At 68.9% G+C, this 56,837-nt stretch carries 52 protein-coding genes (2 of these 52 cut by a window edge); 28 read left to right on the top strand and 24 right to left on the bottom strand.

The features are described 5' to 3' along the window. Positions 1-1,281 carry the 3' portion of a transglutaminase family protein gene (locus QQZ11_RS03160; protein WP_284548625.1) on the top strand. Its footprint begins 1,086 nt before the window's first position, so 1,281 of the gene's 2,367 nt are visible here — the last part of the coding sequence; its start codon lies beyond the left edge, outside the window; its stop codon occupies positions 1,279-1,281. Positions 1,282-1,369: 88 nt separating this feature from the next. Next, positions 1,370-2,623, top strand: a complete 1,254-nt coding sequence (locus QQZ11_RS03155; protein WP_284548624.1) for an RDD family protein — start codon at positions 1,370-1,372, stop codon at positions 2,621-2,623. A gap of 62 nt (positions 2,624-2,685) precedes the next feature. Here the strand turns inward: QQZ11_RS03155 and nifJ are convergent, their stop codons facing one another. From nifJ to QQZ11_RS03115, 8 genes are all read right to left on the bottom strand, one after another. Beyond that, complete coding sequence (gene nifJ, locus QQZ11_RS03150; protein WP_284548623.1) at positions 2,686-6,255, bottom strand: pyruvate:ferredoxin (flavodoxin) oxidoreductase; 3,570 nt, start codon at positions 6,253-6,255, stop codon at positions 2,686-2,688. Positions 6,256-6,267: 12 nt separating this feature from the next. Next, positions 6,268-7,914, bottom strand: coding sequence for an NAD(P)-binding protein (locus QQZ11_RS03145; RefSeq protein ID WP_284548622.1), 1,647 nt, complete (start codon positions 7,912-7,914; stop codon positions 6,268-6,270). A 91-nt stretch (positions 7,915-8,005) separates the two neighbouring features. After that, the gene (gene dcd, locus QQZ11_RS03140; protein WP_284548620.1) at positions 8,006-8,581 is read right to left on the bottom strand and encodes a dCTP deaminase; all 576 of its coding nucleotides are present in this window, start codon (positions 8,579-8,581) and stop codon (positions 8,006-8,008) included. A gap of 9 nt (positions 8,582-8,590) precedes the next feature. Then, the gene (gene deoC, locus QQZ11_RS03135) at positions 8,591-9,274 is read right to left on the bottom strand and encodes a deoxyribose-phosphate aldolase (protein WP_284548618.1); all 684 of its coding nucleotides are present in this window, start codon (positions 9,272-9,274) and stop codon (positions 8,591-8,593) included. Positions 9,275-9,378: 104 nt separating this feature from the next. Next, a complete protein-coding gene (locus QQZ11_RS03130; protein ID WP_284548617.1) occupies positions 9,379-10,443 on the bottom strand; it encodes a glucosaminidase domain-containing protein in 1,065 nt (354 codons plus the stop codon). Between the two features lie 300 nt (positions 10,444-10,743). Then, positions 10,744-12,135: a sensor histidine kinase gene (locus tag QQZ11_RS03125; RefSeq protein WP_284548615.1), complete on the bottom strand. Its 1,392-nt coding sequence runs from the start codon at positions 12,133-12,135 to the stop codon at positions 10,744-10,746. 140 nt (positions 12,136-12,275) lie between these two features. Then, positions 12,276-12,998, bottom strand: coding sequence for a response regulator transcription factor (locus QQZ11_RS03120; RefSeq protein ID WP_284548613.1), 723 nt, complete (start codon positions 12,996-12,998; stop codon positions 12,276-12,278). Between the two features lie 86 nt (positions 12,999-13,084). Continuing rightward, positions 13,085-13,540, bottom strand: a complete 456-nt coding sequence (locus QQZ11_RS03115) for a DoxX family protein (RefSeq protein WP_022909339.1) — start codon at positions 13,538-13,540, stop codon at positions 13,085-13,087. Between the two features lie 227 nt (positions 13,541-13,767). On the opposite strand from QQZ11_RS03115, the gene QQZ11_RS03110 reads away from it, so the two are divergent. Further along, a complete protein-coding gene (locus QQZ11_RS03110; RefSeq protein WP_284548611.1) occupies positions 13,768-14,499 on the top strand; it encodes a YaaA family protein in 732 nt (243 codons plus the stop codon). Positions 14,500-14,524: 25 nt separating this feature from the next. On the opposite strand, the gene QQZ11_RS03105 is transcribed toward QQZ11_RS03110, so the two are convergent. From QQZ11_RS03105 to QQZ11_RS03085, 5 genes are all read right to left on the bottom strand, one after another. Next, positions 14,525-15,433: a siderophore-interacting protein gene (locus QQZ11_RS03105; RefSeq protein ID WP_284548609.1), complete on the bottom strand. Its 909-nt coding sequence runs from the start codon at positions 15,431-15,433 to the stop codon at positions 14,525-14,527. Positions 15,434-15,479: 46 nt separating this feature from the next. Beyond that, positions 15,480-17,537 (bottom strand): iron ABC transporter permease, encoded by a 2,058-nt coding sequence (locus QQZ11_RS03100; RefSeq protein ID WP_284548607.1) that lies wholly within the window; start codon positions 17,535-17,537, stop codon positions 15,480-15,482. A 21-nt stretch (positions 17,538-17,558) separates the two neighbouring features. After that, positions 17,559-18,578, bottom strand: coding sequence for an ABC transporter substrate-binding protein (locus QQZ11_RS03095; protein WP_022909343.1), 1,020 nt, complete (start codon positions 18,576-18,578; stop codon positions 17,559-17,561). 55 nt (positions 18,579-18,633) lie between these two features. Next, positions 18,634-19,530: an ABC transporter ATP-binding protein gene (locus QQZ11_RS03090; RefSeq protein ID WP_284548605.1), complete on the bottom strand. Its 897-nt coding sequence runs from the start codon at positions 19,528-19,530 to the stop codon at positions 18,634-18,636. Between the two features lie 155 nt (positions 19,531-19,685). Next, on the bottom strand, positions 19,686-21,371 hold the full coding sequence (locus QQZ11_RS03085; protein ID WP_284548604.1) for an FAD-dependent oxidoreductase: 1,686 nt from the start codon (positions 21,369-21,371) through the stop codon (positions 19,686-19,688). A gap of 124 nt (positions 21,372-21,495) precedes the next feature. Here QQZ11_RS03085 and QQZ11_RS03080 point away from each other — a divergent pair, with 124 nt between their 5' ends. From QQZ11_RS03080 to QQZ11_RS03040, 9 genes are all read left to right on the top strand, one after another. Next, the gene (locus QQZ11_RS03080; RefSeq protein ID WP_284548602.1) at positions 21,496-21,663 is read left to right on the top strand and encodes a hypothetical protein; all 168 of its coding nucleotides are present in this window, start codon (positions 21,496-21,498) and stop codon (positions 21,661-21,663) included. A gap of 8 nt (positions 21,664-21,671) precedes the next feature. After that, a complete protein-coding gene (locus QQZ11_RS03075; RefSeq protein WP_022909347.1) occupies positions 21,672-21,938 on the top strand; it encodes a metal-sensitive transcriptional regulator in 267 nt (88 codons plus the stop codon). A 34-nt stretch (positions 21,939-21,972) separates the two neighbouring features. Then, positions 21,973-22,845 carry an aldo/keto reductase gene (locus QQZ11_RS03070; protein WP_284548600.1) on the top strand — a complete coding sequence of 291 codons (873 nt, stop codon included), beginning with the start codon at positions 21,973-21,975 and terminating at the stop codon, positions 22,843-22,845. A gap of 201 nt (positions 22,846-23,046) precedes the next feature. Beyond that, on the top strand, positions 23,047-24,909 hold the full coding sequence (gene dnaK, locus QQZ11_RS03065; protein ID WP_284548599.1) for a molecular chaperone DnaK: 1,863 nt from the start codon (positions 23,047-23,049) through the stop codon (positions 24,907-24,909). Between the two features lie 319 nt (positions 24,910-25,228). After that, positions 25,229-25,690 (top strand): nucleotide exchange factor GrpE, encoded by a 462-nt coding sequence (gene grpE / locus QQZ11_RS03060; RefSeq protein ID WP_446698830.1) that lies wholly within the window; start codon positions 25,229-25,231, stop codon positions 25,688-25,690. A gap of 31 nt (positions 25,691-25,721) precedes the next feature. Further along, positions 25,722-26,879, top strand: a complete 1,158-nt coding sequence (gene dnaJ / locus QQZ11_RS03055; protein ID WP_022909351.1) for a molecular chaperone DnaJ — start codon at positions 25,722-25,724, stop codon at positions 26,877-26,879. Between the two features lies 1 nt (position 26,880). Further along, complete coding sequence (locus tag QQZ11_RS03050; RefSeq protein ID WP_284548598.1) at positions 26,881-27,300, top strand: heat shock protein transcriptional repressor HspR; 420 nt, start codon at positions 26,881-26,883, stop codon at positions 27,298-27,300. A gap of 270 nt (positions 27,301-27,570) precedes the next feature. Continuing rightward, complete coding sequence (locus QQZ11_RS03045; RefSeq protein ID WP_284548597.1) at positions 27,571-28,821, top strand: prolyl oligopeptidase family serine peptidase; 1,251 nt, start codon at positions 27,571-27,573, stop codon at positions 28,819-28,821. Positions 28,822-28,975: 154 nt separating this feature from the next. Continuing rightward, a complete protein-coding gene (locus tag QQZ11_RS03040) occupies positions 28,976-29,587 on the top strand; it encodes a DUF1349 domain-containing protein (protein ID WP_284548596.1) in 612 nt (203 codons plus the stop codon). Positions 29,588-29,591: 4 nt separating this feature from the next. Here the strand turns inward: QQZ11_RS03040 and QQZ11_RS03035 are convergent, their stop codons facing one another. Further along, positions 29,592-29,819 (bottom strand): RNA-binding S4 domain-containing protein, encoded by a 228-nt coding sequence (locus QQZ11_RS03035; RefSeq protein ID WP_284548595.1) that lies wholly within the window; start codon positions 29,817-29,819, stop codon positions 29,592-29,594. 44 nt (positions 29,820-29,863) lie between these two features. Then, complete coding sequence (locus tag QQZ11_RS03030) at positions 29,864-30,283, bottom strand: CBS domain-containing protein (RefSeq protein WP_022909356.1); 420 nt, start codon at positions 30,281-30,283, stop codon at positions 29,864-29,866. A 108-nt stretch (positions 30,284-30,391) separates the two neighbouring features. On the opposite strand from QQZ11_RS03030, the gene QQZ11_RS03025 reads away from it, so the two are divergent. Both QQZ11_RS03025 and QQZ11_RS03020 read left to right on the top strand, forming a co-directional pair. Continuing rightward, positions 30,392-31,459, top strand: coding sequence for an LLM class flavin-dependent oxidoreductase (locus QQZ11_RS03025; protein ID WP_284548593.1), 1,068 nt, complete (start codon positions 30,392-30,394; stop codon positions 31,457-31,459). A gap of 191 nt (positions 31,460-31,650) precedes the next feature. After that, a complete protein-coding gene (locus tag QQZ11_RS03020) occupies positions 31,651-32,172 on the top strand; it encodes a dihydrofolate reductase family protein (RefSeq protein ID WP_284548592.1) in 522 nt (173 codons plus the stop codon). Positions 32,173-32,178: 6 nt separating this feature from the next. On the opposite strand, the gene QQZ11_RS03015 is transcribed toward QQZ11_RS03020, so the two are convergent. Genes QQZ11_RS03015 through dgoD form a run of 3 tightly spaced genes read right to left on the bottom strand, consistent with a single transcriptional unit; the run spans position 32,179 to position 34,882 of the window. Continuing rightward, the gene (locus QQZ11_RS03015) at positions 32,179-33,108 is read right to left on the bottom strand and encodes a sugar kinase (protein ID WP_284548591.1); all 930 of its coding nucleotides are present in this window, start codon (positions 33,106-33,108) and stop codon (positions 32,179-32,181) included. Next, positions 33,105-33,728 (bottom strand): bifunctional 4-hydroxy-2-oxoglutarate aldolase/2-dehydro-3-deoxy-phosphogluconate aldolase, encoded by a 624-nt coding sequence (locus QQZ11_RS03010; RefSeq protein WP_040437743.1) that lies wholly within the window; start codon positions 33,726-33,728, stop codon positions 33,105-33,107. The genes QQZ11_RS03015 and QQZ11_RS03010 overlap by 4 nt, the downstream gene beginning before the upstream one ends. Before the next feature lie 2 nt (positions 33,729-33,730). Beyond that, positions 33,731-34,882: a galactonate dehydratase gene (gene dgoD, locus QQZ11_RS03005; protein WP_284548590.1), complete on the bottom strand. Its 1,152-nt coding sequence runs from the start codon at positions 34,880-34,882 to the stop codon at positions 33,731-33,733. 167 nt (positions 34,883-35,049) lie between these two features. On the opposite strand from dgoD, the gene QQZ11_RS03000 reads away from it, so the two are divergent. Then, positions 35,050-36,078, top strand: a complete 1,029-nt coding sequence (locus tag QQZ11_RS03000; protein WP_026377720.1) for a LacI family DNA-binding transcriptional regulator — start codon at positions 35,050-35,052, stop codon at positions 36,076-36,078. A 36-nt stretch (positions 36,079-36,114) separates the two neighbouring features. Then, positions 36,115-37,041, top strand: a complete 927-nt coding sequence (locus QQZ11_RS02995) for a carbohydrate kinase family protein (protein WP_026377721.1) — start codon at positions 36,115-36,117, stop codon at positions 37,039-37,041. Positions 37,042-37,184: 143 nt separating this feature from the next. On the opposite strand, the gene QQZ11_RS02990 is transcribed toward QQZ11_RS02995, so the two are convergent. Further along, complete coding sequence (locus QQZ11_RS02990) at positions 37,185-37,955, bottom strand: VOC family protein (RefSeq protein WP_022909364.1); 771 nt, start codon at positions 37,953-37,955, stop codon at positions 37,185-37,187. A gap of 186 nt (positions 37,956-38,141) precedes the next feature. Here QQZ11_RS02990 and QQZ11_RS02985 point away from each other — a divergent pair, with 186 nt between their 5' ends. Both QQZ11_RS02985 and QQZ11_RS02980 read left to right on the top strand, forming a co-directional pair. Then, positions 38,142-39,809: a sensor histidine kinase gene (locus tag QQZ11_RS02985; protein WP_284548589.1), complete on the top strand. Its 1,668-nt coding sequence runs from the start codon at positions 38,142-38,144 to the stop codon at positions 39,807-39,809. Beyond that, entirely contained in the window at positions 39,806-41,641 is a 1,836-nt protein-coding gene (locus QQZ11_RS02980) for a glycosyltransferase (protein ID WP_284548588.1), read from the top strand. Before QQZ11_RS02985 ends, QQZ11_RS02980 begins: the two co-directional genes overlap by 4 nt. A gap of 23 nt (positions 41,642-41,664) precedes the next feature. Here QQZ11_RS02980 and QQZ11_RS02975 read toward each other — a convergent pair whose 3' ends face one another. Continuing rightward, positions 41,665-42,063, bottom strand: a complete 399-nt coding sequence (locus QQZ11_RS02975) for a response regulator transcription factor (RefSeq protein ID WP_284548587.1) — start codon at positions 42,061-42,063, stop codon at positions 41,665-41,667. 278 nt (positions 42,064-42,341) lie between these two features. Here QQZ11_RS02975 and clpB point away from each other — a divergent pair, with 278 nt between their 5' ends. Next, entirely contained in the window at positions 42,342-44,942 is a 2,601-nt protein-coding gene (clpB, locus tag QQZ11_RS02970) for an ATP-dependent chaperone ClpB (protein WP_446698829.1), read from the top strand. A 78-nt stretch (positions 44,943-45,020) separates the two neighbouring features. Here clpB and QQZ11_RS02965 read toward each other — a convergent pair whose 3' ends face one another. Then, complete coding sequence (locus tag QQZ11_RS02965; protein WP_022909367.1) at positions 45,021-45,872, bottom strand: DUF4097 family beta strand repeat-containing protein; 852 nt, start codon at positions 45,870-45,872, stop codon at positions 45,021-45,023. An 11-nt stretch (positions 45,873-45,883) separates the two neighbouring features. Next, complete coding sequence (locus QQZ11_RS02960; RefSeq protein WP_022909368.1) at positions 45,884-46,336, bottom strand: toxin-antitoxin system HicB family antitoxin; 453 nt, start codon at positions 46,334-46,336, stop codon at positions 45,884-45,886. A gap of 139 nt (positions 46,337-46,475) precedes the next feature. Between QQZ11_RS02960 and QQZ11_RS02955 the strand changes: the two genes are divergently transcribed. Both QQZ11_RS02955 and QQZ11_RS02950 read left to right on the top strand, forming a co-directional pair. After that, positions 46,476-47,228, top strand: a complete 753-nt coding sequence (locus tag QQZ11_RS02955; protein WP_051139686.1) for a spermidine synthase — start codon at positions 46,476-46,478, stop codon at positions 47,226-47,228. Between the two features lie 129 nt (positions 47,229-47,357). Then, positions 47,358-47,993, top strand: a complete 636-nt coding sequence (locus QQZ11_RS02950; RefSeq protein ID WP_284548584.1) for a class E sortase — start codon at positions 47,358-47,360, stop codon at positions 47,991-47,993. 4 nt (positions 47,994-47,997) lie between these two features. Here QQZ11_RS02950 and pyrE read toward each other — a convergent pair whose 3' ends face one another. Next, the gene (gene pyrE, locus QQZ11_RS02945; RefSeq protein ID WP_284548583.1) at positions 47,998-48,528 is read right to left on the bottom strand and encodes an orotate phosphoribosyltransferase; all 531 of its coding nucleotides are present in this window, start codon (positions 48,526-48,528) and stop codon (positions 47,998-48,000) included. A 118-nt stretch (positions 48,529-48,646) separates the two neighbouring features. Here pyrE and QQZ11_RS02940 point away from each other — a divergent pair, with 118 nt between their 5' ends. Further along, the gene (locus tag QQZ11_RS02940; RefSeq protein ID WP_284548582.1) at positions 48,647-49,534 is read left to right on the top strand and encodes a LemA family protein; all 888 of its coding nucleotides are present in this window, start codon (positions 48,647-48,649) and stop codon (positions 49,532-49,534) included. Positions 49,535-49,598: 64 nt separating this feature from the next. On the opposite strand, the gene QQZ11_RS02935 is transcribed toward QQZ11_RS02940, so the two are convergent. After that, positions 49,599-50,291 carry a DedA family protein gene (locus QQZ11_RS02935; protein WP_425393304.1) on the bottom strand — a complete coding sequence of 231 codons (693 nt, stop codon included), beginning with the start codon at positions 50,289-50,291 and terminating at the stop codon, positions 49,599-49,601. A gap of 98 nt (positions 50,292-50,389) precedes the next feature. Between QQZ11_RS02935 and QQZ11_RS02930 the strand changes: the two genes are divergently transcribed. The 6 genes from QQZ11_RS02930 to QQZ11_RS02905 form a co-directional block, all read left to right on the top strand. Then, entirely contained in the window at positions 50,390-50,980 is a 591-nt protein-coding gene (locus QQZ11_RS02930; RefSeq protein WP_284550144.1) for a TrmH family RNA methyltransferase, read from the top strand. 38 nt (positions 50,981-51,018) lie between these two features. Next, complete coding sequence (locus tag QQZ11_RS02925; protein ID WP_022909374.1) at positions 51,019-51,561, top strand: hypothetical protein; 543 nt, start codon at positions 51,019-51,021, stop codon at positions 51,559-51,561. A 149-nt stretch (positions 51,562-51,710) separates the two neighbouring features. Next, positions 51,711-52,736, top strand: coding sequence for a class II fructose-bisphosphate aldolase (gene fbaA / locus QQZ11_RS02920; protein ID WP_022909375.1), 1,026 nt, complete (start codon positions 51,711-51,713; stop codon positions 52,734-52,736). Between the two features lie 206 nt (positions 52,737-52,942). Beyond that, positions 52,943-54,994, top strand: a complete 2,052-nt coding sequence (locus tag QQZ11_RS02915) for a glycosyltransferase family 39 protein (RefSeq protein ID WP_284548581.1) — start codon at positions 52,943-52,945, stop codon at positions 54,992-54,994. A 227-nt stretch (positions 54,995-55,221) separates the two neighbouring features. Continuing rightward, positions 55,222-55,965, top strand: coding sequence for a dienelactone hydrolase family protein (locus QQZ11_RS02910; RefSeq protein ID WP_284548580.1), 744 nt, complete (start codon positions 55,222-55,224; stop codon positions 55,963-55,965). A gap of 94 nt (positions 55,966-56,059) precedes the next feature. Beyond that, positions 56,060-56,837, top strand: the 5' portion of a protein-coding gene (locus QQZ11_RS02905) for a phosphotransferase (RefSeq protein WP_284548578.1). 161 nt of this gene lie beyond the right edge of the window; the window shows 778 of its 939 coding nt (coding positions 1-778); the start codon lies at positions 56,060-56,062; its stop codon lies beyond the right edge, outside the window.

The raw sequence follows: 56,837 nt of genomic DNA, 5'->3' as shown, positions 1-56,837 counted from the left end.
CAGACCCCTGGCACGAGGGTCGAGGCGACGGTCACGGTCCTCGGTTACGACAATCCGTGGGTGCCGACAGTCGGTCGGACGACGGCGGTGCGGTTCGAGGGCGCACGAGGCGTCGCCCTGACCGACTCCTTCCACTACAACCGGTCGTCGGGCACCGGGATCGCCACGGCTGGGCTGCGTCAGGGCGACACCTACACGGTGCTCGCGATCGTGCCCCAGCGCCCCAGCGACTCGCGCATCTCGCAGGCGGGGGCAGGGGACGCCGACCTTCCCGCTCCCCAGAACGTGCCCGACTCCGTCAAGGACCTGGCCCTGAGGTGGACGGCCGGTTCGGCGACCAAGGGTGAGGCGGCGCTGAAGCTGGAGAGGGCCCTGCAGCAGGGCTGGTTCAGCCACGGGCAGGACGACGAGGTGCGCTCGTTGTCGGGCCACAGCTATGACCGCCTGCAGGCATTGTTGGCCAACCCCCAGCAGATGGTCGGCGATGAGGAGCAGTTCGCGGTGGCCATGGCGTTGATGGCGAGGCAACTGGGGATCCCGGCGCGGGTCGTCTACGGCTTCCGGGCCCCCGAGAGCGGGTCGGGTGAGGTGCGCGGGCAAGACGTCAGGGCCTGGACCGAGGTGCAGTTGGAGGGACTGGGGTGGGTGATGTTCAACCCCACCCCCGACCACGACCGGGTCCTGAAGAAGGTCAGCGAGGAGACGCCCCCTCGACCCCGACCCCACGTCGACAACCCGCCACCGGTGCCCAGGAAGCCCAAGGCTCCCCCGGGTGACAACAACCTCGAGGTCGACGCCGCACCCCCGCCCGAGGCGCAGGCACCCATCGACTGGCGCCGGGTCGGAACCGTGGCCGCCGTCGTGGGACTGCCCGCCGTCACCGTCGTCGGTCCGCTCGTGCTCGTGCTGGGGCTGAAGACCCGGCGCCGGCTGCAACGGCGCCACCACCCGGTGGTCGCCAACCGGGTCGCCGGCGCCTGGTCGGAACTGGTAGACAAGGCACGAGACCTCGGACGAAGCCCAGCCCCGACCGCCACCCGGTCGGAACAGGCCGAAGCGATGGTCGTGCAGTTCCCGCGGATGATCGAACTGGCCGATCCGATCGCGCTGGCCAAGCGCGCCGACGGGGTCGTCTTCAGCGCCGACGACATCTCCGAGGACCACGCCGCGGGCTACTGGATGACCCTCGGCGAGGCAGAGAAGGGGGTGCGGCGCTCGGTGCCCTGGTGGCGTTGGGTGCGCTCCCGCCTCTCGACCCGATCGTTCAGGAGCTACCGATGAGCCCGAAGCAACCGATGAACCCGAAGCAACCGATGAACCGGGTCGGTTGGCAGACTGTCGCCGTGACCGACCGGGTGGAGGAGGGCTGATGGCTGCGAACATGCCTGCAGGCGTGCAGGTGGCGTCCTTGGGACGAAGGCTCGTGGCCCACGTGATCGACTCGCTCGTGCCGGCGGTGCTGGTGGCCGGATTCGTGCTGCTGAGGCCGCACCTCGACAGCGCCACCCTGCTGGTGGCCTCACTGCTGTTCGGCATCGCTGGGCTGGGTTGGTTCCTCGTGCTGTGGTGGTCCTACGGCACCCGCGCCACGGGTCCTGGCTTCGCTGCGACAGGGCTCAGGCTGGTCGGGCTGCAGGACGGCCGTCCGATCGGCTGGGGACGCTGGCTCGTCCGCCAGATCGTGTTCTCGGCGATCAGTGGCACGGGTGTGGGGTGGATCGCGCTGCTGGTCTTCCTCGTCATCCAGGAGCGGCGGCAGGGTTGGCATGACCTGGCATCCGGTGCCGTCGTGATCCAGCTCGCGAACGATCAGGTCAAGCCGCAGGCCCGTCCGGCCGCTCCGGTCCGGCAGCGTCCGACGACGGTCGCGTTGCCTCCGCACCTGGTCGCGGCCGCGTTCGATGGGTCCGGCTCGGGTCAGGCCGGGTCGTACGGCCCACCTTCGAACCAGGAGTACAACGCTTACGGGCAGCAGGCCCCCATGGGTCAGCAGGTCGCGAGTGCACCGCCGGATCAGACCCCGTGGGCTGCCGGTGGCCACGAGACCGACTCGGGCGGAGGATGGCGGCCCCCCGCTGGTCCGGTTCCTCGCCAGGCCGGGGCGGCTCCCCAGACGGCATCCCCGGGTTCGTCCATCTGGCCGCCCTCGACCCGTGATCCGGAACCTGAACGAGCTGCCCGAGTCGTCCAGCGCGAGGCTCCCGTCGACGAGGAGGACTACGGCACCCGGCTGATCCCCACCCGCGCCAACCTCCCGGCGCGCCCGGCCGACGAGGGCTGGTACGTGCAGATCGATGACGGACGCCGCGTGCCCGTCGAGGGCACCGTCGTGATCGGACGACGACCCAGCCAGCCCACCGACGGACCCACGGCGACCCTCGTCGAGGTGGGCGAGGGGGGTCAGGCCGTCTCGAAGACGCACCTGGCCGTGGGCGTCGACGCCCGTGGTGTGTACGTCACCGATCTCGGATCGACCAATGGCACAGCGCTGGTCAACGGATCAGGCGAACTCGACCCCTGCCAGCCCGGGGTCGCGGTTCGGGTGCGGGAGGGGCAGTCGGTCAGCTTCGGCGATCGCGCCCTGGTCGTGATGCGCCACCCACCAGCAAGCGCGACCCAGTAGTCCCTCGCTCCCCACCCGACCGGCGTCGATCGAGGAGGGGGCGAGGGGAGGCCTCAGGATGGCTAGTCCTTGGCGTCGGCCGCGAACTCCGTGGCGGTGCGGTTCGACATCTGCTCGTAGTCGCGCCAGCGCCGATTGACCTGGTTCTGACCGACCGCGAGCATCCGCTCAGCGCCCTCGGGGTCGGAACGGCTGAGCATCCGGAAGCGCAGTTCGTTCTCGTGGTAGGTGCGCAGCGGCACCCTCGGACGAGGGGAGTCGAGCAGGAACGGGTTCTTCCCGGCCTCCCTGAGCACCGGGTTGAAGCGCATCAGCGGCCAGTGGCCGGAGTGCACCGCCAGGTACTGCTGGTCGAGTCCCTTGGTCATGTCGATGCCGTGGGCGATGCAGTGGCTGTAGGCGAGGATCAGCGAGGGGCCGTCGTAGGCCTCGGCCTCACGGAAGGCCTTCAAGGTCTGCTCGGGATCCGCACCCATGGCCACGCGGGCCACGTAGACGTTGCCGTAGGCGATCGCCTGCAGCGCCAGGTCCTTGCTGATGGTCTCCTTGCCGCCGGAGGCGAACTTGGCGACCGCGCCCATCGGGGTCGCCTTGGAGGCCTGACCGCCGGTGTTGGAGTACACCTCGGTGTCGAGCACCAGCACGTTGACGTTGCGACCCGAGGCCAGCACGTGGTCGAGCCCGCCCGACCCGATGTCGTAGGCCCATCCGTCCCCGCCGACGATCCACACCGAGCGCCGCATCAGGTGATCGGCCACCGACCTCAGGTCGGCGGCGCGCGGACCCTCGACGCGGTCGAGCAGGTACTTCAGTTCCTCGACCGCCCGGAACTGGTTCGACAGGTCCGACTCGTACAACTGGTCGTTCTCGAGGATGGCGTCGACGAGGGCGTCGTCACCGATCTCGGGACGAAGCTGCTCGAGCCTGGTGCGGGCCAGGTTCGTCTGCAGGTCGGCGGCCAGCCGCAGGCCGAGACCGAACTCGGCATTGTCCTCGAACAGCGAGTTCGACCAGGCGGGTCCTCGTCCGTACTTGTTGCTCGCCCACGGGGTGGTCGGCAGGTTGCCGCCGTAGATCGAGCTGCAGCCGGTGGCGTTGGCGATGGACGCACGACCGCCGAACAATTGGCTCAGCAACTTCAGGTAGGGGGTCTCGCCACAGCCGGTGCAGGCACCGGAGAACTCGAACAGCGGCTGCAGGTACTGCACCCCCCGCACCGTGCCGAAGTCGACCCGGCTCCGCATGTTGACGGGCAGCTTCTCGAAGTGGGCGATGTTGGCGCGGGTGGTCTCCCGTTCGGGAGCCGGGGCCAGGTTGATGGCCTTGCGGCCCCCGCCGTCGGGGACCGTCACGGGGCAGGCCTCCACGCACAGCGAACAACCGGTGCAGTCCTCGGCGTACACCTGCAGGGTGTAGCGCGCCCCCGGCAGCCCGGCAGCGTTCAGGTCGGCGCTCTGGAAGCTCTCCGGGGCACCCTCGAGACCGCTCTCGGGGTAGTACTTCGCCCGCAGCACGGCGTGCGGGCACACGAATGCGCAGTTGCCGCACTGGATGCAGGCCTGCGGATCCCACAGCGCGACGATGTCGGAGATGTTGCGCTTCTCGTACTGGGTGGTGCCCGACGGGTAGGTGCCGTCGACGGGAAGGGCGGAGACCGGCAGGTCGTCCCCTTGGTCGAGCAGCATCTGGCTGGTGACGTCACGGACGAAGGTGGGCGCGTCCAGCGGTACCGGGGCGACCATGGCCACGTGCGAGGCGGGCTCGGCTGGCACCTCCACCCGGTGGAGGTGCGCGAGGGCTGCGTCGACCGCGGCCTCGTTGCGGGCCACCACATCGGGTCCGCGCTTGCCGTAGGTCTTCTGGATGGACTTCTTGACCTCGGCGATGGCCTCCTCGCGAGGCAGCACCCGCGAGATCGCGAAGTAGCAGGTCTGCAGCACCGTGTTGGTGCGGTTGCCCATGCCCGCCGCCCGCGCCACGGCGAAGGCATCGACCGTCCACAGTTCGCAGCCGAGTTCGATCAGCCGCTCCTGCATCGGCCGGGGCAATCGGGCGAACAACTCGTCGGGTGGGTAGGGCGCGTTGACCAGCACAACGGTGCCCCGGCGGGCGTACCGCAACACGTCGACCCGCTCCAGGATCGACCAGTGGTGCACGCCGATGAAGTCAGCGGCCGAGACCAGGTAGGGCGCCGTGATCGGCTGGGGACCGAACCGCAGGTGCGAGACCGTTCGTGAACCCGACTTCTTCGAGTCGTAGACGAAGTAGCCCTGCGCGTGGATGCCCTCGCGCTGGCCCAGGATCTTGATGGTGTTCTTGTTGGCGCCGACCGTGCCGTCGGAGCCGATGCCGTAGAAGGCGGCGCGCTGCGTGTCGGGCGACTCGACGTCGAGGTCGGTGGGGTAGTCGAGGCTGAGCCTCGACACGTCGTCGTTGATGCCCACCGTGAAGCGTGGACGAGGGTGCTCGCGCGCCAACTCGTCGAAGACGCCGACGACCATGCCGGGCGTGAACTCCTTGCTCGACAGGCCGTAGCGACCGCCGATGACGCGGGGAAGGTGCTCGCGGACCCCGGTGGCCACGGCCTCGGCCAGAGCGCTGGTCACGTCGAGGAACAGCGGTTCGCCGCCGGCTCCCGGTTCCTTCGTCCGGTCCATCACCGCGACCCGGGTGGCGGTCGCGGGCAGGGCGGCGAGCAGGGCCTCGACGGGGAACGGACGGTAGAGCCGCACGTGCACGACCCCCACCTTGGCGCCGGCAGCGTTGAGGTGGTCGACGGTCTGCGCAACGGTCTGGGCGCCCGAACCCATGATGACCAGCACCCGGTCGGCGTCCGGGGCCCCGTGGTAGTCGACCAGGCCGTAGCCGCGACCGGTGAGTGCGCGGAACTCGTCCATCGCCTGGGTGACGATGCCGGGCACCCGGTCGTAGTAGGGGTTGACGGTCTCCCGTGACTGGAAGTAGGTGTCGGGGTTCTGGGCCGTGCCACGGATGTAGGGGTGCTCGGGCGACAGGGCACGCCGCCGGTGCTCGAGGATGAGGCTCTCGGGCACGTAGGCGCGCAGGTCGTCGTCGCTCAGCAGGTGCACGGTGTTCAGTTCGTGACTGGTGCGGAAGCCGTCGAAGAAGTGCAGGAATGGCACGCGGCTGCGCAGGGTCGCCAGTTGGGCGATGGCGGCGAAGTCGTGGGCCTCCTGCACGGAGGCGGAACTCAGCAGCGCGAACCCGGTCTGGCGCACGGCCATGACGTCCTGGTGGTCGCCGAAGATCGAGAGCCCCTGCGCCGCGAGGCTTCGGGCAGCCACGTGGAAGACGGTGGAGGTCAGCTCGCCCGCGATCCGGTACATGTTCGGGATCATCAGCAAGAGGCCTTGTGAGGCCGTGAAGGTCGTGCTGAGCGCCCCTCCTTGGAGGGCTCCGTGCAGGGCTCCCGCCGCGCCGCCCTCGGACTGCATCTCGATGACGGTGGGCTTCACCCCGAAGACACTCAGCCGCCCGTGGGAGGCCCATTCGTCCGCGAGTTCGGCCATCGTCGACGACGGCGTGATCGGATAGATCGAGCAGAGCTCGTTGAGTCGGTAGGCGACCGAGACTGCCGCCTCGTTGCCGTCGATGATCGCGATCTGGTTCATTCCGGTGGCCTCTCAGCGCTCGGGGATCATCTCGATGGCGTGGACGGGGCACTGCTCGTAGCAGGTCCCGCAGCCCGTGCATTTGGTGTAGTCGTAGCGGTATCGCAGACCCTCGCCGAGTTTCAGCACGGCATCCTCGGGGCATGACCCCAGACAGCCGTCGCACTCGATGCAGTTGCCGCAGCTCAGGCAGCGCCACGCCTCGGTTCGCGCGTCCTCCTGGCTCAGACCCCCGACCACCTCGTCGAAGCTCTGCCTTCGGGCCACGTCGAGTTCCGGCTGGTCGTGGCGGCGGTCGTCGTCGCCCCAGTACCAGACGTTCAGCTTGTCGAAGCTGGCCAGGTCGTGCTTGGGCGACTCGACGATGGGCCGACTCGACAGCCACTGGTCGATCACGCGGGCGGCCTTCTTGCCGTGGCCGACGCCGATGGTGACGGTGCGGTCGGATGGCACGGCGTCACCCCCGGCGAAGATGCCGGGCACGTCGGTCATCAGGGTGCTGGGGTTGACCTGCACGACATCGCCGTCGAACCGGAGCCCGGGGATCTGCCGCAGGAATCCCGAGTCGGCCTCCTGGCCGAGGGCGAGGATGACCGTGTCGGCCTCGAGGGTCTCGAAGCGTCCGGTGCCGACTGCCTTGCCGTTCTCGTCGATCTCCATCACCTCGACCTGCACCTGGCCCTCGTCCACGAAGTTGATGGTGCGCAGCCAGTTCATCTTCACTCCCTCGCGCACCGCCTCGGCATGTTCGTCGGCGTGCGCGGGCATGTGGTCCTGGGTGCGCCGGTAGACGACGATGGACTCCTCGGCGCCGAGGCGCCGCGCCACGCGGGCGGCGTCCATTGCGGTGTTGCCGCCGCCGTAGACGGCGACCCGTCGTCCGATCACGGGACGATCCCCGGAGGCGACCCCGCGCAGGAAGCTGACGGCATCGACGATGCGGCCGGCGTCGCGGGTGGGGATGTCGACCCGCTTCGAGAGGTGGGCGCCGATGGCGACGAAGACGGCGTCGAAGTTGCCCTTCTGCTGCTCCTCGAGCAGGTCGTTGACGGTGTGGTTCTGCACGAAGGTGACGCCCAGCGCGCGGACCCGCTCGATCTCGAGGTCGAGCACGTCGCGGGGGAGTCGGTACTCGGGGATGCCGTAGCGCATCATGCCGCCCGGCAGGTCGGACGAGTCGTGCACCTCGACCTCGTGGCCGAGCATCGCCAGGTGGTAGGCCGCGCTCAGCCCGGACGGTCCGGCACCGATGACGAGCACCCGTCGTCCGGATCGGTGGGCCGGCGGGGTGAACTGCCAGCCGTTCTCGAGGGCCAGGTCGCCGAGATAGCGCTCCACGGAGTGGATGGAGACCGAGCCGTCGAGTTCGATGCGGTTGCAGGCGGTTTCACAGGGGTGGTAGCAGACGCGTCCGTGGATGGCGGGGAACGGATTGTTGCGGGTCAGTTCCCGCCACGCCCCGAGGTCGTCCTTGGCCTTGACCAGCCGCAGCCACTCCTGGATGTTCTCGCCGGCGGGACAGGCGTTGTTGCACGGGGGCAGCAGGTCAACGTAGATGGGCATGCGCAGCCGGGTGGGTCCGACCCGCCCGGTGGATGCCTCGAGATCAGGCAGGTGGGTCAGGTTGCGATCCACTGCCCCGATGGGCTGTTCAGCCATGCTGCACCTCCGTTGGTAGCTGCTCGAAACACTACGCCGTGTAGTAGATCGCTCAACTGTCAGGGGAGGCTTTGGCTGGGGTGGGGCCGACTCAGATCGCGGTGCGGTGGAAGTTCAGGTGTGAACGGCTCGCCGTCGGACCCCGCTGCCCCTGGTAACGGGACAGGTGTGCACCCCGGCCGTAGGGCTGCTCGGCCGGGGAGCTCAGCTGGAAGAAGCAGAGCTGACCGATCTTCATGCCCGGGTAGAGCTTGATCGGCAGCGTGGCCACGTTCGACAACTCCAGCGTGACGTGCCCGGTGAAGCCGGGGTCGATGAATCCGGCAGTCGAATGCGTGAGCAACCCCAGCCGGCCCAGGGACGACTTGCCCTCCAGTCGGGCGGCGATGTCGTCGGGCAGGGTGACCAGTTCGAGGGTGGCTCCCAGCACGAACTCCCCGGGGTGCAGGACGAAGGGGTCGTCCCCCTCGGGCTCGACCAGTCGGGTGAGTTCGGCCTGCTCCACCGCCGGGTCGATCACGGGGTAGCGGTGGTTCTCGAAGATGCGGAAGAAGCGGTCGAGGCGAACGTCGATGCTCGAAGGCTGCACCATCTCGGGGTCCCAGGGGTCGAGTCGTACTCGTCCGCCCTCGATCTGGGTACGGATGTCACGGTCTGACAGCAGCATGGTGGTTCCTCAGTAGGACGAGTCGCCGGTGGCGGGGGAGCCGTCGAGCACGGCGCGTGTGCCCGACAGGCCGAGCCGGGTGGCCCCGGCCTCGATCATGGCCAGCGCGGTGGCGTGGTCGCGGATGCCGCCGGAGGCCTTGACGCCGAGGCGCCCACCGACGGTCTGCGACATCAGCTGCACGGCGTGCACCGAGGCGCCGCCGGCGGGGTGGAAGCCGGTGGAGGTCTTCACGAAATCGGCGCCGGCGGCCTCGGCCGCGCGGCAGGCGGCCACGATCTCGTCGTCGTCCAGCGCCGCCGACTCGATGATCACCTTCAGGACCTTGGGGGCCGGGATCTCGGCCCGGACGGCGGCGATCTCGGCCTCGACCGCGTCGACGTTGCCCGCCTTCAGCAGTCCGATGTCGATCACCATGTCGACCTCGTCCACACCCGCGGCGACCGACTCCTTGGCCTCTGCGGCCTTGACGGCCGCGGTGTGCTTGCCCGAGGGGAAGCCACAGACGACCGCCAGCTTCACCGCTCCCAGATCGACCTGCACCGGCAGCATGTTCGGCGAGACGCAGATCGAGTACGTGCCCAGCAGCTTGGCCTCCTCGGCCAGGGCGGTGACGTCAGCCGGGGTGGCATCGGTCTTCAGCAGGGTGTGGTCGACGTACTGCGCGAGCTCGGCTCGGGACATGGAGGGCATGGTGCTCCTTCGGCGGGTGCCACGGTGGTGGACGCGACCCACTCTAGGGACTCGTGGACGCGCGGGGTGTCGAGGTCGGCTCGATGTGGCGGACGACCGTGCCCTCAGTCCCCGGTCGAGGGCAAACCGATCGGACGACTGGTCCGCTGGGGTGCGGTCGTCGCTCCGCCCGCGGCCGCCGGGCGATCGGCAGGATCGGTGGACGGCGTCCGGTTCGAGGGTGTCGAGGGCGTGGGGGCTGAGTCCACACCCTGGGGGAGCGCGTGGATCATCGCCGGATGCACGATCTGGGGATCCTGGGGCTGCTGACGTGCCAGTGGGGGCTTCTCGAGGACGATGCCCGCGGTGGTCGAGGTCGTGCTGGCCGAAGGCCCCGCGCTGGTCGAAGCGGACGGGGTGGTGTCGGACCGTGCGGAGCTGGGGCTCGCCGTGCTCGGCCGGGTCGATTGCACTGGGGTCGACTGGACTGGGGTCGATTGCACTGGGGTCGATTGCACTGGGGCCGACTGCACGGGGGTCGACTGCGACTGGGTCGGCACACTGAGTCGGCCCACCATGGTCGCGCTCGGACGGATGGCTTGGCCGATCCGGGTTCCCTGGTCGTACTGGAAGAGGTTGTTCGAGACCATGATCCGGTACAGCAGGTAGGCGTAGTTGGGGTCGGTCGCGTAGCCGCCACGCTGGATCTCCTGGGCGAACAGGCGCGGGTCGGCGTTCACCGTGAACGCGGCGTTGTAGATGCCGCGGTTCTTGAGGTAGTAGCCGTGGTCGGCCAGCGAGTCGGTGGCGCTGGCGTAGCTGCGGAAGTAGGCGGTCACCGTCGTCCAGGAGCCGTAGACGTACTCCTGGGTCTGCATGCCCACACAGCCGGACTGGTACGGGCTGACCGACCCGCCGGGCACGCACTTGATGCCGAAGTAGGCGTTGTACTGCTTGGACAGTTGGGAGCCACCCCAGCCGCTCTCGAGGATGGCCTGCGAGATGGTCACCGAGACCGGCACCCCGAACTCCTGCCAGCCCTGCACGGCACCGGGCAGCATCTCCTGGATGAAGGCCTGCTGTTCAGCGGCGGTGGCACCCTGGGCCGGACGAGCCGACTGCCAGACGGCCAGGGTCATGGCCGCGACAAGGCTCGCCAGCAGCACGACGACGCCTCGGCGAAGGGGCATCCCGACGGCGCGAACGCCAGAGGTGGGGAAGCCAGAGGAGGGGAGACCAGACGACGGGAAACGGAGGGGGGATCCATTCACCCGCTCATCCTCAGGCGGCGCGGGTCGCCTTGTCACACCCAGAATCAAGTTGAGGTTGAGCCTCGCGGCACCGTGCACCCCTCTGGTCAGCCAGGCTCCCTGACCCGATCCGGCTTCCCGATGACCTCACGGGCCCCCGAGAGAGGCCCGGCACCCCGTCGGGAAGCCGGATCGGCGCACCGGTCCGGGCACGGCACCGCCGCAGCGGTCGCTGGCGAGTCAGTCCTGGGCAGGGGCGGCGGGGAAGCGCAGCTGGAATCTGGTGTCGCCGGGGCGGCTGGACACCGTCGCCGTGCCGCCGTGGGCGGCCATGACGGCCTCCACGATCGCCAGGCCCAACCCGGTGGACGGCTCCGCGGAGTGGGCCCTGGCCACGTCGGCGCGCGCGAATCGCTCGAACACCTGACCCGACACCGCCTCGGGGATTCCGGGACCGGTGTCGGCCACCTCGATCAGCACCCAGCCGGGCTCACTGCGCACCGACGCGGTCACCACGGTGCCCGCGGGTGTGTGCTTGCGCGCGTTCGACAACAGGTTCACCACCACCTGCACCAGCCGGTGGCGGTCGGCCATCGCCAGCACCTCGTGACTGGGCAGGTCGACCTGCCAGCGCTGCCCACCGCCAGCGGCACGGGCGTCCGAGACCGCGTTCAGCACCACCTCGACGCAGTCGACGGGCTCGGGCTGAAGATTGGGGTCACTGTCGAGACGGGCGAGCAGCAGCAGGTCCTCGACGAGGCTCGACATGCGGCTCGACTCCGACTCGATGCGCTGCATCGCGAATTGCGACTGGTCGGGCAGGGCCTCGCGGCCACGGCGGGTGAGCTCGGCGTAACCCCGGATCGAGGCCAGCGGGTTGCGCAACTCGTGCGAGGCGTCCGCCACGAACCGCCGCACCTTGGTCTCGGACTCCTGCCGAGCCGCCAGGGCCGACTCGACGTTGTCGAGCATCTGGTTGAAGGCCCGCCCCACCTGGCCGACCTCGTTGCCGGGATCGGTGTCCAGGGCCCTCATGGGCAGTGCGACCTCACCGGTCCGCAGGTCGAGCTGGCCCACCTGGTGTGCTGTCTCGGCCAGCCGATGCAGGGGACGAAGGCTCCGGTGCACCAGCGGTCGGGTCACCATGACGGCCACGGCGATCGCCACCAGCGTGAGGGCCGACATGAACAACAGCACCCTCATCGTCATCTGGTTCACCTGCTTCAACGGCAGGGCAGCAACATAGGTGCCGTCACCACGGGTCACGCTGATCACCCGGTAGGAGCCGAAGTCGTCGAGCACGAGGGTGCGGATCTCGCCGTCGTCCGGCAGGTTGAGCAGGTCGGCGATGACGTCGCCGCTGGGAACCACGAGCGCGCCCTCGGAGACAACCCGTGCGCTGGCGAAGCTGCCGTGTTGCTCGACGATGATGGTGCCAATGGGGTTGCCGAGTTCGGTGGCCCCGCGGGGCGCCTGTTGGTCACCGTCCGGGGTCTCCGAGCGTGCCTGCCGGGCCGCCACCGCGTGCAGTTGCACGTCCATCTGGTCGACCAGCACCTGTCGCACCGCCAACAATGCAATCAGGGTGGTCAGCATGAGCACCGCCGCCACCACGAGGCTGACCCGCACCACCAGCTGATGGCTCAGCGACGCCCCGCCACGTCGAGGTCGTCTCCGCGACGTGGCGGACGGGGACTTCCGGTCGGGGTTCGGGCTGATCACCCCCGGCGAGGAGGGCGGTGCGGAGGGTTCGTCCGAACGAGGGGACGAGGTCACTGCGGCGCCTTCAACACGTAACCGGCGCCGCGCATGGTGTGGATCATGGGTTCACGCTGCGCGTCGATCTTCTTGCGCAGATAGCTGATGTAGAGCTCGACCACATTGGCCTGACCGCCGAAGTCGTAGTTCCACACCCGGTCGAGGATCTGGGCCTTCGACAGCACCCGGCGCGGATTGCGCATCAGGTAGCGCAACAGTTCGAACTCCGTCGCGGTCAGCGAGATGGGCTCGCCACCCCGGGTCACCTCGTGGGAGTCCTCGTCGAGGGTGAGGTCACCGACCACCAGGGTGGTGTCGGTGCGCGCCTCCGTGGCGCCGCTGCGGCGGAGGAGGGCCCGCAGCCGGGCGACCATCTCCTCGAGCGAGAAAGGCTTGGTGACGTAGTCGTCGCCACCGGCGGTCAGGCCCTGGATGCGATCGGAGACCGCGTCCTTGGCGGTGAGGAAAATGACCGGCACGTCGGGCTGCTCGGCCCGGATCCGCCTCATCACCTCGAGCCCGTCGAAGTCGGGCAGCATCATGTCGAGGATGATCACGTCGGGTCGCACAGCGCGGGCCACCTTGACCGCCGACAGCCCACTGTTGGCCGTACTGACCTGCCACCCCTCGTAGCGCAGCGCCAGCGCCAACAGGTCGGTGATGCTGGGCTCATCATCGACGGCCAGCACCTGGATCGGTGAGCCGTCGGGCTTGGTGAGGGGCGGGGCGGTGCTCATGGTGCAACTGTGACACCCGGGTCACCGATTCGGCTGTGTGAATCCTGTGGGAAGCCTGTGAACACCGCAGCCCAAGGGACGACCGTTCAGGCCGGGTCCGCGTCGTCGATGTAGCGGGCATCCGGGCCGTCAGGGGCGCGCCGGAACAGCGCGTCGACCCCTGCCCGTCCGGCGCCGAAGGTGAGGAAGACGAGCGCGAGGCTCGCCAACGCGACGTTGTACTCATAGCCGTTGTTGGCCAGATGGGGTCCGAGTCGCCACTTCGCGAACGCGACGATCATCACCTGCTCGACCAGGAGCACACCGCCGAGCAGTGGGGTGAGCAGCCCGAACACCAACAGCGCGCCACCGATCACCTCGAAGGCGATGGCTCCCCAGGCGAACACCTCCGGGTAGGGCACGTGGGCTGCCGTCAGGATCTGCACCTGCTTGGGCACTCCGTCCTGCCATCTGGTCCAGCCGTGCACCATCATGATGGCGCCGGTGGCGATGCGGGCGATCATCAGGGCGAGGTCCTGACAGACGCGGATGAATCCCTTCATGGGGGTCTCCTGTGCTGTGGGTGGTGGCCCGATCGTGCCAAACCCGCCGGGGCATGTCCACGCACCGGGCCGTCACCCGTCCCCCCAGCGCCGCCCTGGCCGAGGACCCGGAAACTCGTTGCCAGTCGACCTGACCGCCCCTACGGGGTGCCCCACCCGCTGCTGGCGACGAGTTTCCGGGTTTGGGTGCAGCAGATGCGGGGGAGGGGGGCCGTTAGGGTGACGGGGTGCTGATCCTGCTGCCGCCCTCCGAAGGCAAGGCGACCCGCCGCCGAGGGGCGCCGATGAGGCTTGATCGGTTGGGTCTGGCCGGCCTGAACCCGGCTCGGGAGGCTGCCATGGCTGCCTTGGCGCAGGCCAGTGCACGCCCCGACGCGCTCGAGGTGCTCGGTGTCGGCGCCAGTCTGGCCGATGAGGTGAGGGCCAACACCCGGCTCGAGTCCGCGCCGGCGCTGCGTGCCAGCGAGCTCTACACCGGGGTGTTGTACGAAGCGCTCGCCCTGGGGCAGCTCGACCCAGCCTCCAGCCGCCGGGCCGCCCGGCAGGTGCGCATCTTCTCCGCGCTGCACGGGGTGCTCAGCCTCGGCGACCGGTTGTCCCCGTACCGGCTCTCCGCAGGGGTGACCCTGCCCGGGCTCGGCAACGTGACCAGCCACTGGCGTGAGTCGTTGTCACTGCTCGACGCCGAGTGGGCGGACGAGCTCCTGGTGGACTGTCGCAGCGGTCCCTACCGATCGATGTGGAGACCGGTTGATCGGTCCCGATGGGTGACGGTCGACGTGCCCGCGGCGAGCCACTTCGCCAAGCACACGCGAGGACTGGTGGCGCGCGCCCTCGTGCAGCACGGAGGGCGACTCAGTCGTCCCCAGCAGTTGCTCGAGGCGCTCGACGGTTTCTCACCGTCGCTGTCGGGCAGCGGGGCCGGGGGCTGGCAGTTGACCGTCGTCGCGCCGCAATGACCATCGCCGCCACGGTGGTGCCGGCTCAGCTGCCGGTCACCCCACGCCTCCAATAGCCCATGAACGACACCTCGTCCTTCGGCACGCCGGCGGCCCTGGCTTCCGCGCGCAGGGCTCGCACCCACCCGGCTTCCCCCGCGATCCACACCTGACGTGTGGCCCCGGGACGCCTGCCTGCGGCAGCCTCGTCCCACAGCAGCGGTTCGTCGTCCGATGGGCGCTCGGCCGATGCCCCCTCGTCCGATGAGCCCTCGTCGGGCGTGGCCGGAGCCCGGTCGAACACGCGCGGCATCCGCTCCCCCCGGTCGCGAACCACCCACTCGATCGTGACCCCGACGGGCAGGGGGACCTCACGCACGTCGTCGGCATGGGGCACCTCGAGCACCACTCGTCCGTGGGTGTGCGAGGGCAGGCTGGCGACGATGTTGAGCACGGCGGGCAGGGCTGTCTCGTCGCCCACCAGCAAGACCTCGTCGCTCACGGGGGGCCGCCACGCGACACCGACGGTGTCATGGCCGGGGACGGTGCGATCCCCCGCCACCAGCACCGTGCGTGCACCCAGCGGGGCGTCGAGGGCGAACCTCATGCCCGGCGCCTCCTGGTGTTCGTCCACGGGGTGCACGGCGACGTCGATGTCCACCTCGCCAGAGGTGCCCGGATCTTCCGACGAGGGTCGCACCGCCACCAGGGTGTAGGTGCGCAGCGCAGGGCGCTGATCGCCGGCGGCGAGCAGCGCGGCGTACCAGTCCTCCCCGCTGGTCAGCATGAGGTCGAGCGCAGCCTCATCGCCGAAGAGCAACTTCACCCGCTGGTCGAGCAGGGTGGGGGAGCAGTCACCCAGGTCGTCCCCCGCGAGCGTGATGCGCACGAACGAGGACGACACCCGGGTGCGAGCGGCGAGCCTGGTTGAGTAGGTCCTGTACGGGGTGGTCATGGGGAACTCCTTGGTCGGGCGGGGTGGGGCCGGAGCGAGGGTCGCATCAGCGCAGCGCCCGGTTGCGGTACAGCAGCCACCAGAAGACCGGCGCCCCCACGAGGGAGCAGACCAGTCCGACGGGCAACTGCGCCGGGGCCAGCACGGTGCGTCCGAGGGTGTCGGCCGCGAGCACCACCAACCCACCGAGGGCCACGGCCAGGGGGGTCTGGCGGCGATGGTCGGGCCCGACCATGAGTCGGGCAAGATGTGGGGCGATCAGGCCGACGAAGCCGATCACGCCGATGGCGGCCGTCGCCGCCCCGGTCAGCAGCACCGCGGCCAGCAGCGCCCCACCCCTGATCCGGGTGTGGCGTACTCCCAGCAGCCTGGGGGTGTCGGGGTCGAGTTGCACCAGGTCGAGGTCACTCCGGAAGGCCCAGACCCCCACCATCACCAGCACCACGAGCAGGCCCACCGGTGGCAGGTTCGAGGCGACCGTCGAATAGGTCGAACCGCCCAACCAGGTGATGGCGCGGGTCTGGTTCCATGGGTCGGTCGACACCACCAGCAGCGTGCAGAGCGCTTGGAAGCCGGCTGCGAGACCGAGTCCGACCATCACCAGTCGGGTGGGGTCGAAACCCCCGCGGGAACTCAGCGCGATCAACAGGCCGCCGGCAACCAGGGCCCCGACCAGGGCGAAGGTGTTGATCGAGGCCACGCTCAGCGGAACCGCCAGCGCCCTCGCCCCCACGATGACGGTGAGTGCCCCCGCACCGGCTCCGGCCGAGACTCCCAACAGTCCGGGGTCGGCGAGTGGGTTGCGGGTGACGGCCTGCGTGAGGGTGCCAGCCAGGGCGAGACCCATGCCCGCGAGCACGGCCGCGGCGACCCTGGGCCACCGGGTGTCGAGCATGAAGCTGATCCGCCCCGAGGCCTCCCCCTGCAGCCAGTTCCAGACGTCGCCCATCAACAGCCCACCGTCCCCGAACAGCAGTGCCACCCCGCCGCCCACCACCACGAGGAGGAACGCAACCAGCACCACCATCGGTGCGAGCCGGCCGAGGGGCGGTCGCCCGTGGCCCACCATCGCGGTGGCATCGACCCGACCGGTCCGCATGCCCTGGCTCAGCACCACCAGGAAGACGGCGCCGACCAGGGTGGTGATCACGCCGGTGGGAATCCTGGCGGCGTCGGCGGCTCCGATCACGGACCGCAGGGCGACGTCAGACCCGACCACGAGCATCGCCCCGACCAGTGCGGCGCTCGGCACCAGCCAGCGGTGCCGGTGCAGACCGGGCAGCCAGCGGGTCGACAACCGGACGATCGCCGGCGCACACAGCCCCACGAAACCCAGCGGCCCTGCCAGCGCGACCGCCGTCGCGGCCAGCAGCACGGCCAGCACCACGACCACCAGCCGGGTGCGCACCACATTGAGACCCAGGGTGCGGGCCTGGTCATCGCCCAGGGTGAGCAGGTCGAGGCGGCCACCCATCGCGACCAGCGCCAGCAGGGCCAGACCGATGACGACGGTTGCCCGCACGGCTGCGCCGGGATCGGCTTGGCTGAGCGAGCCGGCTCCCCAGGCGAACAGGCCCTGGGTCTCCTGGCTGAAGATCAGCATCAGGGCCGAGGTCACGCTCATCAGTGCCATCGTCAGCACCGATCCGCCCAGCACCAGACGCACCGCGTCACCGGACGCCCCGGTCAGCAGGAAGGCGAGGCCGGCCGCCGCGAGCCCTCCGGCGAGAGCGACACCCGTTCCCCCCAGCAGTCCGAGGTGCAGGCCGAAGGCCGAGACCACGGCCAGCGTCAGGTAGGCGCCGGCGTTGATGGCCAGGGTGTCGGGTGATGCCAGTGGGTTGCGGGCCACCGATTGCAGGGCGGCGCCGGATCCACCGAGAGCCAACCCGACCAGCAGCCCGGCCGCCAGACGTGGCAGCCGCGATGCCAGCACCACGTCGGCCGTCTGCCCACCGGCTCGGCCGATGGCCCACTGCCAGACGTCAGCGGCGCCGACGCCAGCGGTGCCCTGGGTGAGGTGCAGCAGTGACAGGGCAGCGAGCGCCACCAGCCCCACGACCATCCAGCCGAAGAGGGGTCGGGTGGCGCGGGTGTGGCTCATGGGGGAACCCACGGTGGTGGGTCAGGCGGCCAGCAGGGTGACGAGTTCGTCCACCCACTGGGTCAGGGAGGCGGGACCCCCGTAGACCCAGATCCCGTTGGCGGCGGCCTTCACCCGGCCGTCCCTGACGAACGGCAGGCCCTTCCAGACCGCGTTGCCGGCCAGAGCCTTGGTCGGGTCGGTGGTGCCATTGGCCCAGTTGAGGAAGGTCAGGGAGGGGTCGAGCGTGGTCAGTCCCTCGAGGTCGAGCGATCCGATGCCCCAGGCCTCGTCCCCCGGTTCGGTGTACGCGTTGGTGAGACCCAACTTCTTGGCCACGGCACCGGGCACCGAACGGTCGGAGTGCATGCGCACGTCGACGGACGACCCCTGCACGTTGACGTAGCTGAAGACATAGGGCGACGTCACCGAGGCGAGCTTCGCGGCCGAGTCGGCGAGATGGGTCTCGAACTCCGACCAGATCCTCTCAGCCTCGGCGCTCCTGCCGAGCAGCAGCGCGGTGTCGGTGAAGTTTCGGCGCACCTGCCCCAAGGGATCACTGGCCTTGGCCCCGGTGAGCAGCACGACGGGTGCGATCTTCTCGGCCTGCGCCAGCGCGGTGTCGGGAACCGATCCCTCGACCCCCAGGATGAGGTCGGGTTCGGCCCTGGCGATGGACTCCAGGCTGGGCTCGGAACGCATGCCGACGTCGATGGGAGCCGCTGAGAGCTTCTGACTCGACACCCAGGAGCCGAACCCCTTCACATCGGCCACTCCGACTGGCTGCACACCCAGGGTCAGCACGTCCTCGGTGGGCCCCCACTCCAACGTGACCACGCGGGTGGCCGGCTTCGCCAGGGTGATGGTCCTGCCGCGCGAGTCGATCACGGTGATGGCCCGGGCCGTCGCCGCCGAGGAAGAGCCCGAGGAGGCTGCGGACGAGCCCCCCGAACTCGCGGACGTGCGCGGCTGTGCGGCCTCGGTGGTGCCGCAGGCAGCGAGCAGGGCGGTGGCGGAGAGGCCAGCGGATGCCCCGAAAAGGGCGCGACGGGTCAACGACATGGCGGGTTCTTCCTGTGGTGGGGGATGGAGCGGGTGAGAGTGGGCTGGTGAGGTGTCAGGCGATGAGCTCACCGAGGCGTTGTCGGGTGGCGCATCGCGGCAACGGACGAACCTGCAGCAGCCCGGCACTGTCGATCACCTCGATGGGCGTCTGGTAGGCCCGGGTGAGGGCTTGCTCGGTGAGCACGTCAGTCGGGGTTCCCTCCGCGACGATCGCCCCGTCGACGAGCAGGACGACCCGGTCGGCCACGGTGGCCGCCTGGTTCAGGTCGTGCAGCACGACCCCGATGGCGACGCCGTGGTCGTCGGCCAGGTCGCGGATCAGGTCGAGCAGTTCGGACTGGTAGCGCAGGTCGAGGTGATTGGTGGGCTCGTCGAGCAGCAGCACAGGAGTCTGCTGGGCGAGGCAGCTGGCGAGCCAGACCCGTTGCACCTGACCTCCGGAGAGTTCGTCGATGGATCGTTCGGCCAGCTCGTCGACCCCGGTGAGCGCCATCGCTCGCCGCACCGCCTCGAGTCCGGCGGGGTCGGCACCCGTCCAGCGCGACCGGTGGGGGTGCCGTCCGAGACCGACGATCTCTCGCACGGACATGCCGGCAGGGGTCGGACGATGCTGGGTCAGCATGGCGAGTCGGGTCGCGAACCGACGGGGGCTCAGGGTCAGGCAGTCGACGGGGTCGCCGCAGTCGACGGAGTCGACGGGGCCGCCATCGTCCTGGGCCGCGTCGGAGCCGCCAGTGGCGAGATGGAGTGCACCCGCGGAGAGCCCGTGCAGCCGGGCCATCCCGCGCAGCAGGGTCGACTTGCCCGAGCCGTTCGGGCCCACCAGGGCGAGCACCTCACCGGCACGCACCTGAAGGCTTGCCTCGTGGACGACAGTGTGGCTGCCGTAGGCGAGTCGCAGCTTGCTGGCCGTCAGCGCGGGCGGGGGAGCCGCCTCAGTCCGGATCATGAGGAAAGGTTAGGCTCACCTAACTCAATATGGCAAATGTCCCGTGCGGTAAATCACGCCGCGCGGTGCCGTGGTCCAGGCCAGCCTGCCCCCGGCGGGCCGGGGCAGGCTGTTGTTGGCGGAGTGCCTCCAGGCGTGCTCCCGGACCTCGCGAGTCAGCTGGCGAGGGCGATGGAGGTGGCTGCGGGTGACACGACCCACGTCTTGTAGCCACCATCGAGGTTGCGCGACTCGCGGCCGTGCTCGGCCAACAGACGTGCGGCCGCGTGCCCGCGCACCCCGACTGCGCAGTGCACCACCAGAGGGCCCTCGGGAAGTTCGGTCAGGCGCTCGCGCAGTTCATCGAGGGGCAGGTTGATCGCCCCCGGAATGGCGCCGGCGGCGAATTCGCCCTCGGTGCGCACGTCGATGACCGCCTCCCCGGCAGCCATGGCATCGGCGAGTTCGTGCCACTGGATGGAGCGGGTGAGCCCCGTGGCGAGGTTCTGGTCGACGTAGCCGAGCATGTTGACCGGGTCCTTGGCCGAGCCGTAGGGCGGTGCATAGGCCAGTTCGAGATCGGCCAGGTCAGAGGCGGTGAGTCCACCTGCGATCGCCGTGGCGATCACGTCGATCCGCTTGTCGACCCCGTCCCCTCCGACCGCCTGGGCGCCCAGGATCGCATCGGTGTCGGGGTCGACCAGCAGCTTGATCGACATCGTCTCCGCGCCGGGGTAGTAGGAGGCGTGCGAGGCGGGGTGGGTGTGGATCACGCGCACCGGACGGCCCGCCGCCCGCAGGCGCTTCTCGTTGAGGCCGGTCACCGCGACGGTCAGCCCGAACACCGAGACGATCGCAGTGCCCAAGGTCGGACGATCCTTGCCGGATCGCCCGCAGAGCACGTCCGCAAGGACCCGCCCCTGCCGGTTCGCGGTGTTGGCGAGCGGCACCAAGGTGTGCTCGGCGGTCAGCCCGTCGATCTTCTCGACGGCGTCGCCGATGGCCCAGACGTGCTCGACATTGGTGGCAAAGTGCTCGTCGACGGCGATGCCGCCCCGGGGGCCGAGTGCGACCCCGGCCGCGGTCGCCAAGGCCGTCTCGGGTCGGACCCCGATCGCTGCCACCACGAGGTCGGCAGGCAGGCTGGCGCCGGAGGCAAGTTCGACCCGGTGCTCGCTGATGGAGGTGACGGCGTCCGACAGGTGCAGGTCGACGCCCTGGTCGCGCAGGCGGGCGTGCACGATGGCCGCCATTTCGGGGTCGAGGGGGGCCATCACCTGGTCGGTCGCCTCGACGAGGCTGACCCGCATGCCGCGATGGGCCAGGTTCTCGGCCACCTCGAGTCCGATGAAGCCGCCTCCGATGACGACCGCCGTGGCCGGACCCGCCGTCGCGCCCGTGGCCAGTGCGACCGCGGACGAGAGGCGGTCGGTGTCCTCGACCGAGCGCAGCGCCAAGGCGCGCTCGATGCCCGGGATGGGGGGTACCACCGGACGCGCGCCGGGGGAGAGCACCAGCTCGTCGTATCCGAGGGTTGACTCGACCCCATCGGTGATCGCGCGGAGGGTGACGACTCGCTGGTCGGGGTCGATGGCGGTCACCTCCGTGGCGACGCGCACGTCGAGGCGAAAGCGTGCCCCCAGTGATGCGGGGGTCTGCAGCAGCAGGGACTGGCGCTCGGTGATGACACCGCCCACGTAGTAGGGCAGCCCACAGTTGGCGTACGAGACGTGGTTGGTGCGTTCGACCACCACGATGTCGAGGGACTCGTCCAAGCGGCGCAGGCGGGTGGCCGCGGACATCCCGCCGGCCACTCCGCCGATGATCACGATGCGACGGGGGGGAGTGGAAGGTAAGGTCATGTCAAGAATGGTAGATACCCCCCAGGGTGTTTGACAAATACCCCCCTGGGTATCTAGTTTTGGAGTGTCGCCCTCGCAATGGGGCTTCATGACCATCACGATTGACGATCAACAAGGAGACGACATGTGTCGTGCAGTCAGCTGCAGGGTTTGTGGCAAGACCACGTGGGCCGGATGTGGCCAACACGTCGACCAGGTGAAGCGCCAGGTGGCGGCCGGCCAGTGGTGCAACGGCCACGCTGACCAGCAGAAGTCCGGGTCGGGCCTCTTCGGTCGTCTGCTGGGGCGTTGAGGCGCGCCATGCAGATGGACACGACCGAGCTCGGCGCGGTGCTGAAGCGTCTGCGCCGGGCCCAGGGTCAGATCGGCGGGGTGATCAAGATGATCGAAGAGGGGCGTGACTGTCGTGAGATCGTCACCCAGCTCGCCGCCGTCAGCAAGGCGCTCGACCGGGCGGGATTTGCCGTCATCGCCACCGGGCTGCGCCAGTGCGTGACCGCTGTCGACGTCGAGGACCCCGAGCTCGACGTCGCCGAGTTGGAGAAGCTCTTCCTGGCACTCGCCTGAGCAGCACCCACCGCGGGTGGGGTGGAATGGGGGCATGACCGATCCGGTTCCTGCCCCCTTTCCATCACCCACGGTGCGCCTGTCCTCCGGTGGGGCCCTTCCGCAGTTCGGCTTCGGTACCTACAAGGTGCCGGCGGACGAGACCGAGGCCCTCGTCCGCACTGCCCTCGAGGTCGGTCACCGCCATCTCGACACCGCCACCATGTACGGCAACGAACGGGGTGTGGGTCGAGCTCTCGCGGCCAGCGGCCTGCCTCGTGACGACGTCTTCGTCACCACCAAGCTCGACAACCCCGACCACGAGCCGGCGGCGGCCCGGGCCGCCTTCGCCCGTTCGCTCGACCTGCTCGGTCTCGAGTGGGTCGACCTCTATCTGATCCACTGGCCGATGCCACGCACCACGGACTTCATCGCGACCTGGCGCACGCTCACCGAGTTCGTCCAGGACGGACGAGCCCGCGCCATCGGGGTCTCGAACTTCCAGCCCGATCAGCTCCGGGCGATCATCGACGCGACCGGGGTCGTGCCCGCGGTCAACCAGATCGAGGTCACCCCGTACCTGACCCAGGAACCACTGCGAGCCCTGCACGCGGAACTCGGCATCGTGACCGAGGCGTGGTCGCCACTCGCGCGCGGCCGGGTGCTCACCGAGCCGGTCGTCGTCGACGCGGCTCGCCGGTTGGGCTGCACCCCCGCCCAGCTGGTGCTCGCCTGGCACCTGCAGCGCGGTGACGTGGTCTTCCCCAAGAGTTCGACCCGTGAACGCATGCGCGAGAACGCCGGGGCCCTCGACCTCGTCCGGTCGGGGCAGGTGGACGAGGCCACCATGGCCGCGATCAGCGGCCTCAACCGTGATCGGCGGGTGGGCTCCAGCCCCGATGCGGTCGAGCTGGACGTGCAGCGCTGACCCAGTCCTCGATCTGCAGCGCCGGCTCCGCACGGGTGGGCCCACCAGTGATCCCGCCGCCCCGGTCGGCAACAACCCTGAGGCGACCATGGTTGAGTCAGGTGCACTCAACTCTGACTTGATCCGGATCCACGGTCGTCCTAAGGTTGAGCCAGCAAGACTCAAGTACGTCTTCATTTCCAATCACCTGGAGGAATCCCCATGGCTCGTGCAGTCGGTATCGACCTCGGAACCACCAACTCGGTGGTCGCCGTGCTGGAAGGTGGAGAGCCCACCGTCATCCCCAACGCCGAAGGTGCCCGCACCACCCCGTCGGTCGTCGCGTTCGCCAAGGGCGGCGAGGTGCTGGTCGGCGAGGTTGCCAAGCGGCAGGCCGTCACGAACGTCGACCGCACCATCCGCTCGGTCAAGCGCCACATGGGCACGGACTGGTCGATCGAGATCGACTCCAAGTCGTACAAGCCCCAGCAGATCTCGGCCTTCGTGCTGCAGAAGCTGAAGCGCGACGCCGAGGCCTACCTCGGTGAACCCGTCACCAACGCAGTCATCACGGTGCCCGCCTACTTCTCCGACGCCGAGCGTCAGGCGACCAAGGAGGCCGGTGAGATCGCAGGTCTGACCGTCGACCGCATCATCAACGAGCCCACCGCCGCCGCGCTGGCCTACGGCCTCGACAAGGGCGACACCGAGCAGACCATCCTGGTCTTCGACCTCGGTGGTGGCACCTTCGACGTGTCGCTGCTCGAGATCTCGGACGGCGTCTTCGAGGTCAAGGCGACCAAGGGCGACAACCGCCTCGGTGGTGACGACTGGGACCAGCGGATCGTCGACTGGCTCGCCACCCAGTTCAAGAACAAGTTCGGGGTCGACCTGTCGAAGGACAAGATGGCCCGTCAGCGCCTGCAGGAGGCCGCTGAGCGCGCCAAGATCGAGCTCAGCTCCGCGCAGGACACCGCCATCAACCTGCCGTACATCACTGCCGGCGCCGAGGGCCCGATGCACCTGGACGAGAAGCTCACCCGCGCCGAGTTCCAGCGCCTCACCCAGGACCTGCTGGATCGCTGCCGTGCCCCGTTCAACGCCGTGCTCTCCGACGCCAAGCTGTCGGTCGGACAGGTCGACCAGGTGATCCTGGTCGGTGGCTCGACCCGCATGCCCGCTGTCACCGAACTGGTCAAGGAACTCTCGGGCAAGGACCCCCACAAGGGTGTCAACCCCGATGAGGTCGTGGCGCTGGGTGCCTCGCTGCAGGCCGGTGTGCTGAAGGGCGAGGTGAAGGACGTGCTGCTGCTGGACGTCACCCCGCTGAGCCTCGGCATCGAGACCAAGGGCGGTGTGATGACCACGATCATCGAGCGCAACACCACCATCCCGACCAAGCGCTCCGAGGTCTTCACCACGGCCGAGGACAACCAGCCCTCGGTGATGATCCAGGTCTTCCAGGGCGAGCGTGACTTCGCCCGCGACAACAAGTCGCTCGGCAACTTCGAGCTCACCGGTCTGATGCCGGCCCCCCGCGGCCTGCCCCAGATCGAGGTCACCTTCGACATCGACGCCAACGGCATCGTGCACGTGTCGGCCAAGGACATGGCCACCGGCAAGGAGCAGTCGATGACGGTGACCGGCGGCTCGGCCCTGGGCAAGGAGGACATCGACCGCATGGTCCGGGAGGCCGAGGCCCACGCCGACGAGGACAAGAAGCGTCGTGAGGCCGTCGAGCGCCGCAACGAGGCCGACGCCCTCGCGTTCCGCACCGAGAAGTTGCTCAGCGAGAACGCCGACAAGATCTCCGACGACGTGCGCAAGCCTGTCGAGGAGTCGCTCGAGACGTTGAAGGAGGCCCTGAAGGGCACCGACAACGACGAGGCCGTCAAGACCGCCATGGACGACCTGAACACCAAGGCCTCGGCCATGGGTCAGGCCATGTACGCCGCAGCGCAGGCCGAGGCGCAGGCCGCTGAGGCCTCGTCCGAAGGTGGTCAGGCGAGCGACGAGCAGACCGCGTCGGACGATGACGTGGTCGACGCCGAGATCGTCGATGAGGACAAGCCGAAGAACGACTGAGTCCGACCGACTCGAGCGCGACCGGGGGTGGGGCTTCGCCCTCACCCCCGGTCGCGTGCCACTACCGCCCCGGCTCCGGGACCAAGGAGCGTCAGTGGCGGTATGGGGCACACTCGAGGTGGGTGCCACAGGTGAGTCCAGAGGCTGTGAGGAGAACGAAGTGAGTGACGAGAACGTCCGCGAGGAGCAGGTCGACCCGGCCGCCCCCCAGCAGAACCAGAACGACCAGAACCAGAACGACCAGGACCAGAACGACGTCGAGAATCGAGCGGCGTCCGACCCGGGCCTGCAGACCCCCGACGAGAGGGAGTTCGAGCAGATGCTCGTGGAGGAGAAGGACCAGACGGATCGGCGGGAGCAGGAACTGCAGGCTCTCGTCAGTGAGCGCACGGCCGACCTGCAGCGTCTGCAGGCCGAGTACGTGAACTACAAGAAGCGGGTCGACCGCGACCGTGCGCATGCCCGCCAGGCCGGTGTCGAGAGTGTGGTCACCGAACTTCTCCCCGTGCTCGACTCGATCGACATGGCCCGCCAGCACGACGACCTGGGTGATGGCTTCAAGTTGGTGGCCGAGGCGCTCGAGAAGCTGGCCGGCAAGCACGGACTCCACGGCTTCGGTGAGGTCGGCGACCCGTTCGACCCGAAGCGCCACGACGCCCTCATGCAGGTTCCGATGGACGGGGTCGAGGTGACGACCTGCTCCCAGATCATGCAGCGCGGCTACGAGTTGCACGGACGGGTCATTCGTCCGGCCCGGGTGGCCGTCGCGGAACCGAACTGAACCAGACGAGTGAGGCCGGAAGGAGGCACGAATGAGTACCAAGGATTGGATCGAGAAGGACTACTACAAGGTGCTGGGTGTCTCCAAGGACGCCAAGCCCGACGAGATCAAGAAGGCGTTCCGCAAGATCGCCCGTGAGAACCACCCTGACCAGAACCCGGACGACAAGGACCGCGAGAAGCGGTTCAAGGAGGCCTCGGAGGCCAACGCCGTGCTCTCGGACGCCAAGAAGCGCAAGGAGTACGACGAGGCTCGTTCGCTGTTCGGCGGTGGGGGCTTCCGTTTCCCCCGGGGCGGTGCGTCGGGTCCGGGCACGGGCGGGGTCGACGACCTGTTCCGCCATGCCACCGGCCAGGGCGAGAGCTTCAGCGACCTGTTCGGTGGGCTGTTCGGCCAGTCAGGCTCGGCCGGGCGTCGTCCCAGTGGCCGGGGTCCGCGCCGAGGAGCCGACGTCGAGGGCGAGGTGACGATCAGCTTCGACGAGGCGATCGACGGCACCACCGTCGGCGTCCAGATGGTCTCCGAGCAGGCCTGCGAGGCTTGTCGTGGCACCGGCGCGAAGGCCGGGACGGTGCCGCGGGTCTGCCCCACCTGCCACGGTTCGGGCATGACCGCCACACAGTCCGGTGGTGTCTTCTCGGTCTCGGAACCCTGCCGCGACTGCAAGGGTCGAGGACTCGTGGTCGATGACCCCTGCGAGGTATGCCACGGCTCCGGTCGTGGCCGTTCCACCCGCACCATGCAGGTACGCATCCCCGCCGGTGTCTCCGACGGGCAGCGGATCCGGATCAAGGGCAAGGGCTCTCCCGGCGAGAACGGTGGAGCCGCGGGTGACCTGTACGTGCTGGTGCACGTGCGCGCCCACAAGTTGTTCGGACGAAGCGGTGACAACCTCACCATCGACGTGCCCGTGACCTTCTCCGAGGCATCGCTGGGCGCGACCATCGAGGTACCCACCCTCGGCGGCCCCGCCGTCAAGCTGAAGGTGCCCGAGGGAACCCCCAACCGCCGCACCTTCCGCGTGCGCGGCAAGGGCGTGGGCAGGGCCGACGGCACCAAGGGTGACCTGCTGGTGACCGTCGACGTGCAGGTTCCCACCGAACTGTCGGACGAGGCCAAGCAGGCCCTGGCCGACTACCAGAAGGTGGCCGGGGGCTCGAACCCCCGCGGCAGCCTGTTCGGGGTCTGACATGTCCGCCCAGGTGCCACAGGTGATGGACCGCGACGCCCCGATCTTCGCGATCGGGGTGGCCGCGCATCTGGCTGGCATGCACCCGCAGACGCTGCGTGGCTACGACAAGCTCGGGCTCGTCCAACCCCGCCGGGCCAAGGGACGAGGCCGCCGTTACTCCCTGCGGGACGTGCAGCGGTTGCGGCTGATCCAGCACCTCTCCCAGACCGAGGGCATCAACCTGACCGGCATCCAGCGCATCCTTGACATGGAGGCTGAGATCGAGCGCCTGCGCGCTGCCGTGCAGCGGGTGAGTGCCCAGCGCGACGAGTTGGCGCAGCAACTGGCCGCCGGGGGACGGGTCTTCACCGCCGAGACCTCGGGTGCGGTGCACCTGGGACGAGTGATCCACGGCCAGAGGGCGCTCCCGGGACGCTGACCCCAGGCCGCACTGGGGCACAAGGACGGGGCTGGTCCCCGGAGCGGCGCGAAATTCTTCTAACCTATTGCCCGTTAAGCGTTCAGTATGGTTCGCTCGTCCCAGAGCGCTCATGAAGATCGGCCCCCCGCACCGGAGCGGGATGGCCGCCCCCGTCGCCGAGACCGGTCACGGGTACCCACTGCCTCGGCAGTCTCGCCCACCCCTGCCATCTCGTCCGTCGACCCGTCGGCCGACGCGGTGGAGTACATCCAGACGAAGGAGTCTGTCTTGTCCGCCATCATCCCTCCCCTCAGCCGTCGCTCCATCCTGGGCGCGGTAGCCGCCGTCCCGGTGGTCGCCGCCGGAGCCACGACCGCCTTCGCCGACACCGGCACGGCCGTCCGATTCACTCTCCATGCCACCGTGCTCGACGGTGGCGAACAGGTCAGCGCGGTCTCGTTCGATGCGAGCTCGCTCGGACCGATCGACCCCGCCAGCCTGACGGCGAGCACCTTCACGGTGCACGCCAAGGCCACCAGCCCGGTGCCGCTCAACGGCAGTCCCATCTTCTCGGAGTACGACCTCGACAGGGTCGTGGCCGCGGCCACGATCGACGAACGGCGGGTGATCACCCTGCACCTGTCGACGGCCGAGGGGCAGCCCGGCGGTGGCACGCTCGGATACATCCTCGCCACCGGGCGCAATGTCGAGCTCGACCTCGTCTACACCATCACCCAGGCAAGGCCGCTGCGGTTGAGGAACGGCCGCAACGCCACCATCTCGTCCTTCGAACAGGGCAGGCTGGTCAGCCCCGAGGTCGACGCCTTCTCGTACGGCGCCTCCAAGGGGGGCATGAACTACCGCCTCTTCACCCCCAAGCGGGCCAGGAACAACGGCGAGGGCAAGAAGTTCCCCCTCATCGTCTGGCTGCACGGTGGTGGCGAGGGCGGCATGGGCGACCGACAGACCAACGAGGCGCAGTTGCGCGCCAACCGGGGTGCTCTCGGATTCGCGACCGACGAGGCCCAGTCGATCTTCGGTGGCGCCTACGTCGTGGCTCCGCAGTCCGTGTCCGCCTGGATGGCCAATGGCAAGGTGTTCTCGCCCCAGGTGAAGGCTCTGATCGACGAACTGGTCGACAGCGAGCACATCGACACCTCGCGCATCCACGTGCTGGGGTGCTCGAACGGCGGTTACATGACACTGCGCCTGCAGTCTGACTACCCGACCTTCTTCGCCACGGGTGTGCCCATCTGCTGCGGGGCGACGCCGAACTTCTTCACCGACGAGGAACTGATCCGGGTTCGTTCCACACCCACCTGGCTGGTGGCCTCCAAGGACGACACCACCCTGCCCTACCTGCCCAATTCGGGCCGGGTGAAGGCGCTCGTGCCCGAGGCGCGCACCTCGTTCTACGACCACGTCATCTGGGACGGCTACCAGTTCCCGGGTCACTGGTCATGGATCTACGTCGCCCACAACGACCCGAGCCATCAGGGTGAGCACGTGTGGCAGTGGATGTCGGCCGCGCGGCGCTGACCTCGACACTGGTGATCGCTGACCGGAGCTGAGCAGGTCACGACAGCGGACACCACCTCCCGCCGGCATCGGCGCGGGGTGGTGTTCGTCGTGACAGACTCGCGATGAGACCACCGGCGATCACGTCGTGGAACGAACAGCAGGAGAGATGATCATGACTCAGATCAGCGTGCCGGGTGTGCCCTTCGCACTGGAGCAGTCCGAGCCGTGGCCCTGGCAGGTCAACGAGAGCGGGGTCGCCGTGACCGCGAAGCCGACCAGCGACCTGTTCGTCGATCCCCGCGGTGAGGAGACCGGCGACTCCCATTCCGCGATGAACGCGGTCACCCTGCTGGGCACCCCGACCGACGGCGACTTCACCCTGACCGCACGGGTGCGGGTCGATTTCCTGGACACCTTCGACGCCGGCGTCCTCCTGGCCTGGGCGGACGAGGCCCACTGGGCCAAGTTGTGCTTCGAGTACTCGCCCCAGGGTCAGCCGATGGTCGTCTCGGTCGTCACGCGCGGGGTCAGCGACGACGCCAACTCCTCGCTGGTCGACGGGAACGTCGTCTGGTTGCGCCTCTCCCGGGTCGGTCGCGTGCTCGCCCTTCACTCGTCCACCGACGGCCAGACCTTCTCGTTCGTGCGCGTCTTCCACCTGGGGGACGCGCCGATCCGGGTCGGGTTCGAGGCCCAGAGCCCCACGGGACGGGGCTGTGCCGTGGAGTTCACCGAGGTGTCCTTCACGAGCCGGACCCTGGACGACCTGCGCGACGGTTCCTGACCGCTCAGGAGAAGGGGTCGTACTCCTCGCCGACCACGGCTCGGCGCGTGGTGCCCTGAGGGAGGGTCACCTCGACCATCATGCCGTCGGCGAGTTGTCGTCCACGACGCGTCTCGACGTCACCGTCGACGGTCACCTTGCCGGCCTGGATCCACTCCCGCGCCTCCCCGCCGGTGTCGGCCAGGCCGGTGAACTTCAGGAATTGCCCCAGCCGGATCGGTTCGTCGCTCATGGGGTGAGGCTATCCCTGCCGCATGGACGACCGCTCCCACCGGCTCAGCTGGTGAGGTAGTGCTCGAGGTGGTCACGCTCGGCCTGCAACTCGTCGAGACGGATCTTGACGACGTCCCCGATGCTGACGACGCCGCGCAACCGGCCGTCGACGACAACAGGAACGTGGCGGAAGCGCCCCGCGGTCATGGTCTCGGCCAGCGCCCGGGTGTCGTCGTCGGGTGAGCAGGTGACCACGTCGGCGGTCATCATGGTGGCGATCGGGTCGTCGGGGGACGCTCCCTGCCGGAAGTGCCGCACCACGTCTCGTTCACTGGCAATGCCCACCACCCGGTCGTCATCGACCACCACCACCGCGCCGACCCGGTGATCGGCGAGGACGGCGAGCAGATCGGTGACCGACGCGCTCGACGGCAGGGTCAGCACCGCCGATCCCTTGGCGGAGAGGATGTCATGGACTCGCATGCCACATCTGACCACGGGGAGACGCTCCGGCGCCATGGCCGGGTCAGCCCGTGACCCGATTCGTCTCATCGTCCGGCCGTCGGCGCCGAGAGCCGGGAATATCGCGTGGTGGCTGGCGTTGCGAGAGGTGTGAAGGCTTTCGGATTCCTCAGTTTCGGCCACTACGCCGCCAAGGGCTATGACGCGCGGGCCATGTTGCAGCAGGCCGTGGTCCTGGCCCACGGTGCCGACCAGCTCGGCGTCAACGGCGCCTACTTCCGGGTGCACCACTTCGCTCGGCAGGCCGCCTCGCCCATGCCGCTGCTGAGCGCCATCGCCGCCGTCACCGACAGGATCGAGGTGGGCACGGGCGTCATCGACATGCGGTACGAGAACCCCCTGCAGCTGGCCGAGGAGGCCGGGGCCCTCGACCTGCTGAGTGACGGACGAGTGGCCCTCGGCGTCTCACGCGGATCGCCCGAACCGGCCCTGCGGGGCTGGGAGGCGTTCGGCTACACCGGCTCGTCGGATCCTCGCGGAGCCGACATCGCGCGGCCCAAGTTCGAGCATTTCATGCGCGCCGTCCGCGGCGAGACCGTGGTGGACGCCGATCCACGCCAGTTCGGCCCGGGGCAGCGCCTGCGCGTGGAACCCCACTCGCCCGACCTGGCTCGCCACATCTGGTGGGGGGCCGGCACCCGCGAGACAGCCGAGTGGGCGGCACACCAGGGGGTGAACCTGATGAGTTCGACGCTGCTCACCGAGGCGACCGGCCAGGCTTTCGGCGACCTGCAGGCCGAGCAGATCGACCGGTACCGCGAAGCCTGGAGGTCCGCCGGACACGACTGGACCCCGAGGGTGTCCGTGAGCCGTTCCATCGTGCCCGTGGTGACCGACGAGGACCGCGAACTCATCGGCATGGGGCTGGGTGGCGGAGCGTCCGACCAGGTCGGTGTCATCGACGGGTTCAGGTCGACCTTCGGCAAGACCTACACGGGCGAGCCACACGAGTTGGTCGAGGCGCTCAAGCAGGACGCCGCCGTGATGACGGCGGACACGCTGATGATCACGATCCCGGCCCAGTTGGGGGTGGCCTACAACCTGCACCTGCTGGAGTCGTTCGCGACCCACGTCGCTCCCGAGCTGGGTTGGCAGCCCAACGACCGGGGACCCGTCGAGGGATACCCGCTCGCCTGAGCTCGCCTCACCGCGCACCCACCACGCTGTGCCCTAGCTCAATCGTGCCGATCGTGTGCTCTGGCGGCCAAGAGTGCTCCTCCGGAGCAACATCTGGCCCCACAGCACACGATCGGCACGATTGGCCCCTGGGACCCCGCCCTGGCGACGACTCCCGTCGAGTCGGCCCGCCCGCTCCCTAGGATCGGGTGATGGCCACGCACTACTACACCGCGAGCAGTCTCGACGGCTTCATCGCGACGTCCGAGCACTCCCTGGACTGGCTCTTCGCCCACGACATCGACCTCGATGGGCCGATGGCCTACCCGGGGTTCGTGTCCCGGGTCGGCGCTCTGCTGATGGGCGCCTCCACCTATGAGTGGTTGCGTCGCCACGAGGAGCACTGGGGCTATCAGCAGCCGACCTGGGTGCTGACCCATCGTGATCTGGACACCCCCATGGGCGCGGAGGTCAGGCTGGCCAGCGGGGAGGTACGCGAGGTGCACGCACTGGCTGCCGCGGCGGCCGGTGACAAGCACGTCTGGATCGTCGGCGGCGGTGAGGTCGCGGGGCAGTTCGCCGACGCGGGTCTGCTGGACGAGGTCTGGGTGCAGTACGCCCCCGTCACCCTCGGTTCAGGCCAACCGCTGTTTCCCCGCGCCCTCGACCTCGAGCTGCTGGAGGTGGAGCGCAATCGCGACTTCGTCTGTGCCCGCTACCGGGTTCCCCACTGAGGCCGGTCAGCGGTTCACGTCGGACGAGCCCATCCCGCGTTCGGCGGCATCGAGCTCGAAGCGGCGAGGGAGCCCTTCCCAGTCGCCGCGATGGCCCACGCAGGCGGCGCCCATCAGGTTGGCGCGCGCCAGCAGCCGCTCGGGGGAGAGCCTGTCGATCAGCGAGCTCACGACTCCCGCGGTGAAGGCGTCCCCCGCCCCCACCGGGTCGACCACGTCGACGGAGGTGGTCGGACCCGGCAGCGACCCTTCCCGGGAGACCAGTCGGGCACCGGCCGCCCCCAGCTTCTCGATCACCATCGTCGGGCCCAGGTCGAGGGCCGATTCGGCCGTGGGAGCCACGAGCCCGATCTCGTCCGGTGAGCCGACCAGCACGTCGACCGCCTCGACGAGGTGGGAGAGCACGCGCGAGGCCTGCTCGGGTGACCACAGCCTCGTCCGGTGGTTGGCGTCGAGGACGACGGTGGCCCCCAACTGTCGGGCGCGGGCCGCGACCTCGAGGGTTGCCCGCCGGGGTCCTTCGCCCAGAGCCGGCGTGATGCCAGAGAGCACGACCACGCCTGGCCCCGTCGCATCGAGATCGGCGACGGCGAGGTCGGGGTCGAGCGCCGAGGCGGCCGATCCGGAGCGGTGGTAGTCCACCGCCGAGGCGAAGCTGGTCGGGGTGAGGAACAGGTGTCCGGTCGGACGGCCCGGATCAACCGTCGCGGCCACGTCGACGCCCTCGGCGCGCAGTTCGCGCACGATCAGGCGCCCGAATTCGTCATCTCCGACGCGACTGACCCACCGCACGGTGTGACCCAGTCGGGCGAGCCCGACGGCCACGTTCGACTCCGCTCCGGCGACGTGGGTCGTCCATCGGGGCGACGAGCCCACGGGTGCATCGGCGCGCAGGCTGATCATGGTCTCGCCCATGGTCCAGACGCCGGTGATCATGGTCGGCAGGCCTCGACGAACCTGGTGGCGCGCACGGCCAGGTCGTCCAGCGAACCCCCGGTGGCGGCGTCACCGATCAGGGGTGAACCGATGCCCACCGCGAGGGCTCCGGCCGCCCGGTAGGAGGTCACGTCGACCAGGCTCACCCCACCGACCGCCACCAGGGGAACCTGCGGCAAAGGCTCACGCACCGCCTTGAGATGTCCCGGCCCACCCGAACTCGCCGGGAAGACCTTGACGGCCGTGGCGCCGGCCAGGTGCGCAGCCAACACCTCGCTGGGGGTCCAGGCTCCCGCCAGCACCGGCACCCCTGCGTCGATCGATGCGCTGACCGCCTCGCATGCGGCCGGGGTGACCGTGAAGCGCGCGCCCACCGCGACCACGGACTGCAGGTCCTGGCGGGTCAGCACGGTGCCGGCGCCGACCCAGGCCCGGTCATGGTCGCGGGAGGCGATGGCGGTGAGTTGCTCGATGGCCTCGATGGCGTCGGGGGTGGTCAGGGAGACCTCGAGCACCTCGACGCCGTTGGCGAGCAGGGTTCGTCCGATGTCGGCGGCGAAACCCGCCTGCGGGCAGCGGATGATGGCGCACAGTCCGGTGCGGGCCAGTGTCTCGAGCATGCTCACCACTCCGCGAACGAGCCGTCGAGGTGGCGCCAGATCGGACCGCGCCAGCCGTGCGGGGTGCGGTCGGCGAGACGGACGGCGGCCTCGTCCAACTCGATACCGAGCCCGGGGGAGTCCCAACGCTCGACGTGGCCATTCGCCGCCGAGAGGGGCGCGGTGTCGACCAGGAGGTCGAGCAGGTCGGCATCGCGGTTGTAGTGGATGCCGAGCGACTGTTCCTGGATGACGTGGTTGGGGGTGGCGAAGCCCACCTGCAGACAGGCGGCCAGGGCGATCGGACCGAGGGGGCAGTGCGGTGCGAGCAACGCCCCGTGGGCCTCCGCCAGCGAGGCGATCTTGCGGGTCTCGGTGATCCCTCCGGCGTGGCTCAGGTCGGGTTGCACCACGGCGACTCCGGCGGCCAGCACGGGCAGGAACTCCTGACGCGAGTAGAGCCGCTCACCCGTCGCGATCGGGAGGTGGGTGTGCGCCACGAGGTCGCCGAAGAGATGGCTGTTCTCCGGTACCACCGGTTCCTCGATGAACATCGGACGGACCGGCTCGAGGGCCTTGACCAACAGCCGCGCGGCCGGGAACGAGACCCGACCGTGGAAGTCGATCGCGATGTCACCGTCATCGCCCATGGCCTCGCGGGCAGCCTCGGCGCGCGCCACCGCCTCGTTCAGGTCGCGGGTGCTCGGCAAACCCCCCAACACGCCGGTGGCGTTCATCTTGATGGCCGACAGACCAGCCCCCCGCGCAGCCGAGGCGGCCTCGGCGACACCGGCCGGCTCGTCACCACCGATCCATCCGTAGATGCGGATGCGGTCACGGACCGCCCCGCCGAGCAACTGGTGCACGGGCACCCCCAGTCGCTTGCCCAGGATGTCCCACAGGGCCTGGTCGATGCCCGACACGGCGCTGGCCAGGATCGGTCCACCGCGGTAGAAGGACCCCTTCGTCATCACCTGCCACAGGTCCTCGATGCGTCCCGGCTCGGTGCCGATCGCCACCTCGGCGAGTTGCTCGACCGCGACGCGCACTGTCTCCGAGCGTCCCTCACAGGTCGCCTCGCCCCACCCCACCAACCCCTCACGGGTCTCGACCCGCACCAACAACCACCGCGGTGCGACGAGAAAGGTCTCGATGCGGGAGATGGTGTCGCTCATGGGCAGCCCTTCGATGCGCCGGAAACGGGGGTGGCGCCTGCGTACAGGGCCACGGGGGGAGGGGAAGTGGTGGGACAGGTCCCAGTCAACCAGCGTTGCCGCTGCGATGTCGCGGGGAAGGACACCCCGTTCGTGTCGGGCCCACCGGAGGTTCTATCGTCGTGGTCATGAGCAGGAGTCCTGCCCGCGGACGTCGCGAGGCCTCGCTGGCCGATGTGGCCCAGGTTGCGGGAGTGTCAGCGCAGACGGTGTCGCGGGTGGCGATGGGCAAGGAGCAGGTGCGACCCGAGACCCGAGAACGCGTGATCGAGGCCATGCGGGAGCTCGGCTATCGTCCCAACGGTGCTGCCCGGGCCCTGAAGTACGGACGGTTCCGCACCATCGGGGTGATCATGTTCACCTTGGCGACCTACGGCAACATGCGCACCCTCGGTGCCATCTCGGACGAGGCGACCCGCGCGGGTTACTCGCTGACCCTGATCTCGCTGGAGGCGGCCACCCAGGCCTCGGTGTCGGGGGCCTTCGCGCAGCTGTCGGAGCAGGCCGTCGACGGGGTCGTGCTCGTGGTTCCTGCCGACATCGCCCGCGGTCGCGGGGTGATGATCCCACCGGGACTGCCGGTGGTCGTGATCGACTCGAGCCCGGACGAGACCCACCCCTTCGTCGACCATGACCAGGCTCAGGGTGCCAGGCTCGCGACCGAGCACCTGCTCGACCTGGGTCACCGCACGGTCTGGCACGTGGCCGGTCCGACCGGTTCGTGGTCGGCGAAACGGCGCCGTGAGTCGTGGGCCGACGTGTTGGCAGAGCGCGGGTGCGAGCTGCTCGAACCCTTCGTGGGTGACTGGTCGGCCGATTCCGGCTGGGCGGCCGGCCAACGCTTGGCCGAACTGCCGCAGGTGACGGCCGTGTTCGCGGCGAACGACCAGATGGCGCTGGGCCTGATGCGGGCGCTGCACGAGGCGGGACGGTCCGTGCCTGCCGAGATCAGCGTGGTGGGCTTCGACGACACCCCCGACTCCGGCAACTACTGGCCGCCCCTGACCACGGTGCACCAGCACTTCGAGCTGGTGGGTCGGGAAGCGCTGCAGGCCTTGGTCGGCCAGATCGAGCAACAGCCGGTCGCGGAGCTCCCGCTGGTGGCGACCGAGTTGGTGCTGCGCGCGAGCACCGCGCCGCCACCGAAGCTGCCTTGAGCACCCGCGTCCTCCCGAACCCCTATCGTGATCGCCATGCAGAAGCGTGTACTGGTGCTCGGTGAGGCGCTCATCGATGTCGTGGTGCGACCCGGGGTCGAACCGGTCGAGCACCCCGGCGGATCACCGCTGAACGTGGCCGTCGGCCTGGCCAGGCTCGACCACGGCGTCGACCTCGCCACGTGGTTCGGTCGTGACGACCGTGGCGACCGCCTGCACGAACTGATCGAGTCCTCGGGGGTCGGTCTGGTCAAGGGCAGCGACGACGCGGTGGCCACGCCGATCGCGCTGGCGAACGTCGACGACGAGGGACGAGCCAGCTACGTCTTCGAGTTGGAGTGGCGGCTGCCCGAGCTGGACGCGGAGCAACTCGCCGCCTACGGTCACCTCCACACCGGGTCGTTCGCGGCCACTCTTGCTCCCGGGGCCGATGAGGTGGCCCGGGCCGTGGCGGTGGCCCGCGACCACGCCACCTTCAGCTACGACCCGAACATCCGTCCCGCCCTGATGGGCGCCCCCGGCCTGGTGCGTGATCGTGTGGAACAACTGGTCGCGGCTGCCGACGTGGTGAAGGTCTCCGACGAGGACCTCGCCTGGCTCTACCCCGACACCATCGAGGACAACGTCATCCGCGACTGGGCCGGCAGCGGCCCGGCGCTGGTGGTCGTCACCCGCGGACCCGAACCGGTGAAGGCCATGCTCGCCCGCGATGGCGAGCTGCGGCTGGTGGAGCGTCCACCGGTCGAGGTGGCCGACACGGTGGGCGCGGGCGACTCGTTCATGGCGGGTCTGGTCTCGGCCCTGCTCGACGCCGGTCATCTCGGGTCCCGTGAGGCGGCGGCCGCCCTCAGGGCCGCGTCGTGGGACCAGCTCTCGTCCGCGGTCGAGCAGGGGATCGCCACCTCCGGCATCACCGTCGGCCAGGCCGGCGCCTACGCGCCGACCCGGCTCGAACTGGTGTGAGACTCACCCCGTCTGTGTCACTGCGTCTGTGTCACTGCGTCTGTGTCACTGCGTCTGTGTCACTGCGTCTGTGTCACTGCGTCTGTGTCACTGCGTCTGTGTCACTGCGTCTGTGTCACTGCGTCTGTGTCACTGCATCTGTGTCACTGGGGCTGCTGCGCGGGGGTGATGATCTGGAACATCGCGCCTTGGTCATCGGCGACCGTGGCGAGCCGGCCGAAGGGTGAGTCCATCGGACCGTCGACCACCCTGCCGCCGAGTGGGACCAACGTCTCGATCGTCTGGTCGACGTCGGGCACGTTGACGTAGATCCGCCAGTACGAGGGCATCGGGTCCTTCAGCCATTCCGAGGCGTCGCAGATGCCGGCGACGGCGTCGCGGCCCTGGCCGATCGTGGAGTACGCCCACTGGTCGGTCTGCTCGCCCATCGGGACGACGGTGGCGCCGAAGGCCTTGGGGTAGAACTCGATCGCCGCAGGGTAGGCATTGGTCATCAGCTCGTACCAGCCGCTCTGGAACATGCCCAGCTTTGCCATGCCGACCCGGGTGCCACCCTGCCAGGCGCCGACGGCGGCACCCGCCGCGTCCTGGTAGAAGGCCATGGATCCCTGGGTGCCGACCGCCATCGGCTCGACGAGCACCCTTCCGCCGGCCTCTCGCACCGCCGTGGTGGTGGCGTCGATGTCGGTGGTGCTGAGGTACAGCGCGAACGTGTCAGGCATCTCGCCCCATTCGGCCTGCTTGACCATGGCGCCGCCGATCTCGGAATCGCCCTGACTGATGATCTGGTAGTGACCGAATTCCTCGCCCTGGTCGTGGAACGACCAGCCGAAGAGTTCGCCGTAGAAGGTGTGGGCCTTGGACGCATCGCTGGTGGTGAGTTCCATCCACACGGGTTCTCCAGGGATCGGCATGTCCCAACTCCTCTCATCGTCGGGGCGCTCACCCAGACCAGTCCACGATATGACGAGCCCCTGACAAACTCGCCCGCAGCGCTCGAAGTTTGTGGTCCAACCCCGCCAGTGGCTTAGCATGAGGCGCACGCCACGATGTGGATGGCGACGTGACAAGGACCAACGGTGCTACGCAGCCTGTGGGCGATGGCCTATCTCTCCAACGATGGCAGGACCCGTCATCTCGCCCAACAGGGATTCATCGTGGGCCTCGCCGGCACGATCTCGGTCGTCTTCGGCATTTTCCGAGGGGACGACTTCATGGCCCCGGCCATGTGGATCGGCGGGGTGTTGCTGGGGATCGCCACCCTCTCGGTGGTGCTGGTCCCCTGGCGGCGTCTGCCGCCGCTGGCCTCCGCACTTCCGCCCCTGGTGGACATGCTCGCGATCGGGTTGATGCGCATCGGCCTGCCGCTGGACGGCGTCAGCATCGCCTACCTGACCTTCCTGCCAGCCGTGTGGCTTGCCATCTCGCACCGCATGCGAGGGGTACGTCTGGCCGTGCTCGGCTCGGCGCTGCTGGTGGCCGTCCCGGGGCTGCTCGCCCAGATCTTCCTCGCTCGGCCGGCGCCGCCGCCGGGTGGTCAGCCCGACGTCGCCCTGGTCATCAGGTACCTGGTCCTGCCGGTCGTCGTCGGTGTGGTGGCCATCATGCTGGAAGGACTCCACGGTCGACTCCAGCGCGCCGTGGAACTCCAGCACCACTTCGCCATGCAGGTCGAGTCGGAGAGCCAGCAGGCGAGCCATACTGCCGACCTGCTGGAGGCCGTCGGCCAGAGCCTCCCCGTGGGAGTGGTCGTGCTCGACCGCGATGGCCACGACCTCATGCACAACCGCATGAAGGACACCTTCGACTCCTTCATCCAGGGCCCCACGGGAGACGGTGACTTCGTGCACCACCCCGACGGGGTCACGAGGATGCCCGAGGAGTCACGACCGTCGGTGCTGGCCATGGCGGGGGAGACCTTCGACGGGCGGGTGATCGTGATCGGCGAGCCCGGAACGGCCCAGCGGACGATCTCGGTGAGCGCGCGCCCCATCCTGGTCGACGGCGACCTTCCCGATGGGAGCGTCCTGGTCCTCAGTGACATCACCGACCTGAGGAACGCCATTCGGGCGCGCGAGGAGTTCCTGGCCAAGGCCTCACACGAATTGCGTACTCCCTTGACGTCGATCGTCGGTTACCTCGACCTCGTCAGTGAGGAAGTGGTGAAGGACCAACCCGATCTGGGGCTGGTGGGTGAGTACCTGCTGACCGCGACCCGCAATGGCGACCAACTGATGACCCTGGTGCAGGACCTCCTTCTGGAACAGCAGAGCGTCATCGGTGTGCTGAACGTGGTTCCCAAACGCGCCCGAATCACCCAGTTGGTGCAGGAGACCCTCGATTCCGCCCGTCCGCTGGCCGAGGCGAAGGACATCACGTTGTCAGGCGACCTGGATGTCACCCCGGTGATGGTCGTCGACCCCGCCAGACTTCGACAGGTCTTTGACAATCTGGTGTCGAATGCGATCAAGTACACCCAGCCCGGGGGAGAGGTGTCTGTCATGGTCCGGATCTCGCGCGGATCCGTCGAGATCTCGGTGCTCGACAATGGCCCGGGACTTTCCCAGGAGGATGCCGACCAATTGTTCACTCCATTCTTCCGTGCCGGGGGCGGACTACCCGGCGTGGGCGGTGTCGGTCTGGGGCTCACCATCGCCAAGACACTGACCGAGGCACACCACGGATTCATCTCGGTCGACTCGCGACTCGGGCACGGAACCACCGTGCGCGTGACCATCCCCCTGAGCGCACTCGGGCAGCAGGAGTGAGCGCGACCTCGGGTGGCAGACGACCTGTCACGGCGCGCGGCGCCCTGTTCGCAGCCCTGTACGGCGTCGCCGCGGCTTACATCTTCTGCTTCTCGGGTGCCTACGGTTCCGTCGGCAGGGTCTGGTGGCGCGACGTGCTGCTGGTCGTGGTGTCGGTGACCGCTGCCGCTGCCCTGACCTACATCGCCCTGCTGGTGACGGCCTTCCTGCAGGGCAGCGCCGTGGAACCAGGCGATGTCCGGGCGTTGAGCTGGCACCTGCTGGTGCCCTGTCGTGACGAGGAGAGCGTGATCGCAGCCACCGTCTCGGCCGCGAGGACCTCGTTCCCGGACGCGAACGTGTGGGTGATCGACGACGGTTCCGACGATGCCACGGCCTCGATCGTGCAAGGCCTGATGGACTTCGACCCTCAGGTGCACCTGGTGTCACGTCGGCGCCCCCACGCGCGCACGGGCAAGGGGGATGCGCTGAACACGGCCTATGCCGAGGTGTCGGCCGCCATCGGGGATGACCCCGTGCTTCGCACCCGCTCCGTGATCGGCGTGCTCGACGCCGACGGCTACCTGTCGGAGAACGCGTTGGCCCTGTTGGCCGGGCCCGAGGGATTCGCCAACCCGTCGGTGGGGGCCGTGCAACTCGAGGTTCGGATGAAGAACCGCAATGACCGGCGTCCCCTGCCGCGCGAGGGCCGGCTCAAGAACCTCATGGCGCGGTTCCTCGTCCGGATGCAGGACATGGAGTTCCGGACCTCCAACTCCGCGATGCAACTGGTCCGGATCGGCACCGGAACCGTGGGTATGGGAGGCAACGGCCAATTCACCCGACTCACCGTTCTCGACGCGCTCGCCGAACGCCAGGGCACGCCTTGGGGCAGGAAGCTTGCCGAGGACTACGAACTCGGACTCAACATCCTCAGCCTGGGTTTCACGAACCATTACCTGCGCGACGCCCATGTCTCCCAGGAGGCCCTGCCCCGATTCGGGGCGCTGGTCCGACAGCGAACCCGCTGGGCCCAGGGAAATCTTGAGTGCACCGAACTGCTGAAACTGCTGCGACGTTCGGGCCAGTTGTCGCGTGCGGGCCTCGTGGAGATCCACTACTTCATGGCGCAACCGTGGATCCTTATGGTGAACCTTCTCGGGGTACCGCTGCTGGCCTACCTGGCATTCCGCGACGGTTCGCTGGATCTCACCCATCAGGTGCTGGCGGTGGCGGGGGTGCTGTTCCTGATCGCCCCCTATGTGATGTGGGGTCCCTTGTACCGGATGCGTGGTGGCGAACGCATCGGAGCCGTGACCTCGGTGGCACTGGGGCTGGGCTATCTGGTGTACGTGTACTTCACCTACGTCTACTACCCCCTCGCCGTGACGCGCCTGGTCACGGGTCAGAGCTCATGGATGAAGACCGCACGCAACGCCGACGGTCGGACCCTGAGCACCGCACTCCCCTCAGAACTTGAGCGGGTGCCGGTGCTCGAGGTCGAGCGTGTGCACGAACTGGCCGACGAACTGGGCGGTAGCGAGCAACACGCGATGGAGGTCGTGGCGGCCTACGCGGTCATCTGGCCCAGGCGACTGGCCCAACTCGAACAGTCGGTCAGCGCCGAGGATCGTCGGGCTTCGCGGGACGCCGCGGCGAGCATCCGGGTGGCTTCGTTGATGGTGGGCGCCGAGCGACTGGCCCAGACGGCGCAGACCGTGACCAGTTTGGTCGACGGGGCCGACTTCGACGGCGCTCGCGAGTCCCTGGACGTCGTGACGGTGGTCGGCTCCTCGACGGTTGAGGCACTGAGAGGCCAGTTCCTGCGGAACGGAGCCCCCGGGAATCACTGACGACTTCCGGCGTGAGAGCCCCGTCACAACTCGGTGTGGGGCTCCGTCAGGAGTTCCTCCAGTGCCGTGCGCAGCTTGCTGGGTCGGAAGGGCTTCGTGAAGTACGCATCGGCGCCGGCTTCGAGCCCCTTGGACTGTTCCGAGGCCGAGGAGCGGGCGCTGATCATGACGACCCGACCGTGGCGAGCGTTCATCCGCTCGTCGGTGCGCAGCTGGCGGACCACCTCGGTCCCGTCGATGTCAGGCAGTCCGGCGTCCACCGTGATCAAGTCGTAGCGAGCCCCTTGGCCCGCCAGGTCGAGACCACCGGCGCCCGTACCGGCGGTGCTGACGAGGAATCCGCTTCCCTGCAGCACGATCTCGAGCAGGCGTCGGATGTCGTCGTCGTCCTCAATGACCAGCGCGGCTCGCTGGGTGGTCATGATGCCTCCGGGGGCGGATCGTGAGCGGGGGGTGTCGGCCACTGGCCCGGCGCGGTGGGGTGCGGTCGTCCGGCGGCCTGCAGCCGATGCTATCCAAACCACGATGTCACCGAGAGGTGCCCGAGCGCTGGCCGAACCTGCTTCCGGGCACGGAATATTGACCCGAGGCGTAGAGTTGAGTCAGGTACGCTCAAGTTTGCGCGAACCCCTTCGATACGCCTCTCCCACGAGAACGTTGTGAACCAGGAGACCTTGTGAACACTGACAAGCTGACCACGATGAGTCGTGACGCCGTCTCGACGGCGGTCCGCACTGCCCTCACCCAGGGCAACCCCCAGGCCGAGCCCAGCCACCTGCTGCATGCCCTGTTGCTGGCACCCGACAACACCGTCGGCGCGCTGCTGCAGGCGGTCAAGGTCGACCCCCAGGTCGTGAAGGCGGCCGCCCAGGGAGCCATGGCGAAGTTGCCGTCGGCCCAGGGCTCGTCCGTCTCACAACCGACCCTGTCCGGCCCGCTGGCTCGCGTGCTGGCCGATGCCGAGACCCGCGCGCAGTCGCTCGGCGACTCCTTCGTCTCCACCGAGCACCTGCTGATCGCGCTGGCGGCCATCACCTCCGATGCGAGCGCCATCCTCACCCAGTTGGGGGCCACCGCCAAGAAGCTCACCGACGCCTTCCAGGCCAACCGTGGCGACAAGCGGGTCACCTCGGCCGAGAGCGAGGGCGGTGAGTCGGCGCTCGACAAGTACTCCGTCGACCTCACCCAGCGCGCCCGCGACGGCAAGCTCGATCCCGTGATCGGGCGGGACGCCGAGATCCGCCGCGTCGTGCAGGTGCTGGCCCGACGCACCAAGAACAACCCCGTGCTGATCGGCGAGCCCGGCGTCGGCAAGACCGCCGTCGTCGAGGGTCTGGCACAACGGGTGATCGCCGGTGACGTGCCCGACTCGCTCAAGGGACGACGGGTCGTCTCGCTCGACCTGGCGTCGATGGTGGCCGGGTCGAAGTACCGCGGCGAGTTCGAGGAGCGGCTGAAGGCCGTCCTCAACGAGATCCGCGACGCAGAGGGCCAGATCATCACCTTCATCGACGAGTTGCACACCGTGGTCGGTGCGGGATCGACGGGTGACAGTTCGATGGACGCCGGCAACATGTTGAAGCCGATGCTGGCCCGCGGTGAGCTGCGGATGATCGGTGCGACCACCCTCGACGAGTACCGCGAGCGGATCGAGAAGGATCCCGCACTGGAACGGCGCTTCCAGCAGGTCTACGTCGGCGAGCCCTCGGTCGAGGACACCATCGCCATCCTGCGTGGGTTGCGGGAGCGCTATGAGGCCCACCACAAGGTGCGCATCACCGACGGGGCGCTGGTCGCCGCTGCCTCGTTGTCGAGCCGCTACATCACCTCTCGTCAACTGCCCGACAAGGCCATCGACCTGATCGACGAGGCGGCATCGAGGTTGCGGATGGAGATCGACTCCTCGCCGGAGGAGATCGACGCCCTGCGCCGCAGCGTCGACCGGATGTCGATGGAGGTGTTCGCCCTCGAGAAGGAGGAGGACGCCGGATCGAAGGCCAGGCTGCAGCGACTGCAGGCCGACCTCGCGGACGCCAAGGAGCAACTGCGCGGGCTCGAGGCACGGTGGGAGCAGGAGAAGTCGGGCCTCAACAAGGTGGGTGAGATCAAGGAGGAGATCGACAAGCTCCGCACCGAGGCCGACCGGTTGATGCGTCAGGGCGACCTGGCGAAGGCGGCCGAGATCCAGTACGGACGGATCCCCGAGCTCGAGAAGCAACTCGAGGCAGCCTCCCAGGCCGAGGAGACCGCTCCCCGGATGGTGTCGGAGGAGGTCGGCTCGCACGACATCGCCGACGTGGTGTCGGCCTGGACCGGGATCCCGGTCGGGAAGATGTTGCAGGGCGAGTCCGAGAAGTTGCTGTCGATGGAGGCACACATCGGTGAACGGCTGATCGGCCAGAAGAAGGCCGTCACCGCGGTCTCCGATGCGGTCCGTCGTTCGCGGGCCGGAATCTCCGACCCGAATCGTCCGACCGGGTCCTTCCTCTTCCTGGGACCGACCGGTGTCGGCAAGACCGAACTGGCGAAGTCGTTGGCCGAATTCCTCTTCGACGACGAGAGCGCCATTGTCCGCATCGACATGAGCGAGTACTCCGAGAAGCACTCCGTCTCGCGGCTGGTCGGGGCTCCTCCCGGCTACGTGGGCTACGAGGAGGGTGGCCAGCTCACCGAAGCGGTGCGCCGTCGTCCGTACTCGGTGGTGCTGCTCGACGAGGTCGAGAAGGCACACCCCGACCTGTTCAACATCTTGTTGCAGGTGCTGGACGACGGTCGGCTCACCGACGGGCAGGGGCGCACGGTCGACTTCCGCAACACCATCCTGATCATGACCTCCAACCTGGGATCGCAGTTCCTGGCAGACCAGAACCTCGAACCGCAGACCAAGCGTGATGCGGTCATGGGGGTGGTACGGCAGAACTTCCGGCCTGAGTTCCTGAACCGGCTCGACGACATCGTCTTCTTCGACCCGTTGACCACCGAGGACCTGACGCGCATCGTCGACACCAACCTGGTCAAGGTCAACAAGCGCCTTGCCGAGCGTCGGATCACCATCGACGTCACCCGCGGTGCCAAGGACTGGCTCGCCGCGACCGGTTTCGACCCGGTCTACGGTGCTCGTCCACTGCGACGTCTGATCCAGACGACGCTTGAGGACCAGCTGGCCCGCGAACTGCTCGGTGGCCAGGTCACCGACGGTGACACGGTGGTGGTCGACGTGAACGACACCTTCGACGGCCTCGCGGTACACCGGTCAGACCGCGCTGCCGATGCCGTCGGGGAGCGGGCACCGCTCTCCTGAGCGCTCCGCACGGGGTGATCCCCGCAGATGATCCTGAAGGGGCCGGGGGCGGGTGGAGGCACCGCCCCCGGTCTGGGGTCAGCCGACCCGTGAGACCTCGCGCAGCGAGATGTCGCCGGTGACGGTGCTGGCCCTGATCTCCAGGTGGGCATCACCCTCCCGGGGCTGTCCGGCGCCCTGGAGGTCGGACGAGACTCGTCCGGTCAGCGTGTTCACGTCGGTCCACACCGGGATGCCCGCTCGGACGCCGATGGTGATGTCACCGGCGGCAGTGTTGCACTGGAGCGACCCGCCGGCGAGTTCGCGGACGCTGATGTCGCCCGACCCGGTGCTGACCCGAACGAGACCGTGCACGGTGGCGATCGAGATGTCGCCCGAACCACTGTTGAGGGTGCCCTCCTCGACGACGGACGACACGGTGAGGTCACCGCTGCCGGTGCGGGCCCTGACGGTCGAGTTGTTCTCATGGACGGTGATGTCACCCGACCCCGTCGAGACGTCGAGCGGGCCGAGCACCCGATGGGCCGAGACGTCACCCGAGCCGCTGCGCGCCGTCAGCGTCGCGGCCTCGTGCACCGAGATGTCGCCATGACCCGTGGTCAGGTGGCCGTCGTTGATCCGACCCTCGGCGCTGACATCCCCGTGGCCGGTGTCGACCCGGAGATCGGACCCCGCCGGCGCCTCGAGGCGGATGGTGACAGGGAAGCTGTGCCCACCGTTGAGCCGGTCGGCATGCGCCAGGTCGACCACCAACTGCCCGTCCGAGAAGGTCGGCGCCACCGGCTCCAGGTCGATCGGGTGGCGGGTGTCGAGCGTGACACCGACGGTGCCTGCGTTCTCGACGAGGTCGATGATGACGTCACCGTGCTGGTTGCGCACGACGGCGCGGATCGGGGCGGTGCAGTCGAAGGTGCGGTCCAAGCTGGTCATGGTTCTTCCTTTCAGACCCAGCCGGTCAGGCGACGACCGGGCTGGTGGGAGGGGCGGGTGCTGAGTGCCTGCCGGACGGCCTCGGTGATCCAGGTGTTGAGCGACTGGCCCTGACGACCGGCGGCCTCGTCGGCGCGCGATTTCAGGGATTCCGGCAGTCGGACGGTGATACGGGTGAGCGAGGAGTCATCGTCCTCGAGCACCTGCGTGGGTTCCTCGGCGCCGGTGCGGGTGACCGCGAAGTGCGGGTCCCGTCCGGCCATGCGCACCTCGATCAGCGTGTCACCGAGGGTCGACGTGAGCTCGGCGGCAGCTGTCGACAGGAGGTCGACCAGTGTCAGTCGCAGCGAAGGGTCGAGCGCGAGCAGCAGGCGGTGGGCCGCTGCCCTGGCTTCGCCGTCACCCAGGGCGGCGGCGTTGGTGAGGTCGCGGCGGACGGCCTCGACGTGGGGTGCAAGTTCCATGACATCAGTCTGACGTCGCCATGACGTCATGTCAAGCAATCTGTGACGTCATTCTGTGTCACTTGCTGCGTGGGACGATGGGCGGGTGACATTCGAGGTGCTCCCTGATCCCGCGCAGGCCGGGAACTGGCTGGTCAGGATGGGGACGACTGACCAGTCCCACGTGAACCCCGACGACCCGACCCACCTCGAGTTCGACTACATGCAGCGCATCGCCGTGCATCTCGACCACCATGCGCCAGCCGGTGAGCGCTACCGGGTGGTGCACCTCGGCGGTGCGGGGCTGACGCTCGCCCGCTACCTCGCGCACACTCGTCCGACCTCACCGCAGATCGTCTGCGAACCCAACGAGGCCCTCACGGCGGCGGTCCGTGAACACATCCCGCTCCCCAGGAACTCCGGCATCAAGGTGCGCCCGGTCGACGGACGATCCGGGGTGGCGGTCATGCCGGACGACTATGCGGACGTTGTCATCATCGACGCCTTCGCCGGGGCCAGGGTGCCGGCTGACCTGGTCACCGCCGAGTTCTTCGCCGACGTCAGGCGGATCTGTCGCCCCACCGCCCAGGTGCTGATGAACGTCACCGACACCCACCCCTTCACCTGGACCAGACGCGTGGTTGCGGGTTTGCGGCTCTACTTCAGCGAGGTGAGCCTGTCGACCGAGTCGGCCACGTTGAAGGGCCGCCGGTTCGGCAACGTCGTGATCGGCGCGTCCCGGGTGCCGCTGCCGATCGAGGCGCTCAACCGGGCGGCTGCCGGTGCACCCTTCCCCTACCGCGTGGTGGTGGGCGAGCATCTCGACACCTTGGTCGCGGGGGCCCAACCGTTCCACGACGGCGCCTCGGAGCAGTCACCGCTCCCACCCTCGGGACGGCTCGCCTTCCTCTGAACGACTCGACCCGGGTTGCGCCCCCGGAACTCGTCCCCAGATCGGAAGGGGAGGCCCCGGGGAGTGGTCGAGCACCGACTGGCGACGTGTTTCCGGGATCAGGCGACGGCGACGGGCAGAATGGCTGCCATGCCTTCCGCCCGTCCCCGCCCCCGAAGCACGCGCGGTGGGGGTGTGGTGCGCGGGCTGCTGCTCGGGATGGTGATCGCGGTCGTCATCGCCGGGCTGACGCTGGGGTGGATCGGGTGGGGATCCGATCTCGTGGCGAGGGGGCGAGCCAGGGACGCGATGGCTGCTTTCGGGGCCTCGGCACCCGCCAGCGTCGGCGAGGCGACGGCCCACCCGGGGGCCACGATCGCGATCGTGTCGATCCCGCGCCTGGGACTCACCTGGCCCCTCGTCTCGGGCACCGACCACCTCGACCGCGGTCTGGGGTGGGTGCCCACGACCAGCTTGCCCGGCGAGACCGGGAACGCTGCAGTGACCGGGCCTCGCCTGACCGACGGCTCGCCCCTGCGCCACTTCGGTGACCTGCGGGTCGGCGACGACATCGTCGTTCGCACCAGCGCGCGATCGTTCACCTACCGGGTCGTCGTGCCACCGTCCTCACTCACCGTCGATCGGGACGACACCTGGGTGCTCGACGGCGTTCCCGGTCACCCCGGTGTCGTGCCGACCGCATCGGTGCTGACCATCATCTCGAGCCAGGACCTGCTGGCCTCGAGGGAGCGATCGGTCTGCTTCGCCGTGCTCAGTGGAGGCTGACCCCTCAGGCGGTCTGTGCCGCGTCGAGGTCGGCGCGGGTGAGCACCGAGACAACCCGTAGCCCGACATCCGCGAGCGGGTTCTCGTCCGCAGGGGAGCGGTCGATGGCGCACACCACCGTCTCGACGATCGCACCCTCGGCGCGCAGTGCGCGGGTGGCATCGCGGACGGCCCCGCCGGTGGTGATGACGTCCTCGATCAGGGTGACGCGGCGGCCCTGGACGTCGGGCCCCTCGGCGAGTTTGCAGGTTCCGTACTGCTTGGCCTGTTTGCGCACGAACAGGGCGGGCGTGCCCGTCTTGGCGCTCACCATGGTGGCGATCGGGATCCCGCCGAGTTCCAGGCCGCCCAGCAGTTCGGTGCCCTCCGGCAGCAGGGCGACCATGGCGGCGGCCACCCGGTCGAGCAGGGCGGGCCGGCACTCGAAGAGGTACTTGTCGAAGTAGGTGTCGGCCACCTGTCCGGAGCGAAGTGTGAAGCTGCCGGTGAGGCGGCAGACCTCGTTGATGTCATGGGCGAGAGTGCGGTCGGACATGGCTGAGACTCTAGTGCCGTACCCTCCCGGCGACCCCCGCGAGGTCCATCGGCGCCACCGGTTGTGACCCCCGCCGGGAACCCGTGGGGGGAACCGCCCGGGCGCTAGGGTTGCTGGCATGGAATGGGTCATCCTCATCGTCGTGGTCGCACTGATCGCACTCGCCCTGCTGCTCTTCGTGGCTCCCTACAACAGCTTCGTCCGGCTCCGGAACACCATCCAGGAATCGTGGCGGCAGGTCGACGTCGAACTGAACCGACGCTACGAACTGATCCCCAACCTCGTCGAGACGGTGCGCGCCTACGCCGCGCACGAGCGGAACACCCTCGAGGAGGTCACCCGCCTGCGCAACCAGGCAGCGACCCTCGCCCACCAAGGAGGCGGAGACGTGCCCTCGGAGCAGCGGGCACAGCTCGAGGGCGCCCTCTCGGGTGCCGTGCGCAACCTGATGGTCTCGGTCGAGGCCTACCCCGATCTCAAGTCGAACCAGAACTTCCTCGAGCTGCAGCGCGAGCTGACCGACACCGAGGACCGGATCGCGGCCGGCCGCCGGTTCTACAACGCCAACGTGCGCGCGTACAACACCAAGGTCGAACAGGTGCCGAGCAACATCGTCGCCAACCTGTTCCACTTCGAGAAGGCCACCTACTTCGAGGTCAACGACCAGGCGGTCCGGCAGGCCCCCGACGTGAACTTCGGCGAGATCTCCTACCGCGCCGGTGACCCGCAGTCGCAGCAGACTCCCGCCCTGCCCCAGCAGACCAGCCAGCCGACGTGGGACCAGCAGTCTCCCCAGCAGAACCAGGTTCCCCAGCAGTACCAGCAGCCGGCTCAGCCCCAGTACCAGCCGCCCCAATACCAACAGCCCCAGTACCAGCAGCCGGATCAGAACCAACAGCCGGGGCAGTACCAGCAGCCGGGTCAGTACCAGCAGCCGGCTCAGCCCCAGCAGCAACCCGACCAGCCGCAGCAGGGCTATCAGCCGCCAACCTACGGGCAGCACTGATCCAGCACCGGTCCCGGATCCGATACCGGGAGACCCGTCGCGGGCCGGGACGACCGAAGGCCGCTCAGGATGTCTGGGCGGCCTTCCGCCGTGCCATCAGGTATTCGATGCCCATCGGAACCAGCGAGACGAACACGATCGCGATCAGCACCGTCTCGATGTGGTTGTGGATGAACGGCACCTGCCCGAGGAAGTAGCCCAACGTGGTCACCCCACAGGCCCACAGCACGCCGCCCAGGGCGGTGTACGAGATGAACTTGCGGAAGTCCATGCGCGCGACGCCCGCGACCAGGGTCACGAAGGTGCGCACGAGCGGGACGAAACGGGCCAGCACGAGTGCCCTCGCGCCGTACTTGTCGTAGAAGGCCTGGGTGCGCTCGACATGGCGCGGGTCGAACAACTTGCCCATCAGTCCCTTGCGCGGTTTGAACAGGGGCGGGCCCACCAGTCGTCCGAGGTGATAGCCGGCGACATTGCCGAGCACGGCGAAGAAGGTCAGCACCACGCACGCGATCACGAGGGTCTGCACCGGTGAACCCATGGCAATGGCTGGGGCAGCGGTGCCCGCACCCGCGATCAGCATGCCCACCGTGAACAGCAGCGAGTCGCCGGGCAGCAGGGAGAACAGGCCGCACTCGGCGAAGATGATGGCTGCGACCACCCACAGGGCCCATGGACCGGCAGCGGCGATGATCTTCTCGGGATCGAACCACGAGGGGAGCAACATCGGCACCAGGGTCGGGAACGACGAGAGCAAGGTGGGAATCAGCACGAGCCAACGGTAGCTTCTCGACTGTGACAGACCCCGCTTCCGTGCAGGAGCCCGACCTCTCGTCCCCCAGCCTGGGCGCCGGCATCGGCGTGGGGCCGCACCCCCGGCCGTGGCCGGTCGGACCCCAGTACGACCCCGAACTGCTGGCCGCGGGTGACCGCCGCAACGTGGTCGACGGCTACCGCTACTGGACGATCGAGGCGATCGTCGCCGATCTCGACCGCTCCCGGGCACCCCTGCACGTCGCCATCCAGAACTGGGAACACGACTTCAACATCGGTTCCATCGTGCGCACCGCGAACGCGTTCAACGTTGCCGGGGTGCACATCCTCGGACGGCGCCGCTGGAACCGGCGGGGGGCCATGGTCACCGACCGCTACCTGCACGTGCACCACCACGCCAGCGTCAACGACTTCCTCGACTGGTTGGCCGAGCACGACGTCGTCCCGGTCGGGATCGACAACCTGCCGGGGTCGGTGCCCTTGGAGACAGCACGGCTGCCCGAGAACTGCTGCCTCGTGTTCGGTTCGGAGGGTCCAGGGCTGACCGACGAGATGGTGGCCGCCTGCAGCCAGGTGGTCGAGATCAGCCAGTACGGGTCGACCCGTTCCATCAACGCTGGGGCGGCGGCCGCCATCGCCATGTGGGCATGGGGTCAGCAGCACCCACGCTGACCCGGTTGCCGCGAGGGCGACCCCCTAGCATGGGGCTCATGCAGACTCCCGAGGCCTTCGTCGTCGGCTTCAACCCGGTGGCGAGCGCGACCCGCGTGGCCAAGGCTCAGTCCCAATTGAAGTGGTCGCTGTGGATGGCGCTGCCCTATGCCGGTCTGGGGGTCGTCTACTACTGGCTCGGCTCGGGACCGGGGCGCATGACCACCGTCATCTCGGCCTTGGCGGTCAGCTTCGTGATCTGGGCCGGCTTCCTGGTCTGGCGGATCGTGAACCTGCGGAGCGCCAGGTCTGCCCTCGCGAAGGTCGGCGCCGGCGAGGCCTTTCGCATCTCCCACTCCGGGTTGACCCTCGCCGACACCTCCGAGCAGATCGCCTGGCACGACATCTCCGAACTCAAGGCCGTTGGACGACCCGCTGGCGCGGGCCCGGAACTGCAGGTGCGGCATCGGGGCGGCACCTACCAGGTGCCGCTGAGCTTCCTCGACGCGATGCCCGGATCCATCGACTCGGCCCTGCGTGCCTACTCCGGTGGACGACGCGGTCTCGACCTGGGCGAACTGGACTCGGTCTTCTCGCAGTAGGGCCGTGGCCCGAGCCGGCAACCCGTCCGGGGTGGCCTCCCCGATCCCGCAGCGCTCCCAGCCAAGATCCGACCCGGGTGCGTGGGGTCGCCCCCGGTTTGCCAGAATGGGGGACGACCGCAGAGTCCGCGAAGTAGAAAGAGGCAGACATGCCCATTGCAACTCCCGAGGTTTACGCCGAGATGATCGATCGGGCCAAGGAAGGCAAGTTCGCCTACCCGGCCATCAACATCACCTCGTCGTCGACCATCACCGCTGCCATCCAGGGCTTCGCCGAGGCCGGCTCCGACGGCATCATCCAGGTCTCGACCGGTGGCGCCGAGTACGGCTCGGGCGCGACCATCAAGGACATGGTCACCGGTGCGACCGCCCTGGCCGCCTACGCTCGCGAGGTCGCCAAGAACTACTCGGTGAACATCGCCCTGCACACCGACCACTGCCCCAAGAACAAGCTGGACGGTTTCGTGCGTCCCCTGCTGGCCATCTCGGAGGAGCGTGTCGCCCGCGGCGAGGACCCCCTGTTCAACTCGCACATGTGGGACGGCTCGGCCGTCGAACTGGGCGAGAACCTCGACATCGCCTCCGAACTGCTCGAGCGCACCTCGAAGGCCAAGATCATCCTCGAGATCGAGGTGGGCGTCGTCGGTGGTGAGGAGGACGGCGTCGTCGGCGAGATCAACGACAAGCTGTACACGACCGTTGCCGACGGCATGGCCACCATCGAGAAGCTGGGCCTGGGCGAGAAAGGCCGCTACCTGACGGCACTCACCTTCGGCAACGTGCACGGCGTCTACAAGCCGGGCGCGGTCAAGCTTCGTCCCGAGGTGCTGAAGGAGATCCAGGACGCCGTCGGCGCCAAGTACGGCAAGGAACGCCCCTTCGACCTCGTGTTCCACGGTGGCTCGGGCTCGTCCCCGGAGGAGATCGCTGCCGCGGTCGACTACGGAGTCGTGAAGATGAACATCGACACCGACACCCAGTACGCCTACACCCGCCCCGTGGTGGAGCACATGTTCCGCAACTACGACGGTGTGCTGAAGATCGACGGAGAGGTCGGCAACAAGAAGCAGTACGACCCCCGCGCCTGGGGCAAGCTGGCCGAGGCCGGCATGGCCAAGCGCGTCGTCGAGGCCTGCGAGTACCTGCGGAGCTCGGGCACCACGCTCGGCAAGTGACCGACCGTCTGGGTTGCACCAATTGGGTTGAACCAATTGTGGTGAACCACCGGCGGGTTTGAGCGGGCCATCCCCGCACCGACACGGGCCGTCCCCCTCGTGGGGGCGGCCCTTCGTCGTCCACGTGGCAACGCTGAGCCCGTGCTCACAGTCTGTGCACAGGGACGCCACAGCGCAGCCATCACCGGCGTCGATGGAGTGTCGCCATGACGACCAGCGCCCTCGACGCCACGCTCCCTTCTCGACAGGAACTGCCCGTGCAGGCACCGGTGGTGGGAGTCTCCGAACTGTCCCGCCGTTCGAACGCGTGGGTGTGGGTGGCGCTGGCCGCCTTGGTGCTCGCCGCGGGAGTGCTCTATGGGACCGGCATCAAGCTCGGTATGGTGCACAACTTCTACAACCCCGCGGTGCACTCGATGAGCGTCTCGTGGCGGGCCTTCTTCTGGATGGGCTATGACCCGGCCGCGTCGATCACCCTCGACAAGCTGCCGCTCAGCTTCCAGGTCGAGGCACTCTCGGCCAGGGTGTTCGGGTTCAGCACCTGGTCGGTGCTCCTTCCCCAGGTGGTCGAGGCCTGCCTCACGATCGTGGCCATGTTCTGGGTGGTGCGGCGCTGGATGGGCGCCCGCTCCGGACTGGTCGCCGCCGCCATGTACGCGACCACCCCGATCGTCGCGGCTCTGGCCCACGCCCAGATCACCGACACCTTGTTGGTGCTGCTGCTCGTCATCGCCACCCACTTCCTGCTCAAGGCCGTCACCACCGGCCGCTGGACGTGGTTGCTGCTCGCCGGGGTCTTCGTCGGGTTGGCCTTCCAGGCGAAGATGGCGCAGGCGTGGGGGGTCCTGCCCGCCTTCGCGCTGGTGTACTTCATGGCCGCACCACCGCGCTGGACGAAGCGGTTGCTGCAGTTGGCCGTGACGGCCGTGGTCACAGTGGCGGTCTCGGTCTGGTGGCTCGTGGTGGTCAGTCTGGTGCCCGCCTCGCAGCGTCCGTGGATCGACGGGTCGCGGACCAACTCAGCGTGGGACATGGTCTTCGTCTACAACCTGTTGGGGCGCTACGAGTCCGGCCAGGGAGTGCAGTCTCCCGGGGGCGGCGTGGGGCAGGGCTGGCGGTACATGGTCTCGAACGCGATCACCACGCAGGTCGGTTGGTTCTACCCCTTGGCCACCCTCGGGCTGCTGCTCGGGCTGGTGTGGCGGTGGCGTCGTCCTCGCACCGACCCGGTGCGCGTCGGGATCGTGCTGTTCGCTGTCTGGTTCATCGTGCACGCCGTCGCCTTCAGCCTTGGCCGGGTCGCCCACTCCTTCTACGTGGTGGCTGTGGCCCCGGCCGTGGTCGGTCTGGCCGTGGTCGCGGTGAAGATGGCGGCCCTCGCCTGGCGGGCAGGTGGTTGGCGGCGCGGGCTGGCGCCATCGGCGCTGGGTCTGCAGATCGGATGGGCGGTCTGGTTGCAGCACCAGTTCCCCGATTTCCGCGCTTGGTCGATCCCGCTGACGATCGGTCTCGGGGCGGGGGCCTTGGTCCTGCTCGCCCTCTCGTGGGGCGTCGCGCGGCGGGCGAGAGGTTTGGCTCGATGGCTGCAGGGCGCAGCGGCAGTCGTCTCGGTGGGAGCCGTGCTGGCCATCCCGGCGACGTGGGCGGCCTCGACCATCGAGCAGGGCTACTCCGGTTCCAGCATCGGTCCGGCCGCGGGCCCGAGCCAGGGTGGCGGAGGCTTCGGCGGCGCCGGTGGCGGTCAGCCCGGCCAGGGCACGGTGCAGGCGCCAACCCGCGACGACGGCCAGCGGCCACCGTTCGGCCAAGCTCCCAGTGGTGTCGCCGGGTCGCCCGGCCAGGTGGGTGGCGGCTCGGCGACGGGTTCGACCGCTCGCGTCGGGGAGGGCGCCGGCGGGGGAGGGGTGGGTGGCTCGGTCGACCGCACGGTGGCCGAGTGGCTGCAGAGCCACGATCCCGGGTCGAAGTACCTGGTCGCCATCCCCGGATCGCAGGCTGCGGGGCCGTGGCTGCTGGCCGGCTACGACGTGCTGCCGATGGGTGGGTTCACCGGATCCATCGGCTACCCCAGTGTCCCTGAGCTGCAGAAGCTGATCAGCGCGGGCGACCTTCGCTACGTGATGCTCGGCGGGGGGATGGGGGGTGGTGGCATGGGGTCGTCCGGCGCCTCGGCCCTGAACACCTGGGTGCAGGCGAACTGCACACAGGTCACCGACTCGGCCGTCTCTTCGGCTCAGATCTACGACTGCCAAGCCTGAGGGCTCAGGCGACTCAGCAGCGGTTGGGGGGCGCAGGCGTGCGTGCGGCGACTCAGCCAATCGTGCGGATCGTGTGCTCTCACGCCAGGAGTTCCGTCCAGCGAGCAACCATTGCTGTCAGCGCGCACGATTCGCACGATTGCCGTCAGCGCCCCGCCCCAGCGCTCGGCCCGCGCCGAAGCGACAGCCCGGGACCTGCCCCGCGTCGGCTGCAGTAGCGTCGGGGTATGGCGCAACTGATCAGCATCGATGTCGATGGCCACCCGGTCGAGGCGTGGTTCTCGGCCCAGGCCGAGCCCCGGCCCGGCGTCCTCCTGTTCATGGACGCCCTCGGGCTCCGTCCCCAGATCGGTCGCATGTGTGACCGCATCTCGTCCTGGGGCTACACGGTGCTCGCCCCGAACCTGTTCTGGCGCTCCGGCACGGCGCGCGAGACCTCGCCCACGGCCGACCTGACCATCGCTGAGAACCGAGCCGCCTTCTTCGAGCACGCCGGACTCCGCGTCCAAGGGCTCACCGCTGCCATGGCCGCCCATGACATCCCGTACTACCTCGCCGCGCTGCGCTCCCTGCCCGCCACCGCCGGGGACGAGGTGGGAGTCACCGGCTACTGCATGGGGGCGCGGTTCTCGGTGCGCGCGGCCGGTCTCGACGAACGGGTGGTCGCCGTCGGTGGCTTCCATGGTGGCCGCCTGGTCACCGAGGAACCCGACAGCCCCCACCTCGCGCTGGCCACGGCGAAGGCGGAGTTCCTCTTCGGCCACGCCGATCAGGACCGTTCCATGACCCCGGAGAACGTCGGGGCCCTGGGCCGAGCCCTGTCCGAGGCCCACCTGAACTCCTCCAACCAGATCTACCCCGGATCACCCCACGGCTACACCATGAGCGACTCGTCCACCTATGACGAGGCCGGCGCCGAGCGCCACTACCGGGAACTGAAGGACCTGCTCGATCGCACCCTGACGTCCTGAGGGAGTCGTCCACGGTCCTGAGCAGATGGGTCGAGCCCGTGCCGTGACGAAAGTCGCGTGCGTCGCGAGCCGCCCGGCTGGCAGAGTTCCACAGGTGTTCACCCCCCGGATCTCCTGGCCTGACCTGCCCGTCCCCGTCCGCGACGAGGTGCAGGGAGCCATGGGCTCGTCCGTCGTGTCGTGGCAAGGACAGACGGGCGGGTTCTCCCCGGGGACGGCCGACCGGTTGACCCTCGCCGACGGCCGCAGGGTCTTCTGCAAGGCGGTGGGCGCCTCGCTGAACGAGGTCTCCCTCGACCTGTTGCGCATGGAACTGCGTGTGAACCGGCTGCTGCCCAGCGGTCTCCCGGCCCCGGCGTTGATGCACGGCTCTGAACTCAGCGTCGGCGACGACCCCTGGGCTGTGCTGCTCTTCGACGACCTCGAGGGGCGTCACCCCCATACCCCGTGGCAGATCGACGAACTGACCGCCGCTCTGGCCTCGGTGGCCGAGGTGCCTCGCCTCGTCCCCGTGGCGCCCGCAGAGCTGCCCACGGTGGACGAGTTGTTCGGCCCCGACCTCGCGCACTGGGACGACGTCGTCGCCGACCCGCCCGGCAGCCTGGACCCGTGGCTCGCCGAGCGCCTCGACGACCTGCGCGCCAGGGGTGCGCGGGCCCGAGCGGCCCTGGTCGGGGAGGCGCTCTGCCAACTCGACACCCGGTCCGACAACATGGTGGTGGACGCGACCGGAACCGTGTGGCTGGTCGACTGGCCCTACGCCTGCCGCGGCCCGGCCTGGATCGACACCGTGCTGCTGGGAGCCACCGCGTCCGTTCCGGGATGGACCCCCGCCCACGAAGGAGCGGTCGAGGCAGCAGCGGCCAGGCTCG

It is taken from the genome of Aestuariimicrobium sp. T2.26MG-19.2B, assembly GCF_950101875.1.
Classification (GTDB): domain Bacteria; phylum Actinomycetota; class Actinomycetes; order Propionibacteriales; family Propionibacteriaceae; genus Aestuariimicrobium; species Aestuariimicrobium kwangyangense.
The sequence above is the reverse complement of the archived record's forward strand: the minus strand, read 5'-3'. Positions and strand labels throughout refer to the sequence as shown.

Bases quoted from the DNA above. Each gene is read 5' to 3' on its own strand.
- QQZ11_RS03080 (WP_284548602.1), top strand. From the start codon at position 21,496: ATGTGTCGTGCAGTCAGCTGCAGGGTTTGTGGCAAGACCACGTGGGCC.
- pyrE (WP_284548583.1), bottom strand. From the start codon at position 48,528: ATGTCCGACCGCACTCTCGCCCATGACATCAACGAGGTCTGCCGCCTC.
- QQZ11_RS03090 (WP_284548605.1), bottom strand. From the start codon at position 19,530: ATGATCCGGACTGAGGCGGCTCCCCCGCCCGCGCTGACGGCCAGCAAG.
- dnaK (WP_284548599.1), top strand. From the start codon at position 23,047: ATGGCTCGTGCAGTCGGTATCGACCTCGGAACCACCAACTCGGTGGTC.
- clpB (WP_446698829.1), top strand. From the start codon at position 42,342: ATGAGTCGTGACGCCGTCTCGACGGCGGTCCGCACTGCCCTCACCCAG.
- QQZ11_RS03010 (WP_040437743.1), bottom strand. From the start codon at position 33,728: ATGCTCGAGACACTGGCCCGCACCGGACTGTGCGCCATCATCCGCTGC.
- QQZ11_RS03085 (WP_284548604.1), bottom strand. From the start codon at position 21,371: ATGACCTTACCTTCCACTCCCCCCCGTCGCATCGTGATCATCGGCGGA.
- grpE (WP_446698830.1), top strand. From the start codon at position 25,229: ATGCTCGTGGAGGAGAAGGACCAGACGGATCGGCGGGAGCAGGAACTG.
- QQZ11_RS02975 (WP_284548587.1), bottom strand. From the start codon at position 42,063: ATGACCACCCAGCGAGCCGCGCTGGTCATTGAGGACGACGACGACATC.
- QQZ11_RS02910 (WP_284548580.1), top strand. From the start codon at position 55,222: ATGGCGCAACTGATCAGCATCGATGTCGATGGCCACCCGGTCGAGGCG.
- QQZ11_RS02940 (WP_284548582.1), top strand. From the start codon at position 48,647: ATGGAATGGGTCATCCTCATCGTCGTGGTCGCACTGATCGCACTCGCC.
- QQZ11_RS03145 (WP_284548622.1), bottom strand. From the start codon at position 7,914: ATGGCTGAACAGCCCATCGGGGCAGTGGATCGCAACCTGACCCACCTG.
- QQZ11_RS02955 (WP_051139686.1), top strand. From the start codon at position 46,476: ATGGGGACGACTGACCAGTCCCACGTGAACCCCGACGACCCGACCCAC.
- nifJ (WP_284548623.1), bottom strand. From the start codon at position 6,255: ATGAACCAGATCGCGATCATCGACGGCAACGAGGCGGCAGTCTCGGTC.
- QQZ11_RS03100 (WP_284548607.1), bottom strand. From the start codon at position 17,537: ATGAGCCACACCCGCGCCACCCGACCCCTCTTCGGCTGGATGGTCGTG.
- QQZ11_RS03075 (WP_022909347.1), top strand. From the start codon at position 21,672: ATGCAGATGGACACGACCGAGCTCGGCGCGGTGCTGAAGCGTCTGCGC.
- QQZ11_RS03040 (WP_284548596.1), top strand. From the start codon at position 28,976: ATGACTCAGATCAGCGTGCCGGGTGTGCCCTTCGCACTGGAGCAGTCC.
- QQZ11_RS03115 (WP_022909339.1), bottom strand. From the start codon at position 13,540: ATGAAGGGATTCATCCGCGTCTGTCAGGACCTCGCCCTGATGATCGCC.
- deoC (WP_284548618.1), bottom strand. From the start codon at position 9,274: ATGCCCTCCATGTCCCGAGCCGAGCTCGCGCAGTACGTCGACCACACC.
- QQZ11_RS03020 (WP_284548592.1), top strand. From the start codon at position 31,651: ATGGCCACGCACTACTACACCGCGAGCAGTCTCGACGGCTTCATCGCG.
- QQZ11_RS02960 (WP_022909368.1), bottom strand. From the start codon at position 46,336: ATGGAACTTGCACCCCACGTCGAGGCCGTCCGCCGCGACCTCACCAAC.
- QQZ11_RS03130 (WP_284548617.1), bottom strand. From the start codon at position 10,443: ATGCCCCTTCGCCGAGGCGTCGTCGTGCTGCTGGCGAGCCTTGTCGCG.
- QQZ11_RS02995 (WP_026377721.1), top strand. From the start codon at position 36,115: ATGCAGAAGCGTGTACTGGTGCTCGGTGAGGCGCTCATCGATGTCGTG.
- QQZ11_RS03015 (WP_284548591.1), bottom strand. From the start codon at position 33,108: ATGATCACCGGCGTCTGGACCATGGGCGAGACCATGATCAGCCTGCGC.
- QQZ11_RS02990 (WP_022909364.1), bottom strand. From the start codon at position 37,955: ATGCCGATCCCTGGAGAACCCGTGTGGATGGAACTCACCACCAGCGAT.
- QQZ11_RS02985 (WP_284548589.1), top strand. From the start codon at position 38,142: ATGGCCTATCTCTCCAACGATGGCAGGACCCGTCATCTCGCCCAACAG.
- dcd (WP_284548620.1), bottom strand. From the start codon at position 8,581: ATGCTGCTGTCAGACCGTGACATCCGTACCCAGATCGAGGGCGGACGA.
- QQZ11_RS02965 (WP_022909367.1), bottom strand. From the start codon at position 45,872: ATGACCAGCTTGGACCGCACCTTCGACTGCACCGCCCCGATCCGCGCC.
- QQZ11_RS03035 (WP_284548595.1), bottom strand. From the start codon at position 29,819: ATGAGCGACGAACCGATCCGGCTGGGGCAATTCCTGAAGTTCACCGGC.
- dgoD (WP_284548590.1), bottom strand. From the start codon at position 34,882: ATGAGCGACACCATCTCCCGCATCGAGACCTTTCTCGTCGCACCGCGG.
- QQZ11_RS02915 (WP_284548581.1), top strand. From the start codon at position 52,943: ATGACGACCAGCGCCCTCGACGCCACGCTCCCTTCTCGACAGGAACTG.
- QQZ11_RS03105 (WP_284548609.1), bottom strand. From the start codon at position 15,433: ATGACCACCCCGTACAGGACCTACTCAACCAGGCTCGCCGCTCGCACC.
- QQZ11_RS03155 (WP_284548624.1), top strand. From the start codon at position 1,370: ATGGCTGCGAACATGCCTGCAGGCGTGCAGGTGGCGTCCTTGGGACGA.
- QQZ11_RS02925 (WP_022909374.1), top strand. From the start codon at position 51,019: ATGCAGACTCCCGAGGCCTTCGTCGTCGGCTTCAACCCGGTGGCGAGC.
- QQZ11_RS03070 (WP_284548600.1), top strand. From the start codon at position 21,973: ATGACCGATCCGGTTCCTGCCCCCTTTCCATCACCCACGGTGCGCCTG.
- dnaJ (WP_022909351.1), top strand. From the start codon at position 25,722: ATGAGTACCAAGGATTGGATCGAGAAGGACTACTACAAGGTGCTGGGT.
- QQZ11_RS02950 (WP_284548584.1), top strand. From the start codon at position 47,358: ATGCCTTCCGCCCGTCCCCGCCCCCGAAGCACGCGCGGTGGGGGTGTG.
- QQZ11_RS03120 (WP_284548613.1), bottom strand. From the start codon at position 12,998: ATGAGCACCGCCCCGCCCCTCACCAAGCCCGACGGCTCACCGATCCAG.
- QQZ11_RS03030 (WP_022909356.1), bottom strand. From the start codon at position 30,283: ATGCGAGTCCATGACATCCTCTCCGCCAAGGGATCGGCGGTGCTGACC.
- QQZ11_RS03000 (WP_026377720.1), top strand. From the start codon at position 35,050: ATGAGCAGGAGTCCTGCCCGCGGACGTCGCGAGGCCTCGCTGGCCGAT.
- fbaA (WP_022909375.1), top strand. From the start codon at position 51,711: ATGCCCATTGCAACTCCCGAGGTTTACGCCGAGATGATCGATCGGGCC.
- QQZ11_RS03095 (WP_022909343.1), bottom strand. From the start codon at position 18,578: ATGTCGTTGACCCGTCGCGCCCTTTTCGGGGCATCCGCTGGCCTCTCC.
- QQZ11_RS03050 (WP_284548598.1), top strand. From the start codon at position 26,881: ATGTCCGCCCAGGTGCCACAGGTGATGGACCGCGACGCCCCGATCTTC.